The sequence below is a fragment of the Flavimobilis marinus genome, assembly GCF_900113055.1.
Lineage (GTDB): Bacteria > Actinomycetota > Actinomycetes > Actinomycetales > Cellulomonadaceae > Flavimobilis > Flavimobilis marinus.
This window is the reverse complement of record NZ_FONZ01000005.1, coordinates 1-55754: the sequence shown is the minus strand read 5'-3', so window position 1 is coordinate 55754 and position 55754 is coordinate 1. Positions and strand designations below refer to the sequence as shown.

56 protein-coding genes, 3 tRNA genes, 1 pseudogene and 1 riboswitch (1 of these 61 running past the window's edge) are annotated in these 55754 nt (G+C 71.1%); of the genes and pseudogenes, 37 read left to right on the top strand and 23 right to left on the bottom strand.

Features of this window, described 5'->3' with window-relative positions:
• On the top strand, positions 1 to 186 hold the end of the coding sequence (locus tag BMZ30_RS12370) for an aminotransferase-like domain-containing protein (protein ID WP_229828474.1). 1047 nt of this gene lie to the left of the window's left edge; only the last 186 of its 1233 coding nucleotides appear in the window; its start codon lies beyond the left edge, outside the window; its stop codon occupies positions 184 to 186.
• Positions 183 to 1160: a D-alanine--D-alanine ligase family protein gene (locus tag BMZ30_RS12365; RefSeq protein WP_093379362.1), complete on the top strand. Its 978-nt coding sequence runs from the start codon at positions 183 to 185 to the stop codon at positions 1158 to 1160. Before BMZ30_RS12370 ends, BMZ30_RS12365 begins: the two co-directional genes overlap by 4 nt.
• A gap of 40 nt (positions 1161 to 1200) precedes the next feature.
• Here BMZ30_RS12365 and BMZ30_RS12360 read toward each other — a convergent pair whose 3' ends face one another.
• The 3 genes from BMZ30_RS12360 to rsmG form a co-directional block, all read right to left on the bottom strand.
• Complete coding sequence (locus BMZ30_RS12360) at positions 1201 to 2286, bottom strand: ParB/RepB/Spo0J family partition protein (protein WP_093379359.1); 1086 nt, start codon at positions 2284 to 2286, stop codon at positions 1201 to 1203.
• Positions 2283 to 3269: a ParA family protein gene (locus BMZ30_RS12355; protein WP_143073205.1), complete on the bottom strand. Its 987-nt coding sequence runs from the start codon at positions 3267 to 3269 to the stop codon at positions 2283 to 2285. Before BMZ30_RS12355 ends, BMZ30_RS12360 begins: the two co-directional genes overlap by 4 nt.
• 304 nt (positions 3270 to 3573) lie before the next feature.
• On the bottom strand, positions 3574 to 4140 hold the full coding sequence (gene rsmG, locus BMZ30_RS12350; RefSeq protein WP_308430761.1) for a 16S rRNA (guanine(527)-N(7))-methyltransferase RsmG: 567 nt from the start codon (positions 4138 to 4140) through the stop codon (positions 3574 to 3576).
• Between rsmG and BMZ30_RS13805 the strand changes: the two genes are divergently transcribed.
• A complete protein-coding gene (locus BMZ30_RS13805) occupies positions 4114 to 4302 on the top strand; it encodes a hypothetical protein (protein ID WP_177191369.1) in 189 nt (62 codons plus the stop codon). The genes rsmG and BMZ30_RS13805 overlap by 27 nt on opposite strands.
• A 774-nt stretch (positions 4303 to 5076) precedes the next feature.
• Here the strand turns inward: BMZ30_RS13805 and BMZ30_RS12345 are convergent.
• The 5 genes from BMZ30_RS12345 to rpmH are packed head-to-tail and all read right to left on the bottom strand — an operon-like array spanning position 5077 to position 7376.
• Positions 5077 to 5574: a Jag family protein gene (locus tag BMZ30_RS12345; protein ID WP_093379614.1), complete on the bottom strand. Its 498-nt coding sequence runs from the start codon at positions 5572 to 5574 to the stop codon at positions 5077 to 5079.
• Between the two features lie 43 nt (positions 5575 to 5617).
• Positions 5618 to 6556: a membrane protein insertase YidC gene (gene yidC, locus BMZ30_RS12340; RefSeq protein WP_093379354.1), complete on the bottom strand. Its 939-nt coding sequence runs from the start codon at positions 6554 to 6556 to the stop codon at positions 5618 to 5620.
• A 12-nt stretch (positions 6557 to 6568) separates the two neighbouring features.
• The gene (gene yidD / locus BMZ30_RS12335; protein WP_093379352.1) at positions 6569 to 6877 is read right to left on the bottom strand and encodes a membrane protein insertion efficiency factor YidD; all 309 of its coding nucleotides are present in this window, start codon (positions 6875 to 6877) and stop codon (positions 6569 to 6571) included.
• Positions 6874 to 7236 (bottom strand): ribonuclease P protein component, encoded by a 363-nt coding sequence (gene rnpA / locus BMZ30_RS12330; RefSeq protein ID WP_093379349.1) that lies wholly within the window; start codon positions 7234 to 7236, stop codon positions 6874 to 6876. The genes yidD and rnpA overlap by 4 nt, the downstream gene beginning before the upstream one ends.
• Positions 7237 to 7238: 2 nt before the next feature.
• Positions 7239 to 7376: a 50S ribosomal protein L34 gene (gene rpmH, locus BMZ30_RS12325; RefSeq protein ID WP_093379347.1), complete on the bottom strand. Its 138-nt coding sequence runs from the start codon at positions 7374 to 7376 to the stop codon at positions 7239 to 7241.
• Between the two features lie 385 nt (positions 7377 to 7761).
• Between rpmH and dnaA the strand changes: the two genes are divergently transcribed.
• The 11 genes from dnaA (at position 7762) to BMZ30_RS13800 (ending at position 19226) form a co-directional block, all read left to right on the top strand.
• Positions 7762 to 9204: a chromosomal replication initiator protein DnaA gene (gene dnaA, locus BMZ30_RS12320; protein WP_093379344.1), complete on the top strand. Its 1443-nt coding sequence runs from the start codon at positions 7762 to 7764 to the stop codon at positions 9202 to 9204.
• A gap of 465 nt (positions 9205 to 9669) precedes the next feature.
• Complete coding sequence (dnaN, locus tag BMZ30_RS12315) at positions 9670 to 10800, top strand: DNA polymerase III subunit beta (RefSeq protein WP_093379342.1); 1131 nt, start codon at positions 9670 to 9672, stop codon at positions 10798 to 10800.
• Positions 10801 to 10811: 11 nt separating this feature from the next.
• Positions 10812 to 12026: a DNA replication/repair protein RecF gene (gene recF, locus BMZ30_RS12310; RefSeq protein WP_093379339.1), complete on the top strand. Its 1215-nt coding sequence runs from the start codon at positions 10812 to 10814 to the stop codon at positions 12024 to 12026.
• A complete protein-coding gene (locus tag BMZ30_RS12305) occupies positions 12016 to 12567 on the top strand; it encodes a DciA family protein (RefSeq protein ID WP_229828411.1) in 552 nt (183 codons plus the stop codon). The genes recF and BMZ30_RS12305 overlap by 11 nt, the downstream gene beginning before the upstream one ends.
• 313 nt (positions 12568 to 12880) lie before the next feature.
• Complete coding sequence (gene gyrB, locus BMZ30_RS12300) at positions 12881 to 14899, top strand: DNA topoisomerase (ATP-hydrolyzing) subunit B (protein ID WP_093379607.1); 2019 nt, start codon at positions 12881 to 12883, stop codon at positions 14897 to 14899.
• An 85-nt stretch (positions 14900 to 14984) separates the two neighbouring features.
• Complete coding sequence (gyrA, locus tag BMZ30_RS12295; RefSeq protein ID WP_093379336.1) at positions 14985 to 17633, top strand: DNA gyrase subunit A; 2649 nt, start codon at positions 14985 to 14987, stop codon at positions 17631 to 17633.
• On the top strand, positions 17630 to 18445 hold the full coding sequence (locus BMZ30_RS13875; RefSeq protein ID WP_219810228.1) for a DUF3566 domain-containing protein: 816 nt from the start codon (positions 17630 to 17632) through the stop codon (positions 18443 to 18445). Before gyrA ends, BMZ30_RS13875 begins: the two co-directional genes overlap by 4 nt.
• A 135-nt stretch (positions 18446 to 18580) precedes the next feature.
• Positions 18581 to 18654, top strand: a tRNA-Ile gene (locus BMZ30_RS12285).
• 23 nt (positions 18655 to 18677) lie between these two features.
• Complete coding sequence (locus tag BMZ30_RS13870; RefSeq protein ID WP_219810227.1) at positions 18678 to 18797, top strand: DLW-39 family protein; 120 nt, start codon at positions 18678 to 18680, stop codon at positions 18795 to 18797.
• A 31-nt stretch (positions 18798 to 18828) separates the two neighbouring features.
• A tRNA-Ala gene (locus tag BMZ30_RS12280) sits at positions 18829 to 18901 on the top strand.
• A gap of 97 nt (positions 18902 to 18998) precedes the next feature.
• Positions 18999 to 19226: a hypothetical protein gene (locus tag BMZ30_RS13800; protein WP_093379334.1), complete on the top strand. Its 228-nt coding sequence runs from the start codon at positions 18999 to 19001 to the stop codon at positions 19224 to 19226.
• A gap of 80 nt (positions 19227 to 19306) precedes the next feature.
• On the opposite strand, the gene BMZ30_RS12270 is transcribed toward BMZ30_RS13800, so the two are convergent.
• Positions 19307 to 20224, bottom strand: a complete 918-nt coding sequence (locus BMZ30_RS12270) for a hypothetical protein (protein WP_093379331.1) — start codon at positions 20222 to 20224, stop codon at positions 19307 to 19309.
• A gap of 87 nt (positions 20225 to 20311) precedes the next feature.
• Between BMZ30_RS12270 and BMZ30_RS12265 the strand changes: the two genes are divergently transcribed.
• Both BMZ30_RS12265 and BMZ30_RS12260 read left to right on the top strand, forming a co-directional pair.
• Positions 20312 to 20851 (top strand): peptidylprolyl isomerase, encoded by a 540-nt coding sequence (locus BMZ30_RS12265; RefSeq protein WP_093379329.1) that lies wholly within the window; start codon positions 20312 to 20314, stop codon positions 20849 to 20851.
• Between the two features lie 189 nt (positions 20852 to 21040).
• Entirely contained in the window at positions 21041 to 21769 is a 729-nt protein-coding gene (locus BMZ30_RS12260) for a rhomboid family intramembrane serine protease (protein ID WP_229828409.1), read from the top strand.
• Positions 21770 to 21895: 126 nt separating this feature from the next.
• On the opposite strand, the gene BMZ30_RS12255 is transcribed toward BMZ30_RS12260, so the two are convergent.
• Entirely contained in the window at positions 21896 to 22141 is a 246-nt protein-coding gene (locus BMZ30_RS12255; protein ID WP_229828407.1) for a cell division protein CrgA, read from the bottom strand.
• 158 nt (positions 22142 to 22299) lie between these two features.
• Here BMZ30_RS12255 and BMZ30_RS12250 point away from each other — a divergent pair, with 158 nt between their 5' ends.
• Both BMZ30_RS12250 and BMZ30_RS12245 read left to right on the top strand, forming a co-directional pair.
• Complete coding sequence (locus BMZ30_RS12250) at positions 22300 to 23055, top strand: DUF881 domain-containing protein (RefSeq protein WP_093379324.1); 756 nt, start codon at positions 22300 to 22302, stop codon at positions 23053 to 23055.
• Positions 23056 to 23109: 54 nt separating this feature from the next.
• The gene (locus BMZ30_RS12245) at positions 23110 to 23733 is read left to right on the top strand and encodes an aminodeoxychorismate/anthranilate synthase component II (RefSeq protein ID WP_093379322.1); all 624 of its coding nucleotides are present in this window, start codon (positions 23110 to 23112) and stop codon (positions 23731 to 23733) included.
• Positions 23734 to 23766: 33 nt separating this feature from the next.
• On the opposite strand, the gene pknB is transcribed toward BMZ30_RS12245, so the two are convergent.
• Genes pknB through BMZ30_RS12210 form a run of 7 tightly spaced genes read right to left on the bottom strand, consistent with a single transcriptional unit; the run spans position 23767 to position 32984 of the window.
• Complete coding sequence (pknB, locus tag BMZ30_RS12240) at positions 23767 to 25818, bottom strand: Stk1 family PASTA domain-containing Ser/Thr kinase (RefSeq protein WP_093379320.1); 2052 nt, start codon at positions 25816 to 25818, stop codon at positions 23767 to 23769.
• Positions 25818 to 27545: a serine/threonine-protein kinase gene (locus BMZ30_RS13955; protein WP_093379317.1), complete on the bottom strand. Its 1728-nt coding sequence runs from the start codon at positions 27543 to 27545 to the stop codon at positions 25818 to 25820. Before BMZ30_RS13955 ends, pknB begins: the two co-directional genes overlap by 1 nt.
• The gene (locus tag BMZ30_RS12230) at positions 27542 to 28990 is read right to left on the bottom strand and encodes a peptidoglycan D,D-transpeptidase FtsI family protein (RefSeq protein ID WP_093379315.1); all 1449 of its coding nucleotides are present in this window, start codon (positions 28988 to 28990) and stop codon (positions 27542 to 27544) included. The genes BMZ30_RS13955 and BMZ30_RS12230 overlap by 4 nt, the downstream gene beginning before the upstream one ends.
• A complete protein-coding gene (locus BMZ30_RS12225) occupies positions 28987 to 30480 on the bottom strand; it encodes an FtsW/RodA/SpoVE family cell cycle protein (RefSeq protein WP_093379312.1) in 1494 nt (497 codons plus the stop codon). Before BMZ30_RS12225 ends, BMZ30_RS12230 begins: the two co-directional genes overlap by 4 nt.
• Positions 30480 to 31799, bottom strand: a complete 1320-nt coding sequence (locus BMZ30_RS12220; protein WP_093379309.1) for a Stp1/IreP family PP2C-type Ser/Thr phosphatase — start codon at positions 31797 to 31799, stop codon at positions 30480 to 30482. Before BMZ30_RS12220 ends, BMZ30_RS12225 begins: the two co-directional genes overlap by 1 nt.
• Before the next feature lie 8 nt (positions 31800 to 31807).
• A complete protein-coding gene (locus BMZ30_RS12215) occupies positions 31808 to 32272 on the bottom strand; it encodes an FHA domain-containing protein FhaB/FipA (RefSeq protein WP_093379307.1) in 465 nt (154 codons plus the stop codon).
• Positions 32273 to 32282: 10 nt separating this feature from the next.
• Positions 32283 to 32984 carry an FHA domain-containing protein gene (locus BMZ30_RS12210; RefSeq protein ID WP_093379304.1) on the bottom strand — a complete coding sequence of 234 codons (702 nt, stop codon included), beginning with the start codon at positions 32982 to 32984 and terminating at the stop codon, positions 32283 to 32285.
• 208 nt (positions 32985 to 33192) lie between these two features.
• On the opposite strand from BMZ30_RS12210, the gene BMZ30_RS12205 reads away from it, so the two are divergent.
• The 3 genes from BMZ30_RS12205 (at position 33193) to BMZ30_RS12200 (ending at position 34512) form a co-directional block, all read left to right on the top strand.
• Positions 33193 to 33275, top strand: a tRNA-Leu gene (locus tag BMZ30_RS12205).
• Between the two features lie 149 nt (positions 33276 to 33424).
• Positions 33425 to 33565 (top strand): hypothetical protein, encoded by a 141-nt coding sequence (locus BMZ30_RS13795; RefSeq protein ID WP_177191370.1) that lies wholly within the window; start codon positions 33425 to 33427, stop codon positions 33563 to 33565.
• Complete coding sequence (locus BMZ30_RS12200) at positions 33562 to 34512, top strand: SMP-30/gluconolactonase/LRE family protein (RefSeq protein WP_093379301.1); 951 nt, start codon at positions 33562 to 33564, stop codon at positions 34510 to 34512. Before BMZ30_RS13795 ends, BMZ30_RS12200 begins: the two co-directional genes overlap by 4 nt.
• A 21-nt stretch (positions 34513 to 34533) precedes the next feature.
• Here BMZ30_RS12200 and BMZ30_RS12195 read toward each other — a convergent pair whose 3' ends face one another.
• Positions 34534 to 36105 carry an aspartate:alanine exchanger family transporter gene (locus tag BMZ30_RS12195; protein ID WP_229828405.1) on the bottom strand — a complete coding sequence of 524 codons (1572 nt, stop codon included), beginning with the start codon at positions 36103 to 36105 and terminating at the stop codon, positions 34534 to 34536.
• A 155-nt stretch (positions 36106 to 36260) separates the two neighbouring features.
• On the opposite strand from BMZ30_RS12195, the gene BMZ30_RS12190 reads away from it, so the two are divergent.
• Positions 36261 to 37064, top strand: coding sequence for a YwiC-like family protein (locus tag BMZ30_RS12190; protein ID WP_093379298.1), 804 nt, complete (start codon positions 36261 to 36263; stop codon positions 37062 to 37064).
• Positions 37065 to 37095: 31 nt separating this feature from the next.
• Here BMZ30_RS12190 and BMZ30_RS12185 read toward each other — a convergent pair whose 3' ends face one another.
• Positions 37096 to 37542 carry a CBU_0592 family membrane protein gene (locus BMZ30_RS12185; protein ID WP_143073203.1) on the bottom strand — a complete coding sequence of 149 codons (447 nt, stop codon included), beginning with the start codon at positions 37540 to 37542 and terminating at the stop codon, positions 37096 to 37098.
• Between the two features lie 294 nt (positions 37543 to 37836).
• Between BMZ30_RS12185 and BMZ30_RS12180 the strand changes: the two genes are divergently transcribed.
• Positions 37837 to 38349 carry a hypothetical protein gene (locus tag BMZ30_RS12180; RefSeq protein WP_093379292.1) on the top strand — a complete coding sequence of 171 codons (513 nt, stop codon included), beginning with the start codon at positions 37837 to 37839 and terminating at the stop codon, positions 38347 to 38349.
• Between the two features lie 24 nt (positions 38350 to 38373).
• On the opposite strand, the gene BMZ30_RS12175 is transcribed toward BMZ30_RS12180, so the two are convergent.
• Positions 38374 to 39468, bottom strand: coding sequence for an alkene reductase (locus tag BMZ30_RS12175; RefSeq protein ID WP_093379290.1), 1095 nt, complete (start codon positions 39466 to 39468; stop codon positions 38374 to 38376).
• Between the two features lie 109 nt (positions 39469 to 39577).
• On the opposite strand from BMZ30_RS12175, the gene BMZ30_RS12170 reads away from it, so the two are divergent.
• The 9 genes and pseudogenes from BMZ30_RS12170 (at position 39578) to BMZ30_RS12130 (ending at position 47178) form a co-directional block, all read left to right on the top strand.
• The gene (locus tag BMZ30_RS12170; RefSeq protein ID WP_093379287.1) at positions 39578 to 40483 is read left to right on the top strand and encodes a LysR family transcriptional regulator; all 906 of its coding nucleotides are present in this window, start codon (positions 39578 to 39580) and stop codon (positions 40481 to 40483) included.
• Entirely contained in the window at positions 40480 to 40956 is a 477-nt protein-coding gene (locus tag BMZ30_RS12165; protein WP_093379284.1) for a hypothetical protein, read from the top strand. The genes BMZ30_RS12170 and BMZ30_RS12165 overlap by 4 nt, the downstream gene beginning before the upstream one ends.
• Positions 40957 to 41026: 70 nt before the next feature.
• Positions 41027 to 41806 carry a succinate dehydrogenase cytochrome b subunit gene (locus BMZ30_RS12160; protein WP_219810226.1) on the top strand — a complete coding sequence of 260 codons (780 nt, stop codon included), beginning with the start codon at positions 41027 to 41029 and terminating at the stop codon, positions 41804 to 41806.
• Entirely contained in the window at positions 41803 to 43800 is a 1998-nt protein-coding gene (locus BMZ30_RS12155) for a fumarate reductase/succinate dehydrogenase flavoprotein subunit (RefSeq protein ID WP_093379282.1), read from the top strand. The genes BMZ30_RS12160 and BMZ30_RS12155 overlap by 4 nt, the downstream gene beginning before the upstream one ends.
• The gene (locus BMZ30_RS12150; protein ID WP_093379279.1) at positions 43797 to 44549 is read left to right on the top strand and encodes a succinate dehydrogenase/fumarate reductase iron-sulfur subunit; all 753 of its coding nucleotides are present in this window, start codon (positions 43797 to 43799) and stop codon (positions 44547 to 44549) included. The genes BMZ30_RS12155 and BMZ30_RS12150 overlap by 4 nt, the downstream gene beginning before the upstream one ends.
• 61 nt (positions 44550 to 44610) lie before the next feature.
• Positions 44611 to 45102, top strand: a pseudogene (locus BMZ30_RS12145) (lyase family protein); the annotation flags it as partial.
• Between the two features lie 61 nt (positions 45103 to 45163).
• Positions 45164 to 45559, top strand: a complete 396-nt coding sequence (locus BMZ30_RS12140; RefSeq protein WP_425307153.1) for an anaerobic C4-dicarboxylate transporter family protein — start codon at positions 45164 to 45166, stop codon at positions 45557 to 45559.
• 130 nt (positions 45560 to 45689) lie between these two features.
• Positions 45690 to 46409: a YwiC-like family protein gene (locus BMZ30_RS12135; protein ID WP_229828403.1), complete on the top strand. Its 720-nt coding sequence runs from the start codon at positions 45690 to 45692 to the stop codon at positions 46407 to 46409.
• 271 nt (positions 46410 to 46680) lie between these two features.
• Positions 46681 to 47178 (top strand): low molecular weight protein-tyrosine-phosphatase, encoded by a 498-nt coding sequence (locus BMZ30_RS12130; protein WP_093379273.1) that lies wholly within the window; start codon positions 46681 to 46683, stop codon positions 47176 to 47178.
• Positions 47179 to 47293: 115 nt separating this feature from the next.
• On the opposite strand, the gene BMZ30_RS12125 is transcribed toward BMZ30_RS12130, so the two are convergent.
• Both BMZ30_RS12125 and BMZ30_RS12120 read right to left on the bottom strand, forming a co-directional pair.
• Positions 47294 to 48292 carry an ABC transporter permease subunit gene (locus BMZ30_RS12125; RefSeq protein WP_093379270.1) on the bottom strand — a complete coding sequence of 333 codons (999 nt, stop codon included), beginning with the start codon at positions 48290 to 48292 and terminating at the stop codon, positions 47294 to 47296.
• Positions 48292 to 49293 carry an ABC transporter ATP-binding protein gene (locus BMZ30_RS12120; protein WP_093379268.1) on the bottom strand — a complete coding sequence of 334 codons (1002 nt, stop codon included), beginning with the start codon at positions 49291 to 49293 and terminating at the stop codon, positions 48292 to 48294. The genes BMZ30_RS12125 and BMZ30_RS12120 overlap by 1 nt, the downstream gene beginning before the upstream one ends.
• 151 nt (positions 49294 to 49444) lie before the next feature.
• On the opposite strand from BMZ30_RS12120, the gene BMZ30_RS12115 reads away from it, so the two are divergent.
• The 5 genes from BMZ30_RS12115 (at position 49445) to BMZ30_RS12095 (ending at position 55084) form a co-directional block, all read left to right on the top strand.
• A complete protein-coding gene (locus BMZ30_RS12115) occupies positions 49445 to 49777 on the top strand; it encodes a response regulator transcription factor (protein WP_308430757.1) in 333 nt (110 codons plus the stop codon).
• Positions 49778 to 49829: 52 nt separating this feature from the next.
• A riboswitch (glycine riboswitch) is annotated at positions 49830 to 49928 on the top strand.
• Between the two features lie 190 nt (positions 49929 to 50118).
• A complete protein-coding gene (gene gcvP, locus BMZ30_RS12110; RefSeq protein WP_093379265.1) occupies positions 50119 to 53013 on the top strand; it encodes an aminomethyl-transferring glycine dehydrogenase in 2895 nt (964 codons plus the stop codon).
• Entirely contained in the window at positions 53013 to 54212 is a 1200-nt protein-coding gene (gene gcvT, locus BMZ30_RS12105; protein ID WP_093379262.1) for a glycine cleavage system aminomethyltransferase GcvT, read from the top strand. The genes gcvP and gcvT overlap by 1 nt, the downstream gene beginning before the upstream one ends.
• A gap of 49 nt (positions 54213 to 54261) precedes the next feature.
• Complete coding sequence (gene gcvH / locus BMZ30_RS12100; protein WP_093379259.1) at positions 54262 to 54642, top strand: glycine cleavage system protein GcvH; 381 nt, start codon at positions 54262 to 54264, stop codon at positions 54640 to 54642.
• Positions 54643 to 54664: 22 nt separating this feature from the next.
• Positions 54665 to 55084 carry a (deoxy)nucleoside triphosphate pyrophosphohydrolase gene (locus BMZ30_RS12095; protein ID WP_093379590.1) on the top strand — a complete coding sequence of 140 codons (420 nt, stop codon included), beginning with the start codon at positions 54665 to 54667 and terminating at the stop codon, positions 55082 to 55084.
• Between the two features lie 118 nt (positions 55085 to 55202).
• On the opposite strand, the gene BMZ30_RS12090 is transcribed toward BMZ30_RS12095, so the two are convergent.
• Positions 55203 to 55754 (bottom strand): Rossmann-fold NAD(P)-binding domain-containing protein (locus tag BMZ30_RS12090; RefSeq protein ID WP_483299155.1); only part of this gene is annotated, 552 nt, incomplete at its 5' end.

Here is a 55754-nt window from a genome sequence, read left to right as displayed (position 1 = left end):
GACGGCGCCGGGGCCGACCACATGCGCCTGTCCTTCTGCTTCCCGACGCCGGAGCGCATCCGCGAGGGCGTCCGCCGCCTCGCGACCGTGGTCAACGGCGAGGCGGACCTGCTGAACATCTTCGGCACCACCAAGTTCGAGCACCCCACCGACGACGTCGACTCCCCAGGACCTGATCTCGCATGAGCGCTCCCCACCCCCGTGTCCTCGTCCTCGCCGGCGGCCTGTCCCACGAGCGTGACGTATCGCTGCGGTCCGGGCGTCGGGTCGCCGAGGCGCTGCGCGCCACGGGCTGCGAGGTCCTGGTGCACGACGTCGACGCGCACCTCATCGACCGCGTCCGCTCCGAGCAGCCGGACGTCGTGTGGCCCTTGCTCCACGGCGCCTCCGGCGAGGACGGCTCGGTGGCGGACGTCCTCGAGCTCCTGGGCGTGCGCTTCGTGGGTGCCGGGCCCCGCGCCACGCGCGCCTCGTGGAACAAGGCCGTCACCAAGTCGATCGTCGCCCACGCGGGAGTCTCGACCCCCGACTACGTCACGCTGCCGCAGTCGCTCTTCAGCGAGCTGGGCGCAGCGACGGTCCTCGACCTCGTCGTGGAGAGCCTCGGCCTGCCGCTCGTCGTCAAGCCGGCCCGCGGGGGTTCGGCGCTCGGCGTCACCCTGGTGCGCTCCCGGGAGGACATGGCCCGCGCCATGGTGACGTGCTTCTCCTACGACGAGATCGCGCTGATCGAGCAGGCCGTCGACGGCACCGAGGTCGCGGTATCCGTCCTCGCCACGCCGGACGGCCTCACCGCCCTTCCGGCGGTCGAGATCGTCACCGACGGTCCGTACGACTTCGACGCCCGGTACAACCCTGGTCGTACCGAGTACTTCGCTCCCGCGCGCCTGCCCGACGACGTCGCACGCCGAGTCGCCGAGACCGCCGTCGCGGCCCACGAGGCGCTCGCGCTGCGCCATCTGTCCCGCTCGGACCTCATCGTCCGCCCAGACGGCTCGGTCGAGTTCCTCGAGGTGAACACCTCACCGGGCCAGACGGAGACCTCGCTGTTCCCGCAGGCGGTGGCTGCTGCGGATCGCTCGTTGGCTGACGTGTACCGCAGCATCGTGGATCTCGCGGCCGCGACACCCCGCCGGCGCGAGGCCGCGTCGCTGGTCTGAGCGATCGCCTCCAGCCCGGCGGGCCGAGCGCGCCGAGCGCTCAGCCCTTGCGGAAGAGGCCCGGCTCCTCGGGTGCCATGACGTCGAGGATGCGGTTGAGGTCCTCGACCGACGCGAACTCGATGGTCATCCGACCCTTGCTCTTGCCGAGGGCCACCTTCACGCGGGTCTCGAACCGGTCGGACAGCCGGGTCGCGAGCTCGTCCACCGCGGCGGACCGGGTGCCCGCCCGCGGGCGTCGCTTGGCCGGCTCGGCACCGTCGAGGCCGCCCATCGACACGATCTCCTCCGTGGCTCGCACGGACAGACCCTCGGCGACGATCCGCTGGGCGAGCCGCTCGATCGCCGCGGCGTCCTGCAAGCCGAGCAACGCACGCGCGTGCCCTGCGGACAGCACACCCGCTGCCACGCGGCGCTGAGCGAGCGCGGGCAGCCGGAGCAGTCGAAGCGTGTTGGAGATCTGCGGCCGGCTCCTGGAGATCCGGGCAGCCAGCTCCTCGTGCGTGCAGCCGAAGTCGTCGAGCAGCTGCTGGTACGCCGCTGCCTCCTCGAGGGGGTTCAGCGCCGCGCGGTGGAGGTTCTCCAGCAGCGCGTCGCGCAGCAGGTCGTCGTCCTCGGTCGCCCGGATGATCGCGGGCACGGCGCTGAGGCCGGCTTCCTGCGTCGCCCGCCAGCGGCGCTCGCCCATGATGAGCTCGTAGGGGGTCGGACCGTCTGGCGTGCGTCGCACGACGATCGGCTGGAGCACGCCGATCTCCCGGATCGACCCGACCAGCTCGGCGAGGTCGTCGGGGTCGAAGACGGTCCGCGGCTGGCGGGAGTTGGGGCGGATCTGAGTGACGTCCAGCTCGGCGAACTCCGCTCCGGGGACGGGCAACAGCTCAGCCCCCGTCGCGCTGGGCGTCGCAGAGACCGCGCCTGTGCCGTCGTCGTCTCTGCTCTGAGGGTCTTTCAGCAGGTCAGCGCTCTGCGCCGGCTCGTCGGTCGCCTTCGGCGTGCCGGGGTCGGTGGCCTTGCGGGCGCTCGGGCCCCCGGGGAAGAAGACGTCGACCGGGCGCTGGTTGTCGGTGCTCGTGGGGATGAGCGCGCCCAGTCCCCGTCCGAGGCCTCGTCGCTTGTCGCTCATCTCTGCTCCTCGTCGATCGTGCGCTGCTCGTGCTGGTGATGGTCGTCCTGCCGCTCCTGCTCAGCGGCGCCTCCATCGCGGGCGTGGGCTGCCGCGTCCCGGTCTGCGTGCCGCTGGCTGAGCTCGTTCGCCGCCTCCAGGTACGCGAGCGCACCCGTGGAGTTGGGGTCGTACGTCAGCACGGTCTGTCCGTGCGAAGGGGCCTCCGAGACGCGGACGCTCCGCGGGATCGCTGTGCGCAGGGTCTGCTCGCCGAAGTGCTCACGAACCTCGGCGGCCACCTGCTGCGCCAGGTTGGTGCGCCCGTCGAACATCGTCAGGAGGATCGTCGACACGTGCAGTTCCGGATTGAGGTGCGCCTGGATCATCTGGATCGTCTTGAGCAGCTGGCTCAAGCCCTCGAGTGCGTAGTACTCGCACTGGATGGGGATGAGCACCTCGCGACCCGTGACGAAGGCATTGACCGTCAGCAAGCCCAGAGACGGCGGGCAGTCCACCAGGACGTAGTCGATGCGCGGCTCGCCGCGTTCGACGCGTTGCGCCAGATAGGTGTCGAGAGCTCGCCGGAGTCGTGTTTCACGTGAAACGAGCGAGACGAGCTCGATCTCCGCTCCGGAGAGGTCGATCGTCGCGGGCACGCACCAGAGGTTCGGGATGTCCGGGCAGACCTGGACGGTCGAAGCCATGTCGGCGTCTTCCACCAGGACGTCGTACACCGACGGCGTCCCCGACCGGTGGTCGATGCCGAGCGCCGTCGAGGCGTTCCCCTGCGGATCGTTGTCGATCACGAGGACATTGAGACCGCCCTGAGCGAGGCCCGCGGCCAGGTTCACCGTCGTGGTCGTCTTGCCGACGCCACCCTTCTGGTTGGCGACCGTCAGGATCCGCGTCGTCGCGGGTCGTTCGAACTGGCGTCCACGCAACGTGATGCGCCGCCGGGAGTCCTCGGCGAGCTGGGCCGCGAGGGGGGTGTCGGCGTCCATCGCTGGCAAGGCCTTGATCAGCGCCGCGCGCCTCCAGTCCTCGCTTGTTTCACGTGAAACACGCTCGGATCGGCTGTTCGCCTCACTCACCTGGTCTCCATTCATCGCGTGACCTTATTCTGCCTTGCGCCTCCCACATCGCCGAACCGGCGAGTGGGTTCCGCCGTTCGGCGGCCCGTGCGGCGCCCCGGCTCCTCGTGGTCACGGCGTACCGCGCACTCATTCCGGTGGCGCGAGGATCGCGTCCGATTCCGCTCACCCGGTTGTCCCGCTCACCACTCCAGTGTCTGAGCAGCGCGTCCGCTCAGCGCGTCCGAGTCGCCACAACGACCCGTGTCGGCTCGAGGTCAGGAAGCGTCGGCGCGTCGGCTACGCGGGCGTCGGTGGCGCCGTACTTGCGCAGCACCTTGGCGGCGGCCTCGATCTCGACCTCCGCGCTGCGACCCTTGAGCACGACGAGCTGGCCACCCTTCCGCACCAGCGGGAAGGTCCACCGGGCGAGCTTCTCCAGCGGTGCGACCGCGCGGGAGGTCACGGCATCCGCCTGGAAGGCGCCGTGATACTCCTCGGCACGCCCACGCCGGACATCGACGTTGGAGAGCTCGAGCTCGTCGACGACGTGCCCCAACCACGTCGTCCGGCGCTCCATCGGCTCTACCAGGATCACCTGGGCCTGGGGCCGCAGGATCGCGATCACGATTCCCGGAAGACCCGCTCCTGACCCCACGTCGACCATGTCACCCTCGGTCGGGAGGAAGGGGACGACTGCGGCGGAATTCACCAGGTGACGCTCCCACAGCCTGCTCGTCTCCCGAGGACCGATCAGTCCCCGAAGAACGCCCTCTTGGCGCAGCAGACCATGAAACTGCACCGCGCGCGCGTGGTGGGCACCGAAGAGAGCGACGAGCCGATGATCGTCGTCCGCGATCGCGTCGGGTGCCGGACGCTCACCCTCGGGTGCTGCTACGTCCCGTCCACCAGCATCAATCAGCGCGTCGCTCGGAGCAGCAGCTCCCACGGGTGTTTCACGTGAAACGTCGTTCACTGCACATCCTCTTGTCGTCCTGGCATCTAAACCTACCGTGACTCGTCGAAGCCGACCGCCATGGTGGGCGATGCCTCACGAGGGCGACGCCTCTCCAGCGCTGCCGTCCCCGGGGGGTCCGCAAAGGACCTGGGCACTTCCAGGGCTGCGCCGTTGCCGGTGGTCCTTCAGCGTCCGCATCCCAGGCCCAACGCCCCGGTTCAGTGTGGCGCCGTGGCACAGAAGGCATGGGAAACGCCGATCGACGCCGTCGTACGCGGGACTGCGCCGGGAGGCCAAGGTGAGGGCCCGCCGCCCCGCCCGGTGTCTGCGGGGGCCGCTGTGCCAGGCGCGGGCTCTCGAGCGCTGGCGGGCTCTCACGGCTGGGTCCCTCTCCGCCGCCGAAGCCGCTTCCCTCTCGCGACCATCGCGCCGCATCCGCGGTCCCGGGGTACGTGCAGCACGCGTCACGTCGCGGTCGCGGTCAGTGATCGCTGTCTCCGCTTCGAGCGATACCCGGTCTCGTGTCGGCCAGCGCCCCGAGATCTTCGACAGGACTTCGTTCCTCACCAGTCGGGCGTCGACTGACCATCGCGCCTGATGGCCACGCTCCTGCGGACGCCTGCAGGCGTCGCTCCCGAGCACCGACCCATCCGGTCGCGGACGTCTGACGAGCGAATGCGCACCGTCGACCGCGATGCGCGGATGACGCGGCTGGCCGCCCGGGACAACGCGAAGGGCGCCGTGTTTCACGTGAAACACGGCGCCCTCGTCAACCAGAGATCAACCAGCCGGATGGATCTTGACGTATCGCTCGGGGTCCGTCCCGTGCGAGTCGCTCGTCAGGCCAGCCGCAGCCACGGCGTCGTGGACGACCTTCCGCTCGAACGCGTTCATCGGCTCGAGCTCAATAGCCTCCCCCGACGAGCGCACGGTCTCCATCGCCTCGTTCGCCTGCGCAGTGAGCGCCGCCCGACGCTCGGCGCGGTAGCCAGCGATGTCGAGCATCAGCCGGCTCCGCTCGCCCGTACGCGCCTGCACAGCGAGCCGCGTCAGGTCCTGCAGCGCGTCGAGCACCTCGCCCTCGGCACCGACGAGGTGCGACAGCGAGCCTCGTGCCTCGGTGACGATGTCGACCGTCGCACGGCCATGATCGATGTCCATGTCGATCTCGCCGTCGAGGTCGGCGATGTCGAGCAGCTCTTCGAGGTAGTCCGCGGCGATCTCGCCCTCCTCCTCGAGGCGCTGGGTGGTGGTCTTCTCGGGGGCGGCGTCAGCCATGTTCACGGTCTCTCCTGAAAGTCGGCGGGGCCTGCGGGCCAGGCTACTTCTTCTTCTTGCGCTTCTTCGAGACCGGCTGCTGACGCTGCCCACGGGGCTGCTCGATCGTCGGCGTGGTGGTCTCCGTCGTCGGGGTCACGATGCCCTTGGCACGGCGCCGCTCCTCGAGCCGCTTCGCTGCGGCCGAGCCGGGGGTCGGCATCTTGCGGATGGTGTAGAACTGCTGGCCCATGGACCACAGGTTCGACACCGTCCAGTAGACCAGCACACCGATCGGGAAGTTCACGCCCGACACCGCGATGATGATCGGCAGCAGGTACATCATGTTCTTCTGCATGCTCGCCGTGGGGCCCTCGAGGGCCGACGGCGGCATGTTCTTCATGGTCAGCTGACGCTGCGTGAAGAACTGCGTGAGGGCCATCAGCACGATGAGCGCAGCCGTGACGACCCGGACGGCCGTGACATCCGTTCGGATGAACGTCTCTGAGAGCGGGGCACCGAAGAAGGTCGAGCTCTCGATCTGACCGGCGAGCACCCGGTCGATCGGGCCGATGCCGGCTTCGCTACCGTCGGCGATGCCGGGCAGCCCATTGAGCACCCGGAAGAGCGCGAAGAAGATCGGCGTCTGCAGCAGGATCGGCATGCATGAGGCGAACGGCGACGTCTTGTGGTGCTTGTACAGCTCCTGCATCTCGCGGGCCATGGCCTCGCGGGAGGCGGGGTCCTTCTTGTTCTTGTACTTGTCCTGGAGCTTGCGCAGGTCCGGCGCGAGGAGCTGCATGCCGCGCGAGGCGTGGATCTGCTTGAAGAACAGCGGGATCAGGAGCGTACGGATGACCAGCGTCAGTCCGACGATCGCGAGGACCCAGGTGACGCCCGAGGTGCTCGACATGCCCACCATGGTGAAGAGCTCGTGCCACAGGTACATGACCCACGCCACGACCCACTGGATCGGCAGAAGAATGTCGTACAGGGAATCCATCGCTGTTGCTTCCTACTCTGGTTCGCGGGGCGTGGGGGAGGAGTGCTGTGAGCGCCGGCCCATCGCGGCGAGCACCTCGGGACTCGGGCCGTCCCCGGGAACGTCGTCGACGCCGCCGTGACTCCACGGGTTGCACCGCAGCAGGCGCCACGCGGCGAGCCCACCGCCCCGCACCGCCCCGTGCAGTCGCACTGCCCGGACCGCGTACTCGGAGCACGAGGGGTAGTACCGGCACGTCGGGCCTGTCATCGGCGAGATCACCCGCTGGTATCCCCGCAGCAACACCAGGACCGCGCGCGAGGGCAGGCCCGGCTGGCTCATCTCCGCGCCCTCGATGCGTCGCCGCGCAGAACGCGCGAGAGGCACGAGTCGAGGTCACGCTCGAGATCAGCGAACGACGCCGCCGCTGCCGCGGGCAGAGCACGGACGACGACCGAGGACCCGGTGGGCACGCGGTCGAGCCGACCTGCCATGGAACCGCGCAGCCGACGCTTCACGAGGTTCCTGTGCACAGAGTTACCCACAGCCTTGGATACGACAAAACCGACCATGGTCGGTTCGTCGCACTCCGCAGGGGAGAGCAGGTGAACGACCATGGTCGATCGGCCGGCGCGCACGCCCTGGCGCACCGTTCGCCCGAAGTCGGCTGAACGGCGCAACCGGTGCGCCGCTGGCAGCACCGTCAGGCAGAGAGCTCGGAGCGGCCCTTGCGGCGACGAGCGGCGAGGATCGCGCGACCGGCGCGCGTGCTCATACGCAGCCGGAAGCCGTGGGTCTTGGCACGACGCCGGTTGTTCGGCTGGAAGGTCCGCTTGCTCACGAGTTACTCCAAGAACGTTAGTCAATCGCCGTAGTGACATCCACGGGCGAGGAAAGGTTGGCACAGGTCGTGCCGCGCTGCGGCGGGCACGCCAAAGGCGCCAACAACGGCTTGTTGACGTTACGTGCTGGACGGCCCGCGGGTCAAGCCGGACGGGCTGTGATCCGCGGCCCCGCAGCGGTCGTGCACAGGTCGTCCACCGTTCATCCACGGTGCACCCGGCATTCATCCACAGGGTCGCCGCCACCGACGTGACCCGCGATCCCGTGCGAGACCGACCCGCAGCGTCCGTGGGGACCTCAGGATACCCACAACCTGTGGACAACTATGTGGATCAAGGGGGTGCATGACAAACTGCGCAGGCACGCAACATGGAGGGAAGCAGATGCCTAGCCCGGACGAGAACGTCCCCGCCGTCTGGAGCAGCGCGATCGCCGAGCTCGAGGCGAGTCCTGACATGACTCCCCGCCAGCTCGCCTTCATCAAGCTGGCCAAGCCCCTCGGGGCCATCGACGGCACGGTGATCCTCGCGGTCGCCAACGAGTGGACCCGCGACTATCTCGAGACCCGCGTGCGGACCGAGCTGACGCAAGCACTGAGCAACGCCCTCGGGAAGGAAGCGCGCTTCGCGATCACGGTGGACCCCGAGCTCGAGGACGCGTCCCGGGACGAGCCGCTCGCGCGGCCGGTACCTGCCGAGCCCGCCGAACCCGCGATGCGCGACAGCGCTCCGAGCCCGTTCACTCCCGAGCCGGCCGCCTCGGTCCGCCGTCAGGCTCCCCAAGCATTCGAGCCGACCAGCCTCAACGCGCACTACGTGTTCGAGAGCTTCGTCATCGGAGCGTCCAACCGCTTCGCGCACGCCGCGGCTGTCGCCGTCGCCGAGGCTCCGGCGAAGGCCTACAACCCGCTGTTCATCTACGGCGACTCGGGTCTGGGCAAGACGCACCTCCTGCACGCGATCGGCCACTACGCCCAGAGCCTGTACCCGAACGTCCGGGTGCGGTACGTGAACTCCGAGGAGTTCACCAACGACTTCATCAACTCCATCGGCGAGGGCAAGGCGGGCGCGTTCCAGCGCCGCTACCGCGAGGTCGACGTCCTGCTGATCGACGACATCCAGTTCCTGCAGGGCAAGGAACAGACGATGGAGGAGTTCTTCCACACGTTCAACACCCTGCACAACGCGAACAAGCAGGTGGTGATCACCTCCGACCTGCCGCCCAAGCAGCTCAACGGGTTCGAGGACCGTCTGCGGTCCCGGTTCGAGTGGGGCTTGATCACCGACGTCCAGCCCCCCGACCTCGAGACCCGCATCGCGATCCTGCGCAAGAAGGCCTCGGGGGAGCGGCTCGCCGCCCCGGACGACGTCCTCGAGTACATCGCCTCCAAGATCTCCACGAACATCCGGGAGCTCGAGGGCGCCCTCATCCGCGTCACGGCCTTCGCCAACCTCAACCGGCAGCAGGTGGACCTCGGTCTGGCCGAGATCGTCCTCAAGGACCTCATCACGGACGAGGACGCCTCACAGATCACCGCGGCGAGCGTCATCGCCCAGACGGCCACCTACTTCGGGCTCACCATCGAGGACCTCTGCGGCAGCTCGCGCTCCCGCGTCCTGGTCACCGCCCGTCAGATCGCGATGTACCTCTGCCGCGAGCTCACGGACCTGTCCCTGCCCAAGATCGGCCAGCAGTTCGGCGGACGCGACCACACCACCGTCATGCACGCCAATCGCAAGATCGGTGCGCAGATGGCCGAGCGCCGCTCGATCTACAACCAGGTCACCGAGCTCACGAGCAGGATCAAGCACGAGCACCGCGGCTGACCTTGCAGCCTCAACCACAAGGTCAGTAATCCATGGGACCTATGCACACCTGTGGATATCCCTGTGGACGACGGTGGACGACACGCGACGAGCATGTGGACCCGGCATGGCATTCCGGTGGACGGCCGATGGCCGGAATCTTGTCGTCCACGACGACCGCCCGCCGTGCACAACCGATCACACTGCTCCCCCCACACCCAGAAACCGGGCGTGACCAGCACGAACAAGCTTCGTCCACACGATTCACAGGTGCGATGACGATGACGAGTCTTCCCTACAAGAAAAATCCACACGCCTTCATTGGGTGATCCGAGCGCCGATCCCCGCGCAGCTCCGTGCTGCTAGCCACGAACGACAAGTCCCCGCTCCTAGGACGTGACCGCCCGTCCCCATCTCGCGTACTGTGTCCCGTGATCTGGTCAGGCAGGTCGTGCGCCGACCGATCACCACACGAAAGGGTGTCCGATGAAGTTCCGCGTCGAACGCGACGTTCTCGCAGAAGCCGTGACGTGGACGGCCCGCACCCTCCCCACCCGTCCTCCGGCCCCCGTGCTGGCGGGGATCCGGATCGTGGCGAGCGCCGAGGGCGTCCTGACGCTGTCGACCTTCGACTACGAGGTCTCGGCACGGTCCGAGATCGCGGCGGAGGTGTCCGAGGCAGGTGAGGTCCTCGTGTCCGGGCGCCTGCTCGCGGAGATCTCCCGGGCGCTGCCGCACAAGCCGGTCGACGTCGTGCTCGAGGGTACGAAGGTCACGGTCACGTGCGGTGCCAGCCGGTTCACCCTGCTGACGATGCCCGTCGAGGACTACCCCGCGCTGCCCGTGATGCCGGCCACGGTCGGGACGATCTCTGGGGACGAGCTCACGTCGGCCGTCGCCCAGGTCAGCGTCGCCGCGAGCCGTGACGACACGCTGCCCCTGCTGACGGGGGTCCGCGTCGAGATCGAGGGTGAGCGGATCACTCTTCTCGCCACGGACCGCTACCGTCTCGCGCTCCGGGAGCTGACGTGGTCGCCAGACCGCCCCGACATCTCCGAGGTCGCGCTCGTGCGCGCCCGCACGCTGTCCGACGTCGCGAAGTCCCTGGGATCGGCGGGCGACGTGTCGGTCGCCCTCGCCACCGGCGCCGGCGTCGACCTCATCGGCTTCGAGGCGGGCGGACGCCACACCACCTCGCTGCTCGTCGACGGCGACTACCCGCCGGTGCGGCGGCTGTTCCCCGACGAGACGCCGATCCACGCGGTCGTCCCGACCCAGGCGCTGCTCGACGCCACGAAGCGTGTGGCTCTCGTCGCCGAGCGGAACACCCCGGTCCGACTGTCCTTCACCGACGGCCAGGTGGTGCTCAACGCCGGTCAGGGCGACGACGCCCAGGCTTCTGAGGCGCTCGAGGCTCTGCTCGTCGGTGAGGAAATCTCCGTCGCGTTCAACCCGACCTTCCTCCAGGACGGGCTCAACGCTCTGGGCACCGACTTCGTGCGGATGAGCTTCACGCACCCCAACAAGCCGGTCGAGTTCACCGGCCAGGAGTCGCTCGAGGGCGACTCGCTCAGCCACTACCGCTACCTGCTGGTTCCCATCCGCTTCGCGAGCTGACGTCAGGTCTCGTGTACGTCTCGCACCTGTCGCTGCGTGACTTCCGCTCCTACCCAGAGGCGGACGTCGAGCTCGAGCCGGGCGTCAACGCGTTCGTGGGGCCCAACGGCCAGGGGAAGACGAACCTGGTCGAGGCCGTCGGATACGTGGCGACCCTCAGCTCGCACCGGGTCGCGAGCGATGCAGCCCTGATTCGCGCGGGTGCGAGCAGCGCGATCATCCGGACGCGCATCGTTCGCGGGGAGCGCGCGAGCACGATCGAGCTGGAGATCGCCGCGGGCAAGGCGAACCGGGCCAGGATCAACCGCGCGCCGGCAGCCAAGGTGCGCGACGTCGTCGGCATCCTGCGGACCGTCGTGTTCGCTCCCGAGGACCTCGTGCTGGTCAAGGGTGACCCCGACGCGCGTCGTAGGTTCCTGGACGAGCTCATGGTCCTGCTGACGCCGCGGATGGCGGGTGTGCTCGGTGACTACGAGCGAGTGCTGCGCCAGCGGTCGGCCCTGCTCAAGTCGGCGGGCGCGGCGCGCCGAGGACGCAGCGAGGGTACGGGCGACCTCCGGACGCTCGACGTCTGGGACGCGAAGCTTGCGCAGCTGGGCGGCCAGCTGATCGCGGTTCGCCAACGCTTGATCCAGGCGCTCGCGCCGTTCGTGTCAGCGGCGTACGAGGAGGTCAGCTCCGGTCAGAGCGCCGCGCGCATCTCCTACAAGTCCTCCCTCGCCGGCGCGTTGGATCCCGAGGACCCGACGGCGGGCGCGGCGGGATGGTCCGAGCCGGCGGCCCTCGAGGCGCAGATGCTCGAGGCGATGACCCGGCTGCGGCCCAAGGAGGTCGAGCGGGGGGTGTGCCTCGTCGGGCCCCACCGCGACGACGTCGTGCTCGAGCTCGGCGGGCTGCCCGCCAAGGGATATGCGAGCCACGGGGAGTCGTGGTCGTTCGCTCTGGCGCTGCGCCTGGCGTCGTACCGCCTCCTGACCCAGGGCATCGAGGATCCCGCGCTTGCCGAGGACCTGTGGATGCCGGAGGCCATGGAGGACGGGGAGCCGGTCCTGATCCTCGACGACGTGTTCGCCGAGCTCGACTCCCGGCGTCGACGCAAGCTCTCCGAGCTCGTCGCGGGTGCTCGCCAGGTTCTGATCACCGCGGCGGTCGCCGAGGACGTGCCCGAGGAGCTGCGCGGCACGCGGATCGACGTCATGGCGGGAACGGTGACCCGTGTCCGGTGACGAGGGGCGGCGGGAGATTCCCGACGTGTCCTCGCTGCGGGACGCGATCGACCTCCCGGCTGCGGAACGAGTGGCGCACGAGGCGTTCGCCCGCGCCAAGGAGGCGGCACGGGCTCGGGGTGCGCGGCCGGGGCAGGTGCCGCGACGCCCGCTCGCGCCCGAGCTCAGCGGGGCGCGCAAGGGCGGTCGAGACCCGCAGCTGCTCGGCGATGCGCTCGGCACGCTGCTGCGCCAGCGTGGCTGGGTCGAGGAGGTCAAGGTCGGCGGCGTGATCGGCCGGTGGCGCGAGGTCGTCGGGGACGAGATCGCCGACCACTGCACCCCGCTCACCTTCGAGGAGGGCGTCCTCGTCATCACGGCGGACTCGACGGCCTGGGCGACGCAGCTGACGCTGCTGACCCCGCAGATCCTGGGACGGTTGACGCAGGAGCTGGGCGAGGGCGTGGTGACGTCGGTGACGGTGGACGGGCCCGCGGGCCGTTCGTTCCGACGGGGACCACGCACGGTCCGTGGTCGCGGACCGCGCGATACGTACGGGTGACGTGAAGGCTGTGAACAAGGGTGTGGATAACGTGCGAGGATCCCGCGTTCTGGCGGCCTTCCGGGTAGACTGGACAGGTTGACGAGCCAGCGGGATCAGTCAGCTGCCGTCCCCACCTCATCGCCGCGCACCTGTGCGCGCGGAGCGGGTGGACCAGGGGCGGGGGCGCGGACACCGTGGCGCACGTCGACGGCAGTCTGTCAGCACCACCCAGCAGCGTCCGAACCTTCTCCGCACCCGGCCGATGGTTCGCCCGCCCGCCTGATGTCGAGGAGCACCTCTCCCAGTGACCGAATCGCAGAACACCCCCAGCGTGGCCGCAGGGTCGGCTCCCGAGCGAGACAACTCCTACGACGCGAACGCGATCACGGTTCTCGAGGGGCTCGAGGCAGTCCGCAAGCGCCCCGGCATGTACATCGGCTCGACCGGTGAGCGCGGTCTCCACCACCTGGTGTACGAGGTTGTGGACAACTCTGTGGACGAGGCGCTCGCCGGACACTGCGACCACATCGAGGTCACCCTGCTCGCCGACGGCGGCGTGCGGGTCGTGGACAACGGTCGCGGCATCCCCGTGGCGATCCACCCCACCGAGGGTCGGCCGACCGTCGAGGTCGTCATGACGATCCTGCACGCGGGCGGAAAGTTCGGCGGCACCGGCTATGCGGTCTCCGGCGGGCTGCACGGCGTGGGCATCTCGGTCGTCAACGCCCTCTCGTCGCGCGTCGAGACCGAGGTGAAGCGCGATGGTTTCACGTGGAACCAGAGCTTCGCGGACGGTGGCAAGCCGGTGGGTGAGCTTCGTCAGGGCGCGGCGACGGACGAGACCGGCACCACCCAGACGTTCTGGGCCGACGACGAGATCTTCGAGACCACGCACTTCGACTTCGAGACGCTGCGTTCCAGGTTCCAGCAGATGGCCTTCCTCAACAAGGGTCTGCAGATCACGCTCACCGACGAGCGACCCGAGGGCACCGACACCGACGACGACGTGACGGGCGAGGAGGCCGACGAGGAGAACGCAGCGCAGCACCGTGTCGTCACGTACCGCTACGACGAGGGACTGACCGACTACGTGCGGCACCTCAACTCGGCCAAGAAGGTCGAGCACGTCCACCCCGACATCATCGGCTTCGAGGCGGAGGACACCACCAAGCGCATCTCTGTCGAGATCGCGATGCAGTGGACGAACGCCTACTCCGAGTCGGTGCACACCTATGCGAACACGATCTCGACGACCGAGGGAGGCACGCACGAGGAGGGCTTCCGTGCGGCCATGACGTCGCTCATCAACCGGTACGCGCGCGCGAAGGGCATCCTCAAGGAGAAGGAGGAGAACCTCACGGGTGACGACATCCGCGAAGGGCTGACCGCCGTCATCTCCGTGAAGCTGGGCGAGCCGCAGTTCGAGGGGCAGACGAAGACGAAGCTGGGCAACACCGAGGCGAAGACCTTCGTGCAGTCGGTCGTGAACGAGCGCCTCGGCGACTGGCTCGACGCCCACCCCGTCGAGGCCAAGGACGTCATCCGCAAGGCGATCCAGGCCTCTCAGGCGCGGATGGCGGCGCGCAAGGCGCGCGAGGCGACGCGCCGGAAGGGGCTGCTCGAGTCCGGCGGCATGCCGGGCAAGCTCAAGGACTGCCAGTCCAACGTGCCCGCCGAGTGCGAGATCTACATCGTGGAGGGCGACTCCGCCGGTGGCTCGGCGGTGCGCGGTCGCAACCCGTACAACCAGGCGATCCTGCCGATCCGCGGAAAGATCCTCAACGTCGAACGGGCCCGCCTCGACAAGGCCCTCGGGAACCTCGAGGTGCAGGCGCTCATCACGGCGTTCGGCACCGGCATCGGTGAGGACTTCGACATCGAGAAGCTGCGGTACCACAAGGTGGTGCTCATGGCGGACGCCGACGTCGACGGCCAGCACATCGCGACGCTCCTGCTCACGCTGCTGTTCCGCTACATGCCCGAGCTCATCAAGCAGGGGCACGTGTACCTCGCGCAGCCCCCGCTCTACCGGCTGAAGTGGTCCAACGCCCCGCACGACTACGTCTACTCCGACCGCGAGCGGGACGAGTTCCTCAAGGACGGGCTCGCGAACGGCAAGCGCATCCCCAAGGACAACGGGATCCAGCGCTACAAGGGTCTCGGCGAGATGGACTACTCCGAGCTCTGGGACACCACGATGGACCCGGAGAACCGGACCCTCCTGCAGGTCACGCTCGACGACGCCGCAGCGGCGGACAGCGTGTTCTCGGTCCTCATGGGCGAGGACGTCGAGCAGCGACGCAACTTCATCCAGCGCAACGCCAAGGACGTGAGGTTCCTGGACATCTGACCGGCCGGTGCGCTCCCGCGCACCGCGAGCAGAACCCAGCAGCCTGACCAAGACCCGGCGGATGCGCCGAGCGAAGGACTGAACGGTGACGGACGAGACTCCCGGCTACAACCCGGTGCGCGCCCCCGAGGCGAGCGCCATCAACGGCGTCAACCACGGGCGGATCGACGCCGTGGACCTCCAGACGGAGATGCAGCGGTCGTTCCTCGACTACGCGATGAGCGTCATCGTCTCGCGCGCCCTGCCCGACGTGCGCGACGGGCTCAAGCCGGTGCACCGGCGGGTCCTGTACGCGATGTACGACGGCGGCTACCGCCCGGACCGCTCGTTCTCCAAGTGCACCCGCGTCGTCGGCGACGTGATGGGCAAGTACCACCCGCACGGTGACTCCGCGATCTACGACGCGATGGTCCGCCTGGTGCAGGACTGGTCGATGCGCTACCCGCTCATCGCGGGACAGGGGAACTTCGGCTCGCCGGGCAACGACCCGGCGGCGGCGCCCCGGTATACCGAGTGCAAGATGGCCCCGCTCGCCATGGAGATGGTCCGGGATATCGACAAGGACACCGTCGACTTCCAGGACAACTACGACGGCCGCACGCAGGAGCCCACGGTCCTGCCGTCGCGCTACCCGAACCTCCTGGTCAACGGCTCCGCCGGCATCGCGGTCGGCATGGCGACCAACATCCCGTCCCACAACCTGCGCGAGGTCGCCGAGGGTGTGCGCTGGCACCTGGCCAACCCCGAGGCGTCCAAGGAGGACCTGCTCGAGGCGCTCATGGAGCGCATCAAGGGTCCAGACTTCCCCACCGGCGCGACCGTGCTCGGACGCCGGGGCATCGAGGATGCGTACCGGACCGGCCGTGGCTCGATCACCATGCGTGCCGTGGTCAACGTCGAGGAGATCCAGGGGCGGATCTGCCTGGTCGTGACCGAGCTCCCGTACCAGGTGAACCCGGACACGCTGGCCGCCAAGATCGCGGACCTCGTCAAGGAGGGCCGCGTCAGCGGCATCGCGGACCTGCGCGACGAGACCTCCGGCCGCACCGGCCAGCGACTGGTGATCGTGCTCAAGCGCGACGCCGTCGCGAAGGTCGTGCTCAACAACCTGTACAAGCACACCCAGCTGCAGGACACCTTCGGGGCGAACATGATCGCCCTGGTCGACGGCGTGCCTCGCACGCTGAGCCTCGACGCGTTCATCCGCCACTGGACGACGCACCAGATGGAGGTCGTCGCCCGACGCACGGCGTACCTGCTGCGCGAGGCGGAGGAGCGGGCGCACATCGTGCGCGGCTACCTCAAGGCCCTCGACGCGCTCGACGAGGTCATCGCGCTCATCCGCGCGTCGGCCACGGTCGAGGACGCCCGCGAGGGTCTGATGGCCCTGCTCGAGGTCGACGAGATCCAGGCGCGCGCGATCCTCTCGCTGCAGCTGCGTGCGCTCGCCGCGATGGAGCGCCAGAAGCTCGTCGACGAGTTCACCGAGCTCGAGCGTCGGATCGCCGACTACAACGACATCCTCGTGACGCCGCAGCGTCAGCGCGACATCGTGGGTGACGAGATGGATGAGATTGTCGCCCGCTACGGCGACGAGCGGCGCACGACCATCCTGCCGTTCGACGGCGAGGTCTCGATGGAGGACCTCATCGCCGAGGAGGAGATGGTCGTGACCATCACCCGCGGCGGATACGTCAAGCGGACCAGGACCGACAGCTACCGCTCGCAGAAGCGCGGCGGCAAGGGCGTGCGTGGCGCCCAGCTGCGCGAGGACGACATCGTCGACCACTTCTTCGTCACGACGACGCACAACTGGCTGCTGTTCTTCACGAACTTCGGTCGGGTCTATCGCGCGAAGGCGTACGAGCTGCCCGAGGGCGGCCGCGACGCCAAGGGTCAGCACGTCGCCAACCTCCTGGCCTTCCAGCCGGGAGAACGCATCGCGCAGGTGCTCGCGCTGCGCCACTACGACGACGCGCAGTACCTGGTCCTTGCCACGCGCCGCGGTCTGGTGAAGAAGACGCTCCTGACGGAGTACGACACCAACCGCAGCGCCGGTCTCATCGCGATCAACCTGCGCGAGGACGAGGCGGGCAACGCGGACGAGCTGGTGTCCGCGCGTCTGGCCGACGCGACCGACGACCTGATCCTCGTCTCGCGCAAGGGCATGTCGATCCGCTTCACGGCGACGGACGAGGTGCTGCGTCCGATGGGCCGGTCGACCTCTGGCGTGACCGGGATGCGGTTCCGCGAGGACGACGACCTCCTGGCGATGGACGTGGTCCGTGAGGACGCCTACCTGTTCACGGTGACCCAGGGCGGCGTCGCCAAGCGCACGCTGCTGAGCGTCGAGAACTACCGCCAGCAGGGCCGCAACGGCTACGGCATCAAGGTGGCCAACCTGCCCGAGAAGAACGGCGACCTGGTGGGTGCCCTCGTCGTCGACGAGGCGGACGAGGTGCTCGTCATCATGGAGCGCGGCAAGATCGTCCGCTCGGCCGTGGGCGAGGTGAACCCCACCGGCCGCACCGCCCAGGGCGTCATCTTCGCCAAGCCCGACAAGAACGACCGCATCATCGGGGTCGCCCGCAACGTCGAGAAGGCGGTCGAGGAAGAGGTCGAGGAAGAGGTCGACGACCTCGTCCCGAGCGCGGCGTCCGATGAAGGTGACGAACCGGCGTCGAGCGACGACACTGGTGCGAGCGAAGCGACGGCTGAGGAGGACTCCGAGTGAGCGACGACAAGAAGGCGACGGGCGCGCCGCCGGCGATCACGCCACGCACCCCGACGCCCCGGCCGGATGCTCCCCCGCGGCCCGAGGGCTTCGCGCTGCCCGACGTCGACACGAGCTCGTTCGACAAGAAGCCCGCGTTCTCTGCCGTGACTCGTCCCGCTCCTGGCCCGTCGAGCCCCGTGGGGGCCGCACCGGACACGGACGACGGGGGGCGCACCGGGGACGACGAGCCCGGCGCGCTCAAGGGTGCGGGGCTCAAGCTGCGGACCTGGGGCGGCTCGGCTGTCGCAGCCGTGCAGCGAGCCGTGTCCACGGACGACGACGAGGACGACGCGCGTAGCGAGCGTCCCGTCGGCGGGGCCACGTCTGCGGCTCCGGGAGCGGCTGCCGGCGCGACGCAGGTCGCTAGGGCCGAGACCGTCCGGGTGGAGGAGGGTGTCGAGCCCACGGGTCCGCGGAAGGTGCGGCTCGCGATCGCTCGCGTCGACCCCTGGTCGGTCATGAAGCTCGCGTTCCTGCTGTCCGTCGCCGCGGGCATCATGATCGTCGTCGCCGCGTGGGTGTTCTGGTACGCGATGAACGACCTGGGCGTGTTCACGTCGATCGACGAGATGATCAAGGAGATCGTCGGTCCGGAGTCCGAGATCAACCTGCTGCAGTTCGTCGAGCGGGATCGCATCATCGCGCTGGCCACGATCGTGGCCGTGATCGACGTGGTGCTGATGACGGCCCTGGCGACCATCGGTGCGTTCCTGTTCAACGTCACGGCCGCGCTCGTGGGCGGGATCAACCTGACGCTCACGGACGACTGAGACGCCGACCACAGGATCGGCACGGGAGTCGACGACGTTTTGGTTCCCGTGCCGATGGTGGGGTAATCTCGGTGCGCTGCCCGTGCAGAACTCCCACCGACCTCGCGTCGATCGGAGCGGTGTGCGCGCAGAGACGGGCCTATAGCTCAGGCGGTTAGAGCGCTTCCCTGATAAGGAAGAGGTCGGAGGTTCAAGTCCTCCTAGGCCCACAGTCACGAACGGAGAGATCACCATGAAGCGGCTGATCCTCGCAGTGCTCGCCGCGGTCGCTGGATCGCTGCTGTGGCGGAGGTTCTCGCAGCACGCCGCGGACCGGCAGCTCTGGGCGGACGTGACCGACAGCTTCGAGTAGTCTCGGAGTGCGGCGAGCGTGACGCTCGCACGGGGCCATGGCGCAATTGGTAGCGCACCTGCTTTGCAAGCAGGGGGTTGGGGGTTCGAGTCCCCCTGGCTCCACATTTTCTTGAGCGGGACCGTCGGCCAGCAGGCAGGGGGTCCCGCTCGTCTGTCTGGGTCTGCCTGCCTCGGTGTCCGGGCCGCTAAGGTCCTTCCCATGACCTTCAAGACGCTGACGCTGGTAGTCGGCCTGCTGGCCGTCGTGATCATGGTGGTGTCCTGGCGCGTGGGGGTGGCGGAGGTCGCGCGGGCGCACGGTCGCGGCGACGCGGAGGCGCGGTTCGTGGGGACGAGCGGATCACGCTTCCTCTTCGGGACCATCATCGTGGCGCCGACGCTGCTGACGTTCACCGGGCTCGTGGCGGTGCTCGAGGGCTTCAGCTAGCTCGAACGGCGCGGCGAGCCCGGACACACGAGAGCCCCGGGCATCCGCCCGGGGCTCTCGGTGATCGCAGCGGCCTACGACTACTGCTTGCTGCCGTCCGAGCCGTCCGTCGTCTCGGCGATCGGCTTCATGACGCTCGGCTTCGGCGTCGTGGCCGGGGTGGGCTTGCCGGCGGAGTCGGACTTGGCCGGCACGTCAGCCTTCGCCGCCGCGGTGGCCGCGACCTTGTCGGCGCCCTCGGCGGGCTTCGCGTCGTCGTCGTCCTTCGAAAGCCCGTCCTTCGCTTCCTTCACGGCCGCGGTGGCGGCCGCAGCGGCCCCCGAGACCTTCTCCTTGACGTCGCTCACGACGCCGGAGTCCTCGGTCTCGACCTTCTCCCAGGGCTCGGCCCACGGGTCGACCTCGGGCTGGCTCTTGCGCCACACCGCGTACGCGCCGCCAGCAGCGGCGGCGGTCCCGGCGAGGAACCAGAACGTCTTGCCCTTGCCGGTCTTCTTCGACTTCGCGGCGCGCGAGGCGGCGGCCTTCGCGGCGGCACCGTGCTTGCTGGCGACCGAGTCGGCCGCCTTGGTGAAGCTCTCCGCTGCGGACTCGGCCGACGTGCTCGCCTTCGCCGCGGCGGCCGCGGTGGCAGCGCTGAAGGTGGCGACGAGCTTGGGCAGGTACTCGTCGACCAACTTGTCGTGTGCGACGTCGATCTTCGGGCCCGCCTTCTCGGCGACCTTCTCGACGTGGGGCGACGCTGCGCGGCGGCTCTCCTCCCAGGCCTTCTCGACCCGCGGCGTGAGCCACTCGCGGAACTCGTGGACGCGGGGGTCGCTCCAGTCCTTCGCCTGCGAGGCGGACTCCTTGGCCTGGTGGGCGAGCCGGCCTGCGACCACGCTCGCCTGCGTCCCGGCATCGGAGACCGCAGCGACGAGAGCCGCTGCCGTGTCCTTCACCTTCTCGGAGTCGAGGTGTGCGGCCTTGCTCTTCGAGCTCTTTGCGCCTGTGAACATGTCTGCTCCCGTTCTCGATAAGGATCCATGCCCACTCTGCCACCGATGAGGTCACGGTGCGACGCCAGAGGTGGAACAATGAGGCGCATGTTTGCAACCCTGCACACCACCGCTGGTGACATCCGCATCGAGCTGTTCGCCAACCACGCACCCAAGACGGTCCAGAACTTCACCGGGCTGGCCACGGGCGACAAGACGTGGATCGACCCGAAGACCGGCGAGGAGTCCACCGAGCGCTTCTACGACGGCCTCGTGTTCCACCGCGTCATCGAGGGCTTCATGATCCAGGGCGGGTGCCCGCTGGGCACCGGCACGGGAGACCCCGGCTACAAGTTCAACGACGAGATCCACCCCGAGCTCGGCTTCACCGAGCCGTACCTGCTGGCCATGGCCAACGCCGGTACCCGCCGCAACCCCGTCACGGGCGCGCCGGAGGGCACCAACGGCTCGCAGTTCTTCATCTCGGTCGCCGCGACCCCGTGGCTCACCGGGAAGCACACGATCTTCGGCAAGGTGGCTGACGACGCGTCGCGCGCCGTCGTCGACGCGATCGCCACGACGCCGACCCGCCCGGGCGACCGCCCGATCGAGGACGTCGTCATCAGCTCGGTCACGATCGAGGACTGAGAACCGCACGTAGCGAAGGAGCCGTCGCGACCCATGAGTGCCACTGACGCACCCGGAGGGCCCGCGGCGGCTCCTTCGTGCCCCCGCCACCCTGACCGTCCCTCGTACGTCCGCTGCCAGCGGTGCGAGCGGCCGACCTGCCCCGAGTGCCAGCGGCCCGCGGCGGTCGGCGTGCAGTGCGTCGACTGCGTGGCCGAGCAGGCCCGGACGATGCGCCAGCACCGCACGGTGCTCGGTGCGCCGGTCCGCGCGGACGACCGGCCCTACGTCACCCTGACGCTGATCGGCCTGTGCGCGCTGTCGTGGCTCGCCCAGCGCGTGATCGGGTGGGACGGGTGGACGAGCACCCTGGTGTTCGTGCCGTACCTCGGGGAGACCGAGCCGTACCGCGCACTGACGGCTGCGTTCCTCCACTCGGAGAGCCCGTTCCACATCCTGCTCAACATGTACGCCCTGTGGATAGTCGGTCCCCAGCTCGAGCGCGTGCTCGGACGCGCTCGCTTCGCGGCCCTCTACCTGGTGAGCGCGGTCGCGGGGTCCGTCGCCTTCCTGCTGCTGGCCGCGCCTGGCAGCGAGGCCTGGTTCACCCCGGTCCTGGGCGCGTCGGGAGCGGTCTTCGGGCTCTTCGGCGCGTTCGCCGTCATCTCGCGGCGGCTGGACCGCCGCGCGTCGGGCATCTACTCGCTGCTGGCGATCAACCTCGTGATCGGCTTCGTGCTGCCCAACATCGCCTGGCAAAGCCACCTCGGTGGGCTGGTCGTCGGCGCGGCGATCGCTGCGGGGTTCGCCTATGCGCCCCGCGAGCGTCGTCGGGCGTGGGGCGTGGTGGTCCCGGCGCTCGCCCTCGGGCTCGTCGTGGGCGCCGCTGCGCTCCGCTACGCGACGGCGCCCAGCGTGGTCGAGCTGCTGTTCCGCTGAGGATCACGCCCACAGCAGGATTCGGACGGTCGGGCCCTGTGCACAGAGTTGTTCACACCTGTGGAATTACACCCGTGTAGTTATCCACAGGGTTGTCCCCCGCTGGGGACGAGCACCGAGGCCGGCCTACTTCCAGCGCGTGGCGAGACCGAAGCCGACGATCGCGAACGTGAAGCCGACGACCAGGTTCCAGTTCCCGATGGGCAGGGGCCACTGCATGTTGAACAGATAGGCGACGACGAGGTACACCAGAGCGACGAGGAACAGGGCGATCATCGTGGGAGCGAGCCAGCGGGGGTTCGGGCCCGACGGCATGGCGACGCGCTCGGTGCGTGCGGGACGCGGCTTCTTCTTGCTCGTGGGCTCGGACACGGGGGCGGGCTCCCTGCGATGACGGGGCGACCGGCAGGTCACGCCCGGACGGACGGCGGTACGTCTCGACGCACACGCACGGGCGCCTCGGTGCGCCCGCAGCACATAGCCTAGTGCTCAGGCCCGTCAGAAGCGGGCAGGCGCAGGGAGGTGAACGGATGGAGCACGGCGCTCGACGCCCCACCCGTCCTTGGCGCGCCCGGGTCGCGGTCATGGCCGTGCTCGCGCTCGCAGGGCTCATGTTCACCGTGAGCGCCACGCTGGCCCGAGATGCCGGCGAGCGCCACCCGCAGGACCTCGCCGCGCTCGTCGAGATCGAGAGCGGCCGGGTGGAGAAGCTCCAGGCCGAGGTCGACGCGCTGCAGGAGACCGTCCAAGACCTCGCGGAGGCCCAGACGGAGATCGGGGACGACCCGATGCTCACGACCGGAGCCCGGCAGGATGCCGTGGCGGCCGGGGCGGTTCCCCTGCGTGGCCCCGGGATCACCGTGACCCTCGACGACGCCCCCGCCGGCACTCCGCTGGGCCCTGAGGTGTCGGCCGACGCGCTCGTCGTGCACCAGCAGGATCTCGAGGCGGTCATCAACGCCCTGTGGGCCGGCGGCGCGGAGGCCATGATGCTGCAGGACCAGCGCGTCGTGACCACGACGGCGTTCCGCTGCGTCGGGAACGTCCTGTCACTGCACGGCCGCGTCTACTCCCCGCCGTACACCGTCCAGGCGATCGGAGACCCCGCAGCCCTCGAGCAGGCCGTCCTCGCTGACGCGGAGGTGCAGAAGTACCTCACCTGGGTCGACGCCGTCGGGCTGGGTTGGGGTGTCAGCCGCGCGGACGAGCTCGAGCTCCCGAGCCGCTCGGCCCCCCTGTCCTATGCCCGGGTCGGCGCGGAGGTCAGCGTGCCGGGCGACTCCTGACCGCGCCGGAGCACGCACAATGGACCCGAGAGCCCACCGACCCTAGGGACTGACATGGCCACGATCCTCGTCGTCGACAACTACGACTCGTTCGTCTACACGATCGTCGGATACCTCGCCGAGCTTGGCGCGGAGACCGTCGTGGTGCGCAACGACGCCGTGCCCGACGCCGCGGACTGGCACTACGACGGGGTGCTCGTCTCCCCCGGCCCCGGCACGCCCGCGGAGGCCGGGGCGAGCCTCGACGTCATCCGTGCCTGCGCTGACAGCGGCACGCCCATGCTGGGCGTGTGCCTCGGGCATCAGGCGCTCGGTGAGGCCTTCGGTGGCCGGGTGACCCACGCCCCCGAGCTCATGCACGGCAAGACCAGCCTGATCGAGCACGCCGGTGCGAGCGTCCTCGACGGCCTCCCGCAGCCGTTCACGGCGACGCGCTACCACTCGCTGGCGGTCGTGCGGGAGACCGTCCCGGACGAGCTGGAGGTCACGGCCGAGACCGCGAACGGCATCGTCATGGGCCTGGCCCACCGGGAGCTGCCCCTGCACGGGGTGCAGTTCCACCCGGAGTCCGTGCTCACCGAGGGCGGGCACCGGCTGCTGGCCAACTGGCTCGAGATCGCGGGCCAGGACGGTGCGGTCGCCCGCTCCGAGGGTCTCGCGCCGCTCATGCGGCACTGAGCACACCGCCGGTTCAGCGCTGGCGGGAGGTGCTCAGTCGTCCCCACCGTCGTCGGGCTCGGTGGGGTCCGTCGGCTGGGTCGGTGGGTCCTCGGTGCTGGGGCCCGGTCCCATCGACACGTAGATGACGACGTCGGATCCCTCCTCGACCTGGACTCCGGCGGACGGGACGAGGAACACCTCGCCCGCCACGCGCTCGTTGGAGGCCTCGCTCTCGACCTGAGCGTTCAGACCCAGCTGGTCGAGGCGGTCGCGCGCCTCAGCCTCGGTCAGGCCCACGAGGTCCGTCGGCACCTGGACGAGCTCGGGCGGCAGCGGGATCGCGATGACGAGGGTGACCGTCGTGTTCGCGTCGATCGGACCCGCGGCGGGCTGCTGGTCGATGACCGTGCCCGCCTCCTCCTCGCTCTCCTGCTGCGTGGTCTTGATCCGGGTGATGCCGATCTCGTCGAGCTTCGCGGTCGCCTCCTCCTCGGTCATGCCGAGCAGCGAGGGGACGTCGATCTGGCCGTCGGAGATGTAGAGCGTCACGGGCGTGCCCTCGGCCACCGACTCGCCGGCCTCGGGGTCCGTGCGCGTGACGTTGTTGCGCGGGACCGTGCCGCCGGTCTCGGACTCTCGCGAGGTCGACACCTCGAGTTTGGCCTCGCGCAGGGTGCGTTCTGCGGTGGCCTGGTCCATGCCGGACACGTCCGGGACCTTCACCGTGTCGGGTCCCGCGGAGAAGTAGACGTCGACCGTCGAGCCGACCTCGACGTCCTCGCCCGCACCGGGCTCGGAGCGGACGAAGAGTCCTTCCTCGGTGGTCGACGCCTCCGACAGACCGCGCATCTCGAGCCCGACGGCGTCGAGCTCCGCCTGCGCCTGCTCCTGGGTCATCCCCGCGAGTGCGGGGACCGGGACGAGCGACGGCTCCTCCTCCTTGTTGGAGTTGACCACCAGGAGGGCGATCAGGCCGGCGAGCGCCAGCAGCGCGACGACGACGAGGGTCCAGACGAGTGCCTTGCGGGACTTCGCCTCGGGCTCGGACGTCCGCGTCTGCGCCGCCGCGGCCCCGGCTCCTGCCGCCGCCGCTACGCCGGTCGGGGCCCAGGGCGAAGCCGCGGGCAGGGCCTGGGTCGCTGGCCCCGGGTCCGTGCCGAACACCTGGGTCGCGTGCTCGAGCGACTCCGTCGGTGCGCCGGTGGCCGCCGCCGCGACTGCGGCGATGGGGCCGGCCTCGACCTTGCCGCCGTGCAGCGCGGACTCGAGGTCGGCGCGGAACTCCGCGGCGGTCGAGTAGCGGGACGTGCGCTCCTTGGCCAGAGCCTTGAGCGTGATGCGGTCCAGGACCTCAGGAACGTCGCCGGCCAGCTGGGACGGCAGCGGCGGTGCCTCGCGGACGTGCTGGTAGGCGACCGCCACGGGTGAGTCGCCCTGGAACGGCGGACGCCCCGTGAGCAGCTCGAACAGCAGGCAGCCGGTGGAGTACAGGTCGCTACGAGCATCGACGCTCTCGCCGCGCGCCTGCTCGGGCGACAGGTACTGAGCGGTGCCGATCACGGCCTGCGTCTGCGTCATGGTCGCGGAGGAGTCCGCGATGGCGCGCGCGATGCCGAAGTCCATCACCTTGACCGCGCCCGTGGGTGTGAGCATCACGTTCGCAGGCTTGATGTCGCGGTGGACGATGCCCGCCTGGTGGGAGTACTCGAGCGCGGAGAGCACGCCCGAGACGATCTCGATGGCCTCCTCGATGGGCACCGCGTGCCCGTCACGCAGGATGTCGCGGACCGTGTGGCCCTCGACGTACTCCATGACGATGAACGGCACGTGGGCGACCGCGCCGGTCGTCTCGGTGTAGACCTCTTCCCCGGTGTCGTAGACGGCGACGATCGCGGGGTGGTTGAGCGCGGCGGCGGCCTGGGCCTCGCGGCGGAACCGTGCCTGGAAGGACGGGTCGCGGGCGAGGTCGGACCGCAGGATCTTGATCGCGACGGTGCGGCCCAGCCGGGCGTCGTGCCCGATGTGGACCTCAGCCATGCCGCCACGGCCGATGAGCTCACCGACCTCGTACCGGTCAGCGAGAATCCGAGGTGCCTGCGCCACTACGCGTCCTTAGGTGTTGTCGGGTCCACGGCGGTCGGCCGCAGGTCCATGATGTGCATCTTCCCATCGTCCGACCCCGGGAAGGGCGAGCCGGACACCGTGCGAGACGCCCCGCCACGGTACTCCTGCGCGTTCGCGCCGTCGTCGTCCCCGGACCCGAGGTTCAGGATCGCAGCGACGATCATCACGAGCAAGATGCCCGCGAGCACGAGGGACGGCCACGAGAAGCGGCCGAGGCGCAGTCCGGTCGAGGTGGAACGTCCCGGGGCGGGGAGCGCTCGTGCCGCCGACGCCGGCCGCCGCACCGTGGTGGCCTGCCGACGGGTCGCCGGGGGGATCGAGGGCGGGGGCGGGCTCGGCACCGGGGGCAGCCACGCCGGGTCCGACGCCGGCCCGGACGTCGGTGGCCGTGGGACGGGCGGCGGGGGGACCGAGGGCTGCGCCGTCGGAAGGGGTCCGGACGCCGCGTAGCGGGACGCCTCGCGCGGCCACGCGGTGCCACCGGAGCGAGGTGCTTCCTCGGCAGGTGCGGTGGTCGCGGTCCACGAGGGCGCCTGCGTCCCCGCGTCCGGGCCTGCGCCGGCTGCCCCGCTCGCCGCCTCGGCGGGCGGGACCTGCGGCTGGACGGTGGTGCGGGTGACCGGACGCGGCACAGGGGTGCGCGACGCCGTCGTGTGCCAGGGGGCGTCGGTGCGCGTCGAGGCCTCGCGCGCCTCCCGGGCCGCCCGGACGGCCGCACGGGACGGCGCGGCGGTGCCCGCGGTCGATGACGGCGCCGGGCGCGGAGCGAACGACGAGGACTCCGGGCTCGCTGCCGTCCGCACGCTCGCCGCCGAGTGGGCGGACACGCTGGACATGGCGGAGTGACGCCCGAGGGACGACCGGTTGCGGCCAAACGGGTCCGTCTCGATGCTCTCGGCGAGCTGGTCCAGCACGGCGGCGAGGGCGGCGCCGGAACGCGGGCGTCGGGTCGGGTCCTTGTCGAGCATCTGCATGATGAGCGCCGCGAGGTCGGTGTGCACGGTCGTCGGCAGCGGTGGGACGGCCTCGTTCACGTGGGCGACGGCGATGTCCACAGGCGTCTGGCCGGTGAAGGGCCGGTGCCCGACGGTGGCCTCGTACGCGACGATGCCGAGCGCGTAGATGTCCGACGCGCCGGTCGCGGCGCGCCCGATCGCCTGCTCGGGCGACAGGTACTGGGCGGTGCCCATCACCATGCCGGCGGCGGTCATCGGCACCTGGTTGGTCGCGAGCGACACCCCGAAGTCGGTGATCTTCACGGTGGTGCCGTGCTCGAGCAGGATGTTGCCCGGCTTGACGTCGCGGTGCACGACGCCGGCCACGTGGGCGGCGTGCAGCCCGCGCGCGGTCTGGGCGAGGATCGGCAGCAGAGTGCGCGGCGGGAGCACGGGACGTCGCTCGAGCAGGTCGCTCAGCGGCTCCCCGACCACGAGCTCCATCACGAGGTAGCCCGACCCGGACTGCTCGCCGTAGTCGTACAGCTGGGCGATGTTCGTGTGGGAGAGCGCTGCGCTGTTGCGGGCCTCGGTGCGCAGACGGTCCAGGAAGTCGGAGTTCCCGGCGAACTCCTCGCGCAGCACCTTGACGGCGACGTCGCGCGCGAGGCTGGTGTCGCGGGCGACCCACACCTCGCCCATCCCGCCGACGGCGATCTGGCGCACCAGGCGGTAGCGACCGCCGAGAGCGAGCCCCTCGACCGGCTTCACGAGATCACCGCCTGCATGACGGCGCGGGCGATCGGGGCAGCCACGGCCCCGCCGGTGGCCTCGGCGCCGAGGTTCCCGCCGTTCTCGACGATCACCGCGACGACGACCTCGGGGTCGTCCGCGGGCGCGAACCCGACGAACCAGGCGTGCGGGGGCGCGTCCGTGGTGGTCTGGGCTGTGCCGGTCTTGCCCGCGACGTCGACACCGCGGATCTGGGCCGCCGAGCCGGAGCCGCCCGTGACGACGCCGACCATCATGTCGGTCAAGGTGTTCGCGGTGGTGGCGCTGATCGGCCGGGCCAGCTCGCTCGGTTCCGTCTGGCTCACGACGTCGAGGTCGGCGGTCCGCACGGTGTCCACGAGGTACGGGGACATCTGCACGCCGTCGTTGGCGATCGCGGAGCCGACGAGGGCCATCTGCAGGGGTGTCGCGGCGACGTCGAACTGCCCGATCGACGCGAGCGCCGTCTGCGGCACGTCGAGCTCACCGGGGAAGACGCTCGGCGTCGTCTTGAGGGGGATCTCCACGGACGTCCCGAACCCGAACGCCTGGGCCGTGGAGCGCAGCGCGTCGGCGCCGACGTCCATCCCGAGCTGGCCGAACGCGGTGTTGCAGGAGATGCGCAGGGCGTCCGCGAGGGTCATCTCCTCGTCGGGGGCGCACGTGGCCCCGCCGAAGTTCCCCATGATCGAGCTGGACTGCGGCAGGGGCAGCTGGTCGGGCGCCGGGATGACCGTGTCGGCGTCGTACGCCCCGGACTCGAGGGCCGCCGCCGCGACGAGCAGCTTGAAGGTCGAGCCCGGCGGGTAGCGGTTGGTCGTGGCGCGGTTGATCAGGGGTGAGTCGTCGTCGGCGAGGAGCCGCTGGTACTCGTCGTTGACGAGCGAGGTGTCGTGCGCGGCGAGGTCGTTGGGGTCGTAGCTTGGCTTCGAGACCATCGCGAGCACGGCGCCGGTCTTCGGGTCGAGCGCGACGACGGCGCCGCGCTGGTCCCCCAGGGCGTCCCACGCTGCCTGCTGGGCCGCGGCGGAGATCGTCACCTCGACCGAGGAGCCGCGGGGCTGCTCGCCCGTCACGAGGGCCTCGAGCCGGGAGATGAACAGCGAGTCCGCCGTGCCGTTGAGCACGGAGTTCTGCGTGTACTCGATCGCGCTGCGACCGAACACGATCGAGTAGAAGCCCGTCACGGGCGCGTAGAGCGGGCCCTGCGGGTACTCGCGCTGGTAGCCGAACGCGTCGTCCGACGGCGTGGAGAGCGCGACGGACTCGCCGTCGACGATGATCGGGCCGCGCGAGTTGCCGTACTCGCGGTAGATCGTGCGCACGTTGCGGTTGTCCGCGTTGAGGTCGGGCGCGGCGAACACGTGGATGTACGTCGCCGCGACCATGAGGGAGAGCATCATCACGAACGCCACGAGGGAGAGCCGGCGCAGGGCGGCGTTCATGCGCGTCCCTCCTGTCGGATGATCTCGGTGACCTGCTCCTGGCCGGGCTCGTGTTCCGGGCTCGGGACGGGACCGTGGTGGGCGACGGCGTCGTCGGGCTCGTCGTCGTCCTCCGGGGTGGTGGGGACGAGCGGTCCGCCGCGCAGCGGCAGGGGCGTGGGCCGGCGCGCGCTGTCGCTGATGCGCAGCAGGAGGGCGACGATCAGCCAGTTGGCGAGCAGGGACGAGCCGCCGTAGGCCAGGAACGGCATGGTCAGCCCGGTCAGCGGGATCACGCGGGTGATGCCCCCGACAACGACGAACACCTGCCACGCGAGGACGAACGCGAGGCCGCTCGCGAGCAGCTTGCCGAAGCCGTCCCGGACGCCGATCGCCACGCGGAAGCCGCGCTCGACGAGCACCAGGTAGCACAGCAGGATCGCGAGCAGGCCGGTGAGGCCGAGCTCCTCGCCCAGCGAGGCGGTGATGAAGTCCGACGACGCGAACGGGACCAGCTGGGGGTGGCCCTGGCCCCACCCGGTGCCGAACAGGCCACCGGAGGCCATGCCGAACAGGCCCTTGACGAGCTGGCTCGACCCGCCCGGGCTGCGCTCGTAGATCGCCGGGTCCATCGCGTTGAGCCACACCTCGAACCGGGCGGCGACGTGACCGAACTGCGTGGCGGCCAGGGCGGCGCCGCCGGCGAAGAGAGTCAGGCCGATCACGATCCAGCTGACGCGCTCCGTCGCGACGTACAGCATCGCGACGAACAGGCCGAAGAACAGCAGCGAGGTGCCGAGGTCGCGCTCGAGGACGAGGATCGCCAGACACGCGGCCCACACGACGAGGATCGGGCCGAAGTCGCGCAGGCGTGGCAGCTGGATGCCGAGCACCTTGGGGCCGGCCATCGCGAGCGTGTCGCGGTTGGTCACGAGGTAGCCGGCGAAGAAGACGGCGAGCGCGAGCTTGGCGAACTCGGCGGGCTGCAGCGAGTAGTCGCCGACGCCGATCCAGATGCGCGCGCCGCGGATCTCGTTGCCGAGCCCGGGCACGAGGGGGAGCAGCACGAGACCGAGGCCGACGACCATCGCGGTGTAGGTGAACCGGCGCAGGGTGCGGTGGTCGCGCAGGAACGCCAGCAGGAAGGCCGCCGCGGCGACGCCGACGGCGGTGATGACCAGCTGCTTGGTGGCGAGCTCGGAGGAACGTCCGGCTGCCTGGGCGGCGAGGTCGAGGCGGTGGATCATCGCGAGTCCCACGCCGTTCAGGGCGACGGCGACCGGCAGGATCACGGGATCGGCGTAGGGCGCGAAGTACCGCACCAGCAGGTGCAGGACGACGGCGAGGAGGACCAGGACACCGCTGTGGGCGTAGAAGTCTGCGGGCAGCGACTCCTCGACGGCGAGCGAGACCGACGCGTAGGCGCCGAGGCCGAGCACGACGGCGAGCACGAGCAGGATGAGCTCGCGGCCGCGCCCGCGCCGGACCTCGCCCGGCTGCACGGTCGCCATCACTCGCCGCCCGTGCCGTCGGCAGGCGTCGGCGTGGGTGTCGGCGTGGGTGTCGGGGTGGCCGCCGCGGCGAGGCCGAGTGCGCGCGTGCGGGCCGCGGTCAACGAGTCCTCGGGCAGGGTCTGCTCGAGGCGGTCCACCACGAACTCGTCGAGGGTGGAGATGTCGATGTTGGTGCGCTCCACCTCGGTCGAGAGCGAGAACGGACCGGCCTGCTGGGGAATGCCACGGAAGATCGCGACGGTGTTGTCCGCGATGCCGACGTAGTACTGCTCCTGCGTCCAGCGGTAGCCGAGCCAACCGAGGCCTGCCACGACGGCGAGCAGCACGGCGACGGCGGTGACGACGCGCAGCCCGCGACGGCGGCGCCGCGGCTGGCTCGTGGCGTCGTCGTCCTCGTCCTCGAGGTCCTCGTCGTCGTCGGGCTCGTCGGGGGCGTCGTCGGCCGCCCGGGGCTCGTCGGCGCTGCGGACGAGGATCGCGGCACGCGCTGCGGGGCCGTCCTTGGCGACGGTCGGGCGGTCGCGGTCGACCGCGGCCGAGCCGGCGATCTGGACGTCGGAGCTGGGCTCGACGTCGTCGGGAAGGTCGTCGAGGTCGAGGACGTCCGCCACCAGGCAGGTGATGTTGTCGGGCCCGCCGGCGCGCAGCGCGAGCTGGACGAGCCGGTCGGTGCAGGCGTCAGGATCGGTGACGTCACGCAGCGCCTGCGCCATGGTGGACTCGCTCACGTAGCCGCACAGGCCGTCCGAGCACAGCAGGAGCCGGTCCCCGGGTCGCGCCTCGCGCATGGAGACGTCGGGGGCGAGGTCGAGCCCGAAGTCCGTCAGCACGCGCATGACGACGTTGCGCTGCGGGTGGACGTGGGCCTCCTCGGCCGTGATCTTTCCCGTGTTGACGAGGTGCTGGACGAAGGTGTGGTCCGTCGTGATCTGCGTGAGCTCGCCGTCGCGCAGCAGATAGGCACGGGAGTCACCCATGTGAGCCATCGCGAGCTTGGAGCCCACGCGCAGCATCGCGGTGATCGTGGTGCCCATGCCGGACAGCTCGGGGTTCTCGGCGGAGAGCGCGACGAGCTCGTCGCGGGCGCGGTCGATCGCGGACTCGAGCTCGTTGATCGCGTCGTCCGTGCCGAAGGAGTCGTCGTTCAGCGTCGCCAGGTTCGCGACGGCGATCGACGATGCGATGTCACCGCCCGCGTGGCCACCCATGCCGTCGGCGACGACGAGCAGGTTGGGGCCGGCGAAGCCCGCGTCCTGGTTGTTGGACCGGACGAGTCCGACGTCGGACCGGAGGGCGTAGCGCAGGGCGATGGTCACGGGCCGGGTTACCTCTGGAGCTCGAGGACGGTCTGACCGATGCGCACGGGGGTGCCGGCGGGCAGGATCGTCGGTTCTGCGAGCCGCTGCTCGCCGATGTACGTGCCGTTCGTGGAGCCGAGGTCCTCGACGACCCACTGCTCGCCCTGGGGGAAGATACGCGCGTGCCGCGAGGACGAGTAGTCGTCGTCGAGCACGAGGGTGCAGGCCGGGGCGCGGCCGATGAGGATCGCGGAGCTCGTCAGCGGGAGGGTGGTGCCGGTCAGGGAGCCGTCCGTCACGACGAGCCGCGTGGGTCGCGTGGAGCGCCCGGGCGACGACGGCGCTGGCGTCCCGGTGCTGCGGCCCGCGAGCCGCGGGGTGATGCGGGTGCCGTAGATGTCCTTGCGCAGCACGCCGATGGCGGCCAGCACGAAGACCCACAGCAGGACCAGGTAGCCCAGCCGGAGCAGGGTGATCGTCAGCTCGCTCATCGGGGGCCGGTCACCTCTCGTCCGACTCGGCGCCGGTCCAGAACAGGATGCGGGTGCGCCCGATGGTCAGGGAGTTCCCGTCGAGCAGCGTGGCGGCGGGGACCTGGTGGCCCTCGACGTACAGCCCGTTGGTCGAGCCGAGGTCGGTGGCGACGACGCCATCGCCCGTGATGCGGATCTCGAGGTGCTTGCGGGAGACCCCGGGGTCGTCCACCACGATGTCGGCCTCGGAGCCTCGCCCGATCACGGTGACTGGCCCGGTGAGCAGATAGCGCTGGCCGTCGATGTCGACGAGCGGGTGGCGGGAGCTGGGGGCGGCCGACGGCGGGGCGACGTTGCCCCGGGTGCTGCGCGAGCGCAGCTGGTACCGGCCCGGCTCCAGGTCGGTGCGTTCCTCGAAGGTCACCGTCACCGGCCCGACGAACGCGTAGTGCTGGGAGGCTGCGTACTCGGTGACGTTGGCCGCGAACTCGTCGGCCATCGGCTCCGCGCCCCAGCCCTCGACCTGGGCGAAGTCGTCCGGCGAGAGCTGGATGGTGAACTCGTTGGGCACGACGGTGCGGTCGCGGTCGACCGCGGCGGCGCGGTCGTCGACCTCTCGGCGCAGGGCGCTCGCGAGCTCGACGGGCTTGAGCTCGCTGCGGAACACCCGAGCGAACGCGTTGTTCATGACGCGCTCGACGCCCTTCTCGAACTTGTCCAAGACGCCCATGCCCACACCTCCTTCTGACCCCCGGTCGGCCCCCGGTTCCTGTGCGCCCCGTGGTCGGAGCGCACAGCAGCATGACGCACATGGCGCCCGCCTCACCGATCGTAGCCGCAGGTACCGGTCCTGAGGTGGTGTTCCACCGGGGGAAGTCGGTGAGGTTTGGGGAAGGTCTGGCGTGCGTGCTAGCCTTCACTGCGCTCGTGAAGAGCATGCGTGAGTGGCGGAATGGCAGACGCGCTGGCTTCAGGTGCCAGTGCCCGCAAGGGCGTGGGGGTTCAAGTCCCCCCTCACGCACGCAGACAGAACCCCGGTCCGGACCTCGTCCGAGCCGGGGTTCTGTGCGTCCGGGCGAAGTTCGGAGGACTTGTGCACGGCGCTGGCGTGCAGAGGTGCTCCCGAGATCTGGCCGGCGCAGTGTTGACCGCGCACCGGCGGGCTGCCCGGTGCCGTCCCGCGGCTCGTGGATCGCGATCACGGGACTCCTCGTGCTCGCGCTCGCCGCCGCTGGCGTGCTGGCCGGGCTCGCGGGACGCCGCGAGACGCGGTTGCCGCGGTCCGAGCGGCGCACCACGATGGAGCGATGACCACGATCTTCGCGTTGCCGGCCAGCACGGACGTCTTCGAGCTCGGCGAGGGCCCGTTCTGGGACGCTGACCGCGACCGCCTGCTCTGGGTCGACATCCCCTCCGGCAACGTGCACGCCGGGCGCGTCGACCTGGGCACGCTGACCCCGGACGGCACGTCGCTCACGGGGACGGCGGACACCGCACGCGTGACGATCACGACGGACGAGACGCACGCGATCGGCGAGTTCGCGACGCTCGTCGTCCCCGACGCCGACGGCCGCCTCCTCGTCGGTGCGAGGTCCGCGCTCGTCGTCGTCGAGCCGGACGGGACCGTGCGGCCCGCCGTGGACGTGCTCGACCCGACCGAGGAGCGACGCCTCAACGACGGCGCCTGCGACCCCGCAGGCCGGATGCTCGTGGGCACGCTGGCCCTCGACGGTCCCACCGGCTCGGAGGTGCTCGTGCGGCTCGAGGACGACGGGTCCCTGACGACGCTCGACGACGACCTCCAGCTGTCCAACGGCCTCGCGTGGACGCCGGACGGCACCTTCTACTCCGCGGACACCGAGGCCGACGTGATCCGGGCGCGCGCCTACGACGCCGAGACCGGCGAGGTCGGCCCGCGCCGCGAGGTGGTCCGGTTCGAGGACGGCAAGCCCGACGGCCTCTGCCTCGACAGCGACGGCAACCTCTGGGTCGCGCTCTACGGCACGGGTGAGGTGCGCTGCGTCAGCCCCGAGGGCGAGGTGCTGCACACGGTGGTCACGGGCATCCCCGCGACGACGTCGGTCGCGTTCGTCGGGCCGGACCTCGACGTCCTGGTCATCACGACGGGGCGCGAAGGGCTGGACGCGGACGATCGCGAGGCCCTGCCGGACGCGGGCCGGATCTTCGTCGCGCCCGTCGGCGCGGAGCTCGGTCTGCGTGGCGCCCCGGTCCCGCTGTGGAACGGTCGCGGCGCCTGAACGGTCGCCGTACCGCGCCAGCTACACCGCGACGATCAGCTGGACCAGCAGAATCTTCACGATGATGCCGAGGGCGAAGGTCGCGGCGTACCCGGACTCGATCCGCTCGTCGACCACCCGCTCGCCCGCGTAGGCGAGGATGGCCGGCTGGCCGAGCATCCCGGCAAAGCCGCCCGACGCCCGGGGAGCGCTGACGCCGATCCGGCGCGCCGTCCACAGCAGCACGAGTGCAGCGACGCCGACGACCGCGGCGGCCGTGACGACGACCATGAGACCGGTCGTGGTCCATGCCTGGGCGACGAAGTCCTGACCGGAGGCGAGGCCGACGGCGGCGAGGAAGAACAGCAGGCCGAGCTGGCGGATCGTGAGGTTCGCGGCGTGCGGCATGCCCCACACGACCGGCCCGGTCCGTTCCAGCCCGCCGAGCACCATGCCGATGAGCAGAGGCCCCGCGGCGGCGCCGAGCGCGAAGCTCGCCCCGCCGGGCAGCGGGATCGTCACGAGACCGAGCGCGAGCCCGAGCGCCATGCCGATCCCGACGGTGAGGGCGTCGATCTCGGACACGCGCCGCTCGGAGTCGCCCAGGAACCGGGACACGGCCGTCAGCTCGTCGCGCGGCACGACGGCGAGCACGCGGTCGCCGAGCTCGAGCGTGAGGTCGTCGGCGCCCAGCAGGTCGAGGTCCCCGCGGCGCACCCGGGTGATGACACCGCCGAACCGGCCGGGGAAGTCGAGCTCGGCGACGCTGCGCCCGGCGACGCGCCGGTTGGAGACGACGAAGCGCCGGAAGTCGACCACGGTGCGGTTGTGCGCCAGGTGGTCGTCGAGCAGGTGACCGAGGCTCGCCACGGCCGCGTGCACGTCGTCTTGGGGGCCGACGACGACCACCTGGTCTCCGGGGCGCAACGTCTCGTCCGGGGTGATCACACGGGTGCGGCCGTCGCGCGCGAGGTACGACAGGCGGATCTTCTGCCCGAAGCCGGGAACGTCCCGCAGCTGCACCTCGCGGTCGACCTGCGCCGTCACGGCCTCGAGGCCGAGCCCTGCGGCGGGACGCGGGTCCTTGCGGGCGGGCCAGCGTTGCCCGACGACGGCAGAGACCACCAGGATCGCCAGGACCACTGCGACCGGGTAGCCCAGCGAGTAGCCGACGGCCGTCTCAGGACTGTCCGCCGCCGCCTGGGCCGCGGCGAGGGCAGGCGTGGAGGTCAGCGCGCCAGTGTAGGTCCCGGCGACGAGGGCCGGGCTGAGCTCGAACACCTTTCCGAGCCCGATGGCGACGCCTGCGGAGGCGAGGATTGCGAGGACGGTGGCGGCCATGAGCGGCAGCTGGCGCCGCAGGTCGCGGAAGAACGTGCTGCCGGCCGCGAGGCCCACGGTGTAGACGAACAGCGCGAGCCCGAGCGACTGCAGGAGCGCGAGGTTCTCCCCCAGGCGCGCGTCGGTGGCGCCGACGGCCAGTCCGACGAACAGGGCTCCTGACGCGCCGAAGCGCAGCGGGCCGAACGGGACCGCGCCGAGGGCGGTGCCGAGCGCGACGACGACGAAGATGGTGAGGAGGGGGGACGACGCGAGGACGTCGAGGATGGCCACGTCAGGCTCCTGGGATCGGCTTGTTCTCTCAACTTAGGCGATGGCTGCCGCGACCTGTCCGCTGTGAGGGGTTCTGCGGGTGAAATCGTGAGCGAAGCGACAGATTTGACCCCGATCTTCTGGTAGCGGTGCTGTCGCGGTGCCACGATCGAGGGATGACCACCCTCGAGCTGTCTCCGGCGACCCCTGCGCCGCGGCACGTCAGCTCGGGGTGGCTGCCGAGCCGGCACGGCGCGTGGGCGCTGCTCGCGGTCCCGCTGGTCGTCGGCGTGACGATCGCCGGATGGCAGCCCGTGCATGCGCCGCTCACGATCGCCTGGGTCGCGGGGTTCCTCGCGTTCGAGGCGGCCCGTGGGTGGCTCGGGACGCCGCGCGCCGAGCGGGTGACGAGACCCTTCTACACGTATGCGGCGGTGGCGGCCGGGGCCGGCGTCGTCGTCCTCGTCCAGGAACCGCTGCTCGCGCTGTGGCTCCCGGCCTTCGCGTCCCTGGTCGCCGTGAGCCTGGGGGCGGTCCACCGCGGCCGTGCGGGCAGCGTCGTCGACGGCGGGGGCGCGGTCCTCGCGGCCAGCCTGATGCTCCCGGTGGCGTTCGACGCGGGGGCGCCAGGCGCCCTCGTCGCGATGCACGGGGTGGGCATGACGGTCTGGGTCGCGTTCGCCGTCGTGCTCGCCTACTCGTTCGGCACCGTCCTGTACGTCTCGACGATGCTCGCGGAGCGGGGACCGCGACTGTACGCGGCGTCGATCGGCTTTCACGCCGTGGCCCTCGTGCTCATGCGGGTGGTCGCGATGTCGACGCGGGTGTTCCATCCGGTGAGCCTCGTGCTGCTGTTCGGGGCGCTGGTCATGCGTGCCGCGGTGCTGCCGCGCCGGGGAGCCACGTCGACGGAGGTCGCGGTGAGCGAGGCGGGGGCCGCGCTCGCGGTCGCAGCGGTTCTGCTGCTGCAGACGACGTGATCGTCCGGACCGGGGTGAGCCGCGCCGAGCGTCAGGCGGCGAGGGCGATGTCCGTGCGGTCGGCGTCGGCCAGCGCCGCGGCCTCGGCGGCCATGGTCTCTGCCTTGACCGCGTCCGGCTGGGTGTCTCCGTTGGTCGGGTCCAGGACATCGGCGGGGAGCTCGACAGCGGCCGCGAGCTCGAGGGAAACGGTGGCGTCGAGGGACACGACGGTGCCCGAGGCCCGGCGGGCGCGCACGATCGCAAGGATGCCGTAGGTGCCGATCACGACCCAGATCGCGTTCACGACAGCGGAGGGCACTGCGCCGTAGAGGGTCGCGGAGATCCCCATGAGCGCAGCCCCACCCAGCGTGAGCCCTTGGTATAGCAGGGTGTCCGGGCTGATCCGCTTGGCCGTGAGGCCGCCGTAGGCGACCAGACCTGAGAGAGCTCCGGCCCAGCCGGTGACGGCGGCGAGAAGCTCGGGTGCGGCGAACATCGTGATCTGCTCCGAAAAGGGGTTCTGAGTGGGCTGCGCCAAGGAGGAACGGCTCCATGGTGAACCCCCTCCGGGGTTTAGCACAATAGAACAACTCTGTAGCCGGCGTTCAGCGCTACTTCATGGTTGAACGGCGGTTCCGGCTTGGCGGAGACGCGGGGATGGCCGACCGCCGCCGCGCGTTATCGCACCGGATCTTGACGGTGCTGACACCGTTGCCCGAGGTGTCTCGATCCTCGCCGTGCGGGGCGTGGCGCGCAGCGCGATGATGGACCTGTCGAGCGAGGAGGGACCATGGCCGACGCCCTGCACGTGGTGGTCGACGGCGAGCACGTCCGCCGTTCGTTCGGCATGCTCACGAGCTTCATCCTCGCGCCGGACATGATGCCGTCCCTGCTCGGCGACTTCGCCGGGGAACCCGTGGAGGAGCGCCTCTGCCTCCTCGCCTCCAGCCGGACCATCTGGCACATCTTCGCCCAGGACGCGGCGACGGTCGGCGCCTACCCGTCGTTCGACGACGCGCTCGCCCAGACGCGGGACCAGGCCGACGCCGACTACGCGGCGGTCCTGCCCGGCGCCGTGTCGATGGCGCGCGCTCTCGACGAGGCGCTGGCGCTGCGCGGGTCGAGCCAGCTCCCGCCGACGCTCGTCGACCAGATCGGGGCCGACCCTGCCGCGGGGATGGGTGCGTTGGGCTACTACCTGCGCGCGGCGAGCCTGGCGCTCTGCGCGTGCGCCGTGGCGCGCCGGTGCGAGGTGGGGACGCTCCTGTCCGCCGTCGGGCAGCGGCTCGCTCTCGCCACCTGACGGACAGACAGGCCCGGCCTCAGCTCACGCGGACAGCGGCGCCTCGTCGATCGTGGGGTAGTCGATGTAGCCCTCGGGTCCGGGCGCGTACACGGTCGCCTGGTCCACCGGGTTCAGCGGGTGGTCCTCGCGCCAGCGGCGGACGAGGTCGGGGTTGGCCAGCACGGGCCGACCGACGGCGACCGCGTCGCCGTGCCCGGCGGCCAGGAGCGCAGCGGCCTCGTCCTTGGTGGTCACGACGCCGAAGCCGGAGTTCACGATCACGGCGCCGCCGAACCGGGCCCGCAGGTCCGCGACGAGCGGGCCGGCCGGCTCCCGGTGGAGCACGCTCAGGTAGGCGAGCCCGAGCGGGGCGATCTGGTCGACGAGCGCTCCGTACGTCGCGGCGACGTCCGCGTCGTCGGTCTCGAGGGCGTCCTGGATGTTGTGGGCGGGCGAGATCCGCAGGCCGACGCGGTCCGCGCCGATCGCCCGCGCCACGGCGGTCACGACCTCGACGACGAGCCGCGCGCGGTTCTCGGGCGAGCCGCCGTAGCCGTCCTCGCGCACGTTCGCGGCGGGCGACAGGAACTCGTGCAGCAGGTAGCCGTTGGCGCTGTGGATCTCCACGCCGTCGAACCCGGCGACCTCGACGGCGTCGCGTGAGGCGGTGACGAACGCGTCGACCACGCCGCGCACCCCGTCGGCCGAGAGCGCCTCGGGCACCGGGTAGGCGACCTTGCCGGCAGGGCCGTGCGTCTCGCCCTGGATCGCGATCGCGCTCGGGCCGACGACGGTGCGGCCACCGTTGATGTCCGGGTGGCTCACGCGCCCGGCGTGCATCACCTGCGCGACGATCTGGCCGCCCTCCGCATGCACGGCGTCGGTCACGCGGCGCCACCCGGCGAACTGCTCGGCCTCGACCAGGCCGGGCTGGCCCACGAAGCCCTGCCCCTCGTGCGCGGGGTACGTGCCCTCGCTCACGATCAGACCCACGCTGGCGCGCTGGCGGTAGTGCTCGACGACGATGTCGCCCGGGATCCCGGCAGCGCCGGACCGCATGCGGGTCAGGGGGGCCATGACGATGCGGTTGGCGAGCGTGAGGGCGCCGAAGGTCGCGGGGCTGAACAGGTCGGTCATGGGGTCCGTCTCGTCGCAGGTCGGGGGTCCGGCCACGACGGTGGGGCCGGACGGTAGAACCGAGACGCCGGCCAGATCCTTCCCGCAGCGGACCACTAGTCTTGCGGCCATGGCCATCGACCCCCGGCGACTCGCGTACCTGCTCGCCGTGCACCGGTCCGGGGGCGTGCTGGCCGCGGCGGACCTGCTCAAGGTGACGCCGTCCGCGGTGTCCCAGCAGATCGCGCGCCTCGAGGCGGAGGAGGGCGTGCAGGTCCTCGACCGCGGGCCGCGGGGCGTCACCCTGACGCCGGTGGGGCGCATGCTGGCCGAGGCCGCCGAGCGCATCGAGGCGGAGCTGGTGGCCGCGAAGAAGCAGATCACCGCGCTCGACGACGACATCGCCGGCCCCGTCGCGATCGGCGCCTTCCCCACCGTGATCATCGGGATCCTCGTGCCTGCGCTCGCGCTCCTCAAGGAGACGCACCCGGGCATCGAGGTCGAGGTCGTCGAGCACGAGGAGCAGGAGGCCATGCGCGCGCTGCGTGCCGGCGACCTCGACATCGCGCTGCACGAGATCGACGCGGACACCGAGCACGCGCCGCCCCGCGGCCAGCGCGACGTCCCCCTCCTGGACGAGCCGTGGCGTCTCGTCACCCCCGCGACCATGCCGGTCCCCGCGACCCTGCACGACGTCGCCGACGCCACCTGGATCGCGGCTGACCCGGACACCGCGGCCGCGCGCGCGGCGCGGCGCATGGCGGAGACGTTCCGGATCACGATGCGCGAGCGGCACTACTTCTACGACTTCGGCGTCGCGCTCTCCCTCGTGGCGGCGGGCGAGGGCGTCGCCCTGCTCCCCGCGCTCGCCCTGCAGCACGGGGTGCCCGACGGCGTCCAGGTGGTGCCCCTGCCCGGCCTCGGCGCCCGCCGGATCATGGCGCGGCACCGCCAGACCAAGCACGAGCCGCGCCCCGCGGTGTCCGCCGTCCTGGACGCGCTCGCCCAGGCGACCTCCGCGCTCGAGCTCGGATGACAGTCGCCCGGCCTGGCGGACCCGACCGGTCCGCGCGGCCGGAGCGCCTGGGCCGTGTGCTGCGCCGGGCCGCGGCCGCCGCCGGCCTCGGCATGGTGGTGGCGACGGTGTGGGCGGTGCTCCTCGTCATCGGGCTCGCCGGCCCGGACCACGAGGGCCTGTGGGCGGAGATCGTCTGGGAGTCCATCGTGTGGGGGCTGCTCCTCTGGCTGTGGCCACCGGCGCTCGTGGTCGGGGCTGCGGTCGGCGTCGTGGTGTGGCTGCTCGTGCGCAGCGCGGGACGGTGGTCGCGGACGGCCGCGCTCGTCGTCGGGGCCGTCCTCCCCGGGGCGCTCGGGACCGTCGTCACGGGGTGGGCGCCGATCGGGTGGGCGTTCGGTCTGGGCGCCGGCGCCGTCGGCCTCCTCGGTGCCCACCTCGAGCTGCGCTGCCAGCGTCGGTATCGCCCGATTGGGGACATCGGTCCTGCCTAGAGGGGGTAGGAAGGCCCACGTGCACCTGCCGCGGGCCTCGTAACGTCGTTCTCGAGGCAAGGAGACGGCGATGTCACCCACGACCGCAGGACCAGGCAGCCCCCTTCCGGGCGCTGACCTCGACGCACTGACGCACGGGCACCTGCGGGACCAGCCGCTGCGGCGAGCGCCGCGCATCCCGTCCTGGGCGCTCAAGGTCGTCATGGCGGTGAGCGGGTCGATCTTCGCGCTGTTCCTGCTCGTGCACATGGTCGGCAACCTGAAGATCTTCATCAGCCCCGAGGGTCTGAACCACTACGCCTACTGGCTCCGTACGCTGTTCGAGCCGCTGCTGCCGTGGGAAGGCGTGCTGTGGATCATGCGGATCGTGCTGCTGGCGGCGCTCGTCGGCCACGTCGGGGCGGCCGTCATGCTGTCCGCGCGTGCGCGGCGCTCACGGGGGGCGTTCCCGCGGCAGCGCCTGGGTGCGCGGTCGTTCGCCGCCCGGACCATGCCCGTCAGCGGCGTCGTGATCCTCGGCTTCGTCATCTTCCACCTGATGGACCTCACGCTCGGCACCCCCGGGGTCGCGGCTGACGGCTACCAGCACGTCACGACCGAGGAGGCGTTCGCCTACCAGAACGTCGTCGCGAGCTTCCAGCGCCCGTGGGCGGCGCTCGCGTACTGCGTCGCGCTGCTGACCCTGTTTCTGCACCTCGCGCACGGGCTGTGGACCGTGGTCCAGGACCTCGGGGTCACCGGGCGCCGCGCCCGCGCCGTCGGCTACGCGATCGCGGGGATCGTCCCGCTCGCGATCCTCGTGGGCAACATCTGCATACCGATCGCCGTCCTGACCGGTCTCGTCTCATGAGCGCGCACCCGACGACGGTGACGCCCGAGACCACAGCCGGGACGACCGTCCCGGTGCCCACGGTGCCCGGCGTCGAGGGCGGCCGAGCGCTGAACCCGAACGTCCCCGACGGTCCGCCGCAGAGCGCGTGGGAACGGCGTCGGCTCGCGTACCGGCTCGTGAACCCGGCGAACCGCCGCAAGCTCAAGGTGATCGTCGTCGGGACCGGCCTCGCCGGGTCCGGTGCGGCCGCCGCGCTCGGGGAGCTCGGGTACCAGGTCGAGGCCTTCACCTACCACGACGCCCCGCGCCGGGCGCACTCCGTCGCCGCCCAGGGCGGCATCAACGCGGCGCGCGGGCGCAAGGTCGACAACGACTCGATCGACCGCTTCGTCGTCGACACCGTCAAGGGCGGGGACTTCCGCGGCCGGGAGGCAGACGCCTACCGCCTCGGCGAGGAGTCCGTCCGCGTCATCGACCACATGAACGCGATCGGCGCGCCCTTCGCCCGCGAGTACGGCGGGATGCTCGCCACCCGCTCGTTCGGCGGCGTCCAGGTCTCGCGCACCTACTACACGCGCGGGCAGACCGGCCAGCAGCTCCAGGTCGCCGGCGCGCAGGCGCTGCTGCGCCAGGTCGATGCCGGCACCGTCACCCTGCGCACACGGCACGAGATGCTCGACCTCATCGTCACCGACGGCCAGGTGCAGGGCGTCGTCATGCGGAACCTGCTGACCGGCCAGATCACGGCGCACACCGCGCACGCGGTCGTCCTCGCGACGGGCGGCTACGGCAACGTCTTCTACTTCTCCACCCTGGCGAAGAACTCCAACGCGTCGGCCGCGTGGCGCGCGGTGCAGCGCGGGGCGCTGATGGCCTCGCCGTCGTTCATCCAGTTCCACCCCACGGCGCTGCCGGTCAGCTCGCGGTGGCAGTCCAAGACGATCCTGATGAGCGAGTCGCTGCGCAACGACGGACGCATCTGGGTGCCGGCGAAGGCCGGCGACGAGCGCACACCCGACCAGATCCCCGAGGACGAGCGCGACTACTACCTCGAGCGGCGCTACCCGACGTTCGGAAACCTCACCCCGCGCGACGTCGCCTCGCGCAACGCGACCGAGCAGATCGAGGCCGGCCACGGCGTCGGCCCGCTGCGCAACAGCGTCTACCTGGACTTCCGGGACGCGATCGCGCGCGTGGGCAAGCAGGCGATCGCCGAGCGCTACGGGAACCTGTTCGAGATGTACACCCACGCGACCGGCGAGGACCCGTACACCACGCCCATGCGGATCGCCCCGGGCGCGCACTTCACCATGGGCGGCCTGTGGAGCGACTACGACCAGATGACCTCGCTGCCCGGCCTCTTCGTGGGCGGCGAAGCCGGGTGGGGCTACCACGGGGCCAACCGGCTCGGCGCGAACTCGCTGCTGTCGGCGGCCGTCGACGGCTGGTTCACGCTGCCGTACTCGGTGCCGAGCTACCTCGCCGGGCGCCTGGGATCGACGCCGCTCGAGGCGGACGCCCCCGCGGTGCAGGAGGCGCTCGCGCGCACCCGGGCCCGGGTCGACCGTCTGCTCGGCGTCGGCGGCACGCGCAGCGCGACGTCGTTCCACCGCGAGCTCGGGGACATCCTGTACGCCGGCTGCGGCGTGCACCGCACCGCTGCCTCCCTGACCACCGCGATCGACAAGATCCGCGCGCTGCGCGCCGCCTTCTGGACGGACCTCCGGGTGCCTGGCACCGGGAGGCGCCTGAACCAGGAGCTCGAGCGCGCCGGACGCGTCGCGGACTACCTCGAGCTCGCCGAGCTCATGTGCCTCGACGCGCTCGACCGCGAGGAGTCCTGCGGGGCGCACTTCCGGGGCGAGCACCAGATCGACGGCGAGGCCGCGCGCGACGACGAGCGGTGGTCGTTCGTCTCCGCGTGGGAGGTCCCTGGCGACGGACGGTTCGTGCGCCACCACGAGCCGCTCACGTTCGACGCCGTCCCCCTGCAGACAAGGAGCTACCGGTGAGACTCGTCCTGGAGGTGTGGCGGCAGGAGGACCCTGCCGCGGAAGGTCGGTACGAGACCTACGAGGTGGCCGACGCGACGCCGGAGATGTCGGTCGTCGAGCTGCTCGACCGGCTCAACGAGCAGCTCGTGGAGTCCGGCGGCGACCCGGTGGCGTTCGAGTCCGACTGCCGCGAGGGCGTCTGCGGCTCGTGCGGCGTCACCGTGGACGAGCGCCCGCACGGCGCGCAGGCCAACACCCCCTCGTGCCACCAGCGGCTCGCGCGCTACACCGACGGACAGCGCGTGCGCATCGCGCCGCTGCGGTCCGCCGTGTTCCCCGTGATCCGCGACCTCGTCGTCGACCGCTCCTCGCTCGACCGCGTGATCGCCGCGGGCGGCCACGTGGCGATCGACGCCGGCACCGCGCCGGCCGCCGACCTTGTGGCCCTCGACCACGCCGCCGCCGAGCTCGCGCTCGACTTCGCCGCCTGCATCGGGTGCGGCGCGTGCGTCGCAGCCTGCCCCAACGGCGCGGGCCACCTGTTCGTCGGCGCCAAGCTCAGCCACCTCGCGCTGCTGCCCACGGGCAAGCACGAGCGCACCCGCCGCGCCCGGGCCATGGTTGCCGAGATGGAGACGGACTTCGGGCCATGCTCGAGCTTCGGCGCCTGCGTCGAGGTCTGCCCCGCAGGCATCCCCCTGACCGCGATCGCCGCGGTGAACAAGGAGCGGCTGCGCGCCGTCTGGCGCGGCGGCAGGAGCACGTAGAGACCACCGGGCACGGGGACGACGGCGTCCCCAGGCTCAGAACTGAAGGAGCACCACACGCATGAACGGCACAAGGATCGAAGAGGATCTGCTCGGGGCCAAGGAAGTCCCCGCGGACGCGTACTACGGCGTCCACACTGTGCGCGCCATGGAGAACTTCCGGATCAGCCCGACCGTCATCAGCGACACGCCGGACTTCGTCCGCGCGATGGTGATGGTCAAGAAGGCCTGCGCGCTGACGAACAAGGAGATGCGCACCCTGCCCGTCGATGTCGCGGACGCGATCGTCGCCGCGTGCGACGACGTCCTGGTGCGCGGCCGGTGCCTCGACCAGTTCCCCATCGACGCCTTCCAGGGCGGCGCCGGGACCTCGGTGAACATGAACACGAACGAGGTGATCGCCAACCTCGCGCTCGAGCACCTGGGCCTGCCCAAGGGCAGCTACGACGTCGTCAACCCGAACGACCACGTGAACAAGAGCCAGTCGACCAACGACGCCTACCCCACCGGCTTCCGCATCGCCGTGTACAACGTCGTCGAGCAGCTCAAGGGCGAGATCGAACAGCTGGCCCTGGCGTTCGAGGCCAAGTCCCGCGAGTTCGACGACGTGCTGAATCGCCTGGCTCGGCACGACCTTCGTCAAGGCGCACGAGGAGGCCATCATGAACGCCGCCTCGGACGTCCTGACGGACTTCCCGTGGATGCTCGCCGTGGTGCTCGGGCTCGCGTCGGCGCTGCTGTACTCGCAGGCCGCCACGACCAAGGCGCTCATGCCGACGGCCCTGCTGATCGGCGTCACCCCGGCCGCGGCCGTCGCCGCGTTCCCGGCGGTGTCCGCGCTGTTCATCCTGCCGACCTACCCGACGTTGCTCGCCGCGGTCGAGATGGACGACACGGGCACGACGCGGATCGGCAAGGCCGTGTTCAACCACCCGTTCCTGCTGCCCGGCGTCATCAACATCGCGCTCGCGGTGGCCTTCGGGTTCCTGTTCGGGTCGGTCCTGCTCTGAGGGCGCGCCGTTGACCTCAGCACCAGCCCGGGAGGGCGGCGTCCCGCGTGGACGCCGCCCTTCGGCGCGCCCTTCGGCCCGTCCTGATGGCGGGGGTCGTGGTGGCCGACGACGTCGCGGGCCCGGGTGGGTGCCTGACCAGCACGGGGCGTGGGCGATGCTCGTGGTGCCCCTCGTCGTCGGCGTCGCGCTCGGGGGGCCGGTGTGGGCACACGTGCCCCTGGCGCTGCTGTGGTTCGTCGGGTACTTCGCGTTCTACGCGGTCGGGCAGTGGCTGCGGGCGCGGTTCAAGAAGCGGTGGTGGCCGCCCGTGCGGGCGTACTCGATCGCCGTCGTGCCGTGCGGCGTGGCGGTGCTGCTCACCGCGCCCGAGCTCGTGGTGTGGGTCCCGGCTTTCGTGCCGCTCGTCGTCGTGAGCCTGTGGTGCTCCTACCAGCGCCGGGACCGGTCGCTGCTGAACGACGGGGTGACCGTGCTCGCGGCGTCGCTCATGCTGCTGGTCGCCGTGGACGTCGCGGGGCCGGTCGACGGGCGGGCGTGGGTCGTGTTCGCGCTGGTGCTCGGGTACTTCCTCGGCACGGTGCTGTACGTGAAGACGATGATCCGGGAGCGCGGGAGCCTCGGGTACCGGCGGGCCTCGGTGGCGTACCACCTGGTGCTGGCGCTCGCGGGCACGGGGCTCGTCGCGTGGTCGGGGCACGGGAGCGTCTTGCTCGTCGGCGCGCTGCTGGTGGCGCTGTGTGTGCGGACCGTCGTGATGCCCGGGCGGCCGGCGACGCCGCTGCAGGTCGGCCTCGGCGAGATCGCGGCGTCGGTCGCACTGACCGTCGTGTTGCTGCTTCCGGTCTGACGGCGCGCGGTCCGGGTCTGGGCCGCCGGGGCAGGAAAAGACCCGTGGGCTGTCGGAGGGTTCCGACGAGTGCGGGGACGAGTCGCACCACCCACGGGTCCCGGTGGCCGCCTGGGATTGGCGGACCGTCTTCGACCGGCAGTCAGCCGGCGACCACCTCACAAGTCCAAGAGAACTTCATGTCGTGGACCACCTCCCTTCGTGTGTGACTCCGACGCTACGCCTCGCCTCGACGGGCGGCACCCCTTTTTCTCGGGGCAGGATGGGTCGCATGGTTCAGCGAGTAATGATGGTCTGCACGGGCAACATCTGCCGGTCCCCGATGGCCGAGGTCGTCCTGCGCGAGCGGCTCCAGGCCGCCGGGCTGGGCGACGACGTCGTCGTCGACTCGACCGGGGTGAGCGACGAGGAGCGGGGCAACCCGATCGACCCGCGGGCGGTGCGTGCGCTGCGGGCGCGCGGCTACGACCCCGCCGACCGGGCCGCGGTCCAGGTGGAGGCGGCGCACCTGGCCGAGCGCGACCTCGTGCTGGCGATGACGGCGTCCCACGCCCGCGCGCTGCGGCGCCTGGACCCGGACGCGCCGGTGCGCATGTTCCGCAGCTTCGACCCCGACGCACCGCGGGTCGAGGACGAACGCGACGAGTCGAGCCTCGACGTCGCCGACCCCTGGTACGGCGGCCCCGAGGACTTCGAGCTCTGCCTCGACCAGGTCGAGGCGGCCACGGACGGCATCATCGCCCACCTGCGCGAGCACGCTCGCCCCTGACCCCCACCAAGAACGCTGAGTGCATGATTTTGGCGGTCTCTTCGGGGGAAAAGACCGCCAAAATCATGCACTCAGCGGAGGGTGCGGGGGGGTGCGGGGTGTGTCGGCGGGCTGGTCAGGCTACGTCGCGGCGGCGGAAGATCAGGAGGCCGACGACGATCACGAGCGCGGTGAGGACGCCGAGGTAGATCCCGCCGTGCGTCATCGACAGGGCCGTCTCGACCGTGTCGCACACGCGGCCGTCGGACCCGACCGTGCACACCTGCTTCCAGTACGTCGTCCCGCCCTTGATCCAGGCGTCCATGTTGATCATGCCGCTCAACTGCATGAAGCGCGGGAAGAGGCCGAAGAAGACCATCTGGTCGACGACGACCCACCCCACAGCGATACCGATCACTGCCGCGGTGTGCCGGGTGAGGGCGCCGAGTGCAGCCCCCGCGACGGCCGTGGCGATCATCAGCAGAGCGACGCGCACCGACGCCAGGGCGACGGCCCGCCACATGTCGGCGTCCGGTGAGCCGAGCAGATCGCGGGCCGCGTACACAGCCCACATCCCGGCGACGCTCAGCGCGAGCGTGGCGACGGCGATGGGCACGATGCCCAGGGCCGTCGCGCCGATCTTGCTGAAGTACACCCGCGTCCGCCGCGGCTCGAACGTCAGCCAGTTGCTGATCGCGCCGCTCGCCATCTCGGCGGCGAAGAAGCTTGCCCCGATGGCCAGCGCGACGAAGCCGAGCAGCGTGCCGAAGCCCTCGACGCCGCGCTCAGCCTCGTCCGAGTACGGCGGGTAGTTCGACAGCCAGTCCTCAGGCTTGGGCTCGACTAGCTGGCTCTCGCAACCCCAGTCCACGGTGGTGTCTCCGTCGAGCGCCTCGCGCTCCGCGGCCTCGCCGGTGAGGCACTCCTGGTACCACTCGTCGCTGTTGGCCTGCCAGTCTGCGTGGTACTGCCGATAGCTCGCCTCCTGCGAGCGCTGCTCCTCAGCGCTGGGCGGCGCGAGTGAGAACCAGGTTCCGACGGCGCTGACGATCATGACCCCCACGAGGCCCACGAACGCGACCCACGTCAGACGGCGCGCCCAGAAACGCTTGAGCTCGACCTTGAGAAGTCGCATCAGAGGTCCCCTCCCTCGGTGCTGGCATGGTCGGTGCCGGCGTGTCGTCCGTGCGGCGGCGCGACGGTTCCGGGCCCCTGCCCGGCGGTGAGCTCGAGGAACACGGACTCGAGGTCGGCGTGCTGGGGGACGAGCTCGTTGACGTACAGGCCCTGGGCAGCGAGGAGCCGGGTGATGTCGGCGGAGTCGGCCACGCCCCGGACCTGCAGGTGGGCGCCCTCGACGCGGGCGTCGAGCTGGGCGGCCTGGAGCACCTGGTGGGCGGCGGGAACATCGGCGACGCCGACCTTGACGCTGAGGCTGGCCTGCCCGCCGACGAGCTCGTCCACGCGGCCGGAGGCAAGCAGCCGGCCGTGACCGATGATCGACACGGTGTCCGCGACCTGCTCGACCTCCGCGAGGATGTGGCTCGAGACCAGGACGGTCTTGCCCTCGGAGCCCAGGCGGCGCATGGTGTCGCGGATCTCCCGGATGCCCGCCGGGTCGAGGCCGTTGGTGGGCTCGTCGAAGATCAGCAGGTCCGGGTCCTTGAGCAGCGTCGCGGCGATCGCGAGCCGCTGCTTCATGCCGAGCGAGTAGCTGCGGTAGGAGTCCTTGGCGCGGTCGGCCAGGCCCACGTCGGTCAGGACGCGCCCGACGGCGGTGGGCGGGGCGCCGATCGCGCCCGCCAGGAGCTCGAGGTTGCGGCGCGCCGAGAACTGCGGGAAGAACTTGGGCTGCTCGACGATCGCGCCGACGCGACCGATCACGGCGGGCAGGTGCTGCGGCACGGTCTGGCCGAACAGAGTCATGGTGCCGGAATCGGGCCGGATGAGCCCGAGCAGCATGCGGATCGTCGTCGTCTTGCCGGACCCGTTGGGGCCGAGGAAGCCGTGGACGCCACCGTAGGGCACGTCGAGGTCGAGGCCCTCGACGGCGACCGAGCGGCCCCGCAGGCTCCGGTAGGTCTTGCGCAGTCCGCGCGTGGAGATCGCGAGATCCCCCGAAGGTGCAGTGGTCACAGGTCCCCTTGTGAATGAAGTGCTCCCGGTCGCGGCGAGCGTCCCGCCGCGCGCTCAACCCCCTGGCAGAGCACCCAAACCCTAGCGTGCCGTACCTCACAGGCATATGCGCGAATCGCGGACGAGAACTGGCGTCATAACTTCCGTCCCCGTGTCTCTCTCCAGTGTGACCAGGCAGAACCCCGCCGGCTCCGCTGACGAAGCCGGGGCCGACGGACACAAGACCCCCACCGAGAACGAGACCACCCAGGAGGACACGATGACCACGATCGAGATGGCGCCGCTGCTGCGCGAGGACCTGACCAAGCGTGAGCGCGTCGTCCTCGCGCACCTGACCGAGGAGACGACGCTCGACGACATCGCGCGCCGCCTTTTCGTCACCCGCAACACGGTGAAGTCGCAGGTGCGCAGCGCGTACCGCAAGCTCGGCGTCTCCACGCGCGCCGAGGCCGTCGACCGCGCCCGGGAGCTCGGGCTGCAGTAGTGGACGGGTCGTGACCCACCGCACACGCGGGGGTTAGGCTGGCCCTGCTGCTCGAACCGCGGCGGGAGAGCCCCGCTGGTAGATCGGACGGGGCGCCGACGGAGCAAACCCTCCCCGGGAAACTCTCAGGCCCACATACCGCCGCGGCGAGGCAACTCTGAACAGCAGGGACGACGTCGGGCATCGCCGGGCGGAGGACCTCACCGAAGGGGCAACCCGGCCTAGGCGCCCGGGGAAAACTCTCAGGTCGACCTCCGGGTCCGAGGACAGAGCGGGGAGGGCGCGGTGCCGGCGAGGCCGGGATCGCCAGCCCGACGACGCCTCGCCCCCTGGAGCCTGCCGTGACCCTGCCCCCCTTCGTCCGCCGGCACATCGGATCGCTCGCCACACCCGGTGCTGACGCGGCTGGAGCCACGATGCTCGCCGCGCTCGGTCTGGACTCGCTCGACGCGCTCGTCAACGCGGCCGTGCCGGCGTCGATCCGCCTGGACCGCACCCTCGACCTGCCCGCCGGGCGCACCGAGGAGGAGGTCACCGCGACGCTGCGGGAGATCGCAGGCATGAACACGGTCCGCACGGAGATGATCGGGCTCGGCTACCACCCGACCGTCACGCCCGCGGTGATCCGGCGCAACGTGCTCGAGAGCCCCGCCTGGTACACCGCGTACACGCCGTACCAGGCGGAGATCTCCCAGGGCCGGCTCGAGGCGCTGCTGAACTTCCAGACGGTCGTCTCCGACCTCACGGGCCTGCCCGTCGCGGGTGCGTCCCTGCTCGACGAGGCCACCGCGGTCGCCGAGGCGATCCTGCTCATGCGCCGCGCGGTCAAGGGCCGGGCCGACGGCGTCGTCGTCGTCGACGCGGACTGCCTGCCCCAGTCGATCGCCGTCGCGCGCGGCCGGGCCGAGGCGCTCGGGCTGCCGCTCGTCGTGGCCGACCTCACGGGCGAGGGCGGGCTGGACGCGGTCGAGGGCGACGTCGTCGGCGTCGTGCTGCAGGCGCCCGGCGCATCCGGCGCGGTGCGGGACCTCGCGCCGCTGATCGCCCAGGCCAAGGCCCGCGACGCCCTCGTCACGGTCGCCGCCGACCTCCTCTCCCTCACGCTCCTGACGCCGCCCGGCGAGCAGGGCGCGGACCTCGCCGTCGGCTCGGCCCAGCGCTTCGGGGTGCCCCTGTTCTACGGCGGCCCGCACGCCGGCTACATCGCGGTCCGCTCCGGCCTCGAGCGCACGCTGCCCGGGCGCCTGGTCGGGGTGAGCGTCGACGCCGACGGCGCGACGGCCTACCGCCTCGCCCTGCAGACCCGCGAGCAGCACATCCGCCGCGAGAAGGCCACGAGCAACATCTGCACCGCGCAGGCCCTGCTCGCGATCGTCGCGTCCATGTACGCCGTCTACCACGGGCCCGGCGGCCTGCGGGAGATCGCCGAGCGCGTGCACTCACGGGCCGTGGCGCTCGCGGACGGGCTGCGCGCGGGCGGCGTCGAGGTCGTGCATGCGGCGTTCTTCGACACCGTCCTCGCGCACGTCCCGGGTCGGGCCGACGCGATCGTCGCCGCGGCCGCCGAGCGCGGCATCAACATCTTTGGCCGCGACGCCGACCACGTCCAGGTCGCGTGCGACGAGACGACGACGCCCGCGACGATTGCCCTCGTCCTCGAGGCGTTCGGGGCTGGGGTGGCCTCGGAAACCGAGCCGACGACGTCGGCCCTCCCCGAGGCCCTGCGCCGCACCTCGGAGTACCTCACCCACCCGGTGTTCCACGCGCACCGCTCGGAGACGGCGATGCTGCGCTACCTGCGGGCGCTGAGCGACAAGGACCTCGCGCTCGACCGCACGATGATCCCGCTGGGCTCGTGCACCATGAAGCTCAACGCGACCACGCAGATGGAGCCCATGAGCTGGTCCGCGTTCGCGGACATCCACCCGTTCGCGCCGCGCGAGCAGGCCGCCGGGTACACGCGCCTGATCGGCGAGCTCGAGGGCTGGCTCGCGGAGATCACCGGGTACGCGGCCGTAAGCGTGCAGCCGAACGCCGGCTCGCAGGGCGAGTACGCAGGGCTGCTCGCGATCCGCGAGTACCACCGTGCTGGCACACAGCCGGGCGCCGCCCCCCGCGATATCTGTCTCATCCCCGCCTCGGCCCACGGTACCAACGCGGCCTCGGCGGCCCTCGTGGGCCTGCGCGTGGTGGTCGTAGCGACGGCCGACGACGGCGCGATCGACCTCGACGACCTGCGCGCCAAGCTCGCGGAGCACGGCGAGCGCGTCGCGGCGATCATGATCACCTACCCCTCGACGCACGGGGTGTACGAGGACACGGTCCGCGACGTCTGCTCGCTCGTGCACGCGGCCGGCGGCCAGGTGTACGTCGACGGCGCGAACCTCAACGCGCTCGTCGGGCTCGCGCAGCCCGGGGAGTTCGGCGGCGACGTCTCGCACCTGAACCTGCACAAGACGTTCTGCATCCCGCACGGCGGCGGGGGCCCCGGCGTCGGGCCCGTCGCGGTGGCCGAGCACCTTGTGCCGTACCTGCCGGGCGACCCCTCGCCGTCGGGCACCTGGGCGACGGACTCGCCCACGGGCACGGCGCCCGTGAGCGGCGCGCCCTACGGCTCGGCCGGCATCCTGATGATCCCGTGGGCGTACATCGCGCTCATGGGCCCGGACGGGCTGACGGCCGCGACCGCGTCGGCCGTGCTGACCGCGAACTATGTCGCGCGGCGCCTCGCGGACCACTACCCGATCCTCTACACCGGCCCCGGCGGGCTCGTGGCGCACGAGTGCATCCTCGACATCCGCCCGCTGACCGCCGAGACGGGCGTGACGGCCGAGGACGTGGCCAAGCGGCTCATGGACTACGGCTTCCACGCGCCCACGCTCGCGTTCCCCGTCCCCGGCACGCTCATGGTCGAGCCGACCGAGAGCGAGGACCTCGCGGAGCTCGACCGGTTCGTCGACGCGATGATCGCGATCCGCCGCGAGATCCAGGACGTCGCCGACGGGCGCTGGTCCGCCGCCGAGTCCCCGCTGCGCGGCGCCCCGCACACCGCGGCCAGCCTGATCGCCGACGAGTGGACGCACGCCTACTCTCGGGAAGAGGCTGGCTACCCGTTGCCGTCGCTGCGCGCGGGAAAGTACTTCCCGCCCGTGCGCCGGATCGACGGCGCACGCGGTGACCGCAACCTCGTGTGCTCCTGCCCGCCGATCGAGGCCTACGCCGAAGGTGCCCTGTGATGACTGCTTCTGAGGACCGGCTCTCCCCGCTGCACGACGAGCACGTGGCGCTCGGCGCCGCGATGACGAGCTTCGGCGGGTGGCTGATGCCGCTGCGCTACGACTCCGACCTCGCCGAGCACCACGCCGTCCGCAAGGCCGCCGGGCTGTTCGACCTGTCGCACATGGGCGAGATCGACGTCGTCGGGCCGCAGGCCGCGGCCGCGCTCGATCACGCGCTGATCGGGAACCTCAGCGCCGTGGGCGTCGGCCGGGCGCGGTACACGATGATCGTGGCCGACGACGGCACGGTGATCGACGACCTCGTCGTCTACCGCCTCGAACCCGAGCGCTTCATGGTGGTGGCGAACGCGTCGAACGCCCCCGTGGTGCTGGGCGAGCTGCAGGAGCGGACGGCGGGCTTCGCGGCGAGTGTCGTGGACCGCACGGCCCTCGCGCTGATCGCCGTGCAGGGCCCGCGCGCGGAGGAGATCCTGGTGGGGCTCGTCGCTGCGGACGCCGCCGACGACGTCCGGGGCGTGCGCTATTACGCGGCGGTTCCCGTGACGGTCGCCGGGGTCGAGACGCTGCTCGCGCGCACCGGGTACACGGGCGAGGACGGCTTCGAGCTGTTCGTCGAGCCCGAGCACGCCGTCGCGCTGTGGCGCGCGCTGCTCGAGGCCGGGACGCCCCTGGGACTCGTGCCGGCCGGGCTGGCGTCGCGCGACTCGCTGCGCCTCGAGGCCGGCATGCCCCTGTACGGGCACGAGCTCAGCCGCGACGTCACCCCGTACGACGCTGGCCTGGGCCGCACCGTGAAGCTCGACAAGGTGGGGGCCGACGGCGAGCCGCTCGACTTCGTGGGCCGCGCCGCCCTGGAGTACCGCGCCTCGCGCGACGCCCGCGCGGAGCTCGACGGCGACGCCCCCGCGCGCGTGCTCGTCGGCCTGCAGGGCCTGGGGCGCCGTCCCGCCCGGGCCGGATACGCCGTCGTCGTCCCCGGTGTCCCTGCCCCAGGTGAGGAGGGAGCCGACGGCGAGCCCACCGTCGTCGGGCGTGTGACATCCGGGGCGCCCTCGCCCACGCTCGGCCACCCGATCGCGCTCGCGTACGTCGACGCCGCGCACGCCGAGCCGGGAACCGAGCTCGCGGTGGACGTCCGCGGGCGCACCGAGCCAGTGCGCGTGGTGCCCCTGCCGTTCTACCGCCGCGCGAACTAGCCTGAGCCGCAGCACGTCCGCACCATCCCCACCGCCTGAGGAGCACACCATGGCCGCCCTGCCCGAGGACCTGCAGTACACCGCCGAGCACGAGTGGATCGACTCCGGGTCGCCCGCGACCGTCGGCATCACGTCCGTGGCCGCCGAGGCGCTCGGCGACATCGTGTTCGTCGAGCTGCCCGAGGTCGGCGCGAGCCTGACCGCCGGCGCGGTGTTCGGCGAGGTCGAGTCCGTGAAGTCCGTCTCCGAGCTGTTCTCGCCCGTCACGGGCACGGTCGTCGAGGTCAACGCCGCGCTCGCGGACGCCCCCGAGACCATCAACTCGGACCCGTTCGGAGAGGGCTGGCTGGTGCGCGTGGAGATCGACACGCTCGGCCCCGTGCTGACGGCCGAGGAGTACGCGGCGCTCACGGGTGGGCCGGGCGCCTGACGCACCTGGCATCATGACGGCCATGGAACGCAAGCTCGTGGTCGCCGCCGCGCTGGTGGACGACCTCGGCGCGCCCACGGCCCTGTTGGCGGCGCGGCGCTCGCGGCCGGCGGAGCTCGCCGGCATGTGGGAGTTCCCCGGCGGCAAGGTCGACCCGGGCGAGACGCCGGTCGAGGCCCTGCACCGCGAGCTGTCCGAGGAGCTGGGCGTCGAGGTCGAGCTCGGGGACGAGGTCGTGGGGCCTGACGACGGCGCCTGGGTCATCACCGACCGGCACGTGATGCGACTGTGGGTGGCGCGGGTGACCGGCGGCGAGCCGCAGCCTCTGGTGGAGCATGACGAGCTGCGGTGGCTGCGTCGCGGCGAGCTGATGGACGTGCCGTGGCTGACGGGGGACGTGCGCATCGTGGAGCACCTGCGGGCGGGTGTGCTCGCGGACTGAGGTCGAGCTCCGCCGAATCCGATAGTTGAGTACCGAGTCCGATAGGAGGTGCTATCGGACTCGGTACTCAACTATCTGACTCGGCGGTCGGAGGCGCCGGCCTGGGGGAAGCCGCGAGCTACCAGGCCGCCGGCTGGTAGTCCTTGAGGAAGCAGCCGAACTGGTCCTCGCCAGCCTCGCCCATGACGATCGGGTCGTAGACGCGCGCGGCGCCGTCGACCAGGTCGAGGGGGGCGTGGAAGCCTTCCTCGGCGAGGCGCATCTTGGTGGTGTGGGGGCGCTCGTCGGTGATCCAGCCGGTGTCGACCGAGGTCATGAGGATCTGATCGGTCTCGAACATCTCTCGCGACGAGGTGCGCGTGAGCATGTTGACGGCCGCCTTGGCCATGTTGGTGTGCGGGTGGCCCGGGCCCTTGTAGCCGCGGCCGAACTGACCCTCCATCGCTGAGACGTTCACGATGTACTTCCGGCGCGCGGTCGAGGCGCGCATGGCGGCGCGCAGCCGTGCGATGAGGATGAATGGCGCCGTGGAGTTGCACAGCTGGACCTCGAGCATCTCGAGCGGCTCGACCTCCTCGACCACCTGCACCCAGGAGTTCGACGACACCAGGTCCGGGACGAGCCCGGCGGCGTCGATCGCCGTGGCGTTCGCGACGCGCTCGAGCGACGC

Bases quoted from the DNA above. Each gene is read 5' to 3' on its own strand.
- BMZ30_RS12365 (WP_093379362.1), top strand. From the start codon at position 183: ATGAGCGCTCCCCACCCCCGTGTCCTCGTCCTCGCCGGCGGCCTGTCC.
- BMZ30_RS12360 (WP_093379359.1), bottom strand. From the start codon at position 2,286: ATGAGCGACAAGCGACGAGGCCTCGGACGGGGACTGGGCGCGCTCATC.
- BMZ30_RS12355 (WP_143073205.1), bottom strand. From the start codon at position 3,269: ATGGACGCCGACACCCCCCTCGCGGCCCAGCTCGCCGAGGACTCCCGG.
- BMZ30_RS12345 (WP_093379614.1), bottom strand. From the start codon at position 5,574: ATGGCTGACGCCGCCCCCGAGAAGACCACCACCCAGCGCCTCGAGGAG.
- yidC (WP_093379354.1), bottom strand. From the start codon at position 6,556: ATGGATTCCCTGTACGACATTCTTCTGCCGATCCAGTGGGTCGTGGCG.
- yidD (WP_093379352.1), bottom strand. From the start codon at position 6,877: ATGAGCCAGCCGGGCCTGCCCTCGCGCGCGGTCCTGGTGTTGCTGCGG.
- dnaA (WP_093379344.1), top strand. From the start codon at position 7,762: ATGCCTAGCCCGGACGAGAACGTCCCCGCCGTCTGGAGCAGCGCGATC.
- dnaN (WP_093379342.1), top strand. From the start codon at position 9,670: ATGAAGTTCCGCGTCGAACGCGACGTTCTCGCAGAAGCCGTGACGTGG.
- BMZ30_RS13870 (WP_219810227.1), top strand. From the start codon at position 18,678: ATGAAGCGGCTGATCCTCGCAGTGCTCGCCGCGGTCGCTGGATCGCTG.
- BMZ30_RS13800 (WP_093379334.1), top strand. From the start codon at position 18,999: ATGACCTTCAAGACGCTGACGCTGGTAGTCGGCCTGCTGGCCGTCGTG.
- BMZ30_RS12270 (WP_093379331.1), bottom strand. From the start codon at position 20,224: ATGTTCACAGGCGCAAAGAGCTCGAAGAGCAAGGCCGCACACCTCGAC.
- BMZ30_RS12265 (WP_093379329.1), top strand. From the start codon at position 20,312: ATGTTTGCAACCCTGCACACCACCGCTGGTGACATCCGCATCGAGCTG.
- BMZ30_RS12250 (WP_093379324.1), top strand. From the start codon at position 22,300: ATGGAGCACGGCGCTCGACGCCCCACCCGTCCTTGGCGCGCCCGGGTC.
- BMZ30_RS12245 (WP_093379322.1), top strand. From the start codon at position 23,110: ATGGCCACGATCCTCGTCGTCGACAACTACGACTCGTTCGTCTACACG.
- BMZ30_RS12230 (WP_093379315.1), bottom strand. From the start codon at position 28,990: ATGAACGCCGCCCTGCGCCGGCTCTCCCTCGTGGCGTTCGTGATGATG.
- BMZ30_RS12225 (WP_093379312.1), bottom strand. From the start codon at position 30,480: ATGGCGACCGTGCAGCCGGGCGAGGTCCGGCGCGGGCGCGGCCGCGAG.
- BMZ30_RS12215 (WP_093379307.1), bottom strand. From the start codon at position 32,272: ATGAGCGAGCTGACGATCACCCTGCTCCGGCTGGGCTACCTGGTCCTG.
- BMZ30_RS12210 (WP_093379304.1), bottom strand. From the start codon at position 32,984: ATGGGCGTCTTGGACAAGTTCGAGAAGGGCGTCGAGCGCGTCATGAAC.
- BMZ30_RS12200 (WP_093379301.1), top strand. From the start codon at position 33,562: ATGACCACGATCTTCGCGTTGCCGGCCAGCACGGACGTCTTCGAGCTC.
- BMZ30_RS12190 (WP_093379298.1), top strand. From the start codon at position 36,261: ATGACCACCCTCGAGCTGTCTCCGGCGACCCCTGCGCCGCGGCACGTC.
- BMZ30_RS12185 (WP_143073203.1), bottom strand. From the start codon at position 37,542: ATGTTCGCCGCACCCGAGCTTCTCGCCGCCGTCACCGGCTGGGCCGGA.
- BMZ30_RS12180 (WP_093379292.1), top strand. From the start codon at position 37,837: ATGGCCGACGCCCTGCACGTGGTGGTCGACGGCGAGCACGTCCGCCGT.
- BMZ30_RS12175 (WP_093379290.1), bottom strand. From the start codon at position 39,468: ATGACCGACCTGTTCAGCCCCGCGACCTTCGGCGCCCTCACGCTCGCC.
- BMZ30_RS12170 (WP_093379287.1), top strand. From the start codon at position 39,578: ATGGCCATCGACCCCCGGCGACTCGCGTACCTGCTCGCCGTGCACCGG.
- BMZ30_RS12165 (WP_093379284.1), top strand. From the start codon at position 40,480: ATGACAGTCGCCCGGCCTGGCGGACCCGACCGGTCCGCGCGGCCGGAG.
- BMZ30_RS12160 (WP_219810226.1), top strand. From the start codon at position 41,027: ATGTCACCCACGACCGCAGGACCAGGCAGCCCCCTTCCGGGCGCTGAC.
- BMZ30_RS12155 (WP_093379282.1), top strand. From the start codon at position 41,803: ATGAGCGCGCACCCGACGACGGTGACGCCCGAGACCACAGCCGGGACG.
- BMZ30_RS12130 (WP_093379273.1), top strand. From the start codon at position 46,681: ATGGTTCAGCGAGTAATGATGGTCTGCACGGGCAACATCTGCCGGTCC.
- BMZ30_RS12125 (WP_093379270.1), bottom strand. From the start codon at position 48,292: ATGCGACTTCTCAAGGTCGAGCTCAAGCGTTTCTGGGCGCGCCGTCTG.
- gcvT (WP_093379262.1), top strand. From the start codon at position 53,013: ATGACTGCTTCTGAGGACCGGCTCTCCCCGCTGCACGACGAGCACGTG.
- gcvH (WP_093379259.1), top strand. From the start codon at position 54,262: ATGGCCGCCCTGCCCGAGGACCTGCAGTACACCGCCGAGCACGAGTGG.
- BMZ30_RS12095 (WP_093379590.1), top strand. From the start codon at position 54,665: ATGGAACGCAAGCTCGTGGTCGCCGCCGCGCTGGTGGACGACCTCGGC.